The sequence below is a fragment of the Ramlibacter pinisoli genome (assembly GCF_009758015.1).
GTDB lineage: Bacteria > Pseudomonadota > Gammaproteobacteria > Burkholderiales > Burkholderiaceae_C > Ramlibacter > Ramlibacter pinisoli.
The window spans coordinates 1227501-1282608 of record NZ_WSEL01000009.1 but is presented as its reverse complement, the minus strand read 5'-3'; the positions used below and the strand labels follow the sequence as shown (position 1 = coordinate 1282608).

Genomic DNA, 55108 nt, shown 5'->3' with positions numbered 1-55108 from the left:
GGCACGCCGATCCCCACCAGCAGGAACACGGCAAGGAAGATCACGCCGAAGATCGTGCCCAGCCGCCAGTAGTCGCCGGCAGGCAGGTAGCCGCTGCCGAAGTAGATGGGGCTGGGGCCCGTGCCGTAGGGCGTGAGGATGCCCATGATGCCCAGCGTCAGCGCCAGGGCCAGCGCGAAGTTCTCCATGGGCATGCCCGGGATGGTCGAGCCCACGGTGAGCATGACCGGGAGCATCGCGGTCGCGTGGGCGGTGACGCTGGCGAACAGGTAGTGGGTGAAGAAGAAGACGATCACCAGCACGATCGCCGCCGTCGTCGGCGGGAAACCGCCCATGTGGGTCGCCATCATGCCGGCGAACCACTTGACGAAGCCGGTCTTGCCGAGGCCGTCGGCCAGCGCGATCAGGGTGGCGAACCAGGCGAGCGTGTTCCAGGCCTGCTTGTTCGCCAGCATGGCGTCCCAGGTCACGATGCCCGTGACCAGCATCAGGCAGATCACCAGGAGCGCCGCCGTCGTGGCGTTGACGTAGTCGTCGGCGAAGATCCACAGCGCCAGGGCGACGAGCACGAGCACCCCCAGCAGCATTTCCTGGCGCGTGAGCGGACCCATCTCCCGCAGCTGCTGCGCGGCCCAGGCCGGCACCTCGCTGCCTTCCTTCACTTCGGGCGGATAGAGAAAATAGGCGAGCAGCGGCACCGCCAGCAGCAGCACGATGCCCGTCGGCGCGAAGGCCAGGAACCACTGCATCCAGCCCAGGTCGACGCCGGCCGTCTTGCGGATGATCTCGGCCGCGAGCAGGTTGGGCGCGAGCGCGGTGAGGAACATGGAGCTGGTCACGCAGGTCGTGGCGATCGCAGTCCACATGAGGTAGGAACCGATGCGCCGCGCCGAGGGATCGTTGGGGAGGGAGTCGTACAGCGGCGGCAGGTTGCGGATCACCGGGAAGATCGTTCCACCGCTGCGGGCCGTGTTGGAGGGCGTGAAGGGCGCGAGCACCGTGTCGGCCACCATCACCGCGTAGCCCAGGGTGAGCGTCCTGCGACCCATGGCGCGCACCAGCAGCAGTGCGATGCGCCGGCCCAGGCCGGTCCTCTCGTAGCCCAGGGCGAACATGAACGCGCCGAAGATCAGCCACACGGTGCTGTTCGAGAAGCCGTCCAGGGCCCAGTTGATGGCTGCGTTCGCGGGACGGAAGCCCGGGGCTGCCAGCTGAGCCGGACTGAAGAAAACCCATTCGGACAGCAACGCCACGACCGTCACGCCGATGAGTCCGATGGCGGCCCCGGGCAAGGGCTCCAGCATCAGGCCGACGACGACGCCGGCAAAGATCGCGAAGTAGAGCCAGGCGTGCTGGCCCAGGCCGTCGGGCGCCGGGATCACGGCGATGACGATCGCCACGACGACGGGCGCGAGCGCCCTCCATGAGATGTTCATGCGACCCCCGAAGGTTTCCACCGGTCACGAGGCTTGACAGCCCGACTGCGGCTCGCCATTGTGGTGCCCCGCATGGGGGAAGGGAAGATGCTTCACCTGACCATCGAAGGACGCGAAGTCGAGGCGCGCGGCGGCTGCTCGATCCTGCAGGCGTACGTGCAGGCGGGCGAGACGCTGGTCGAAGGCGTTGGCTGCATGGGCCAGGGCGTCTGCGGTTCCTGTCGCGTCATGGTCCGGCTCAGCGGCGAGAAGGAGGTCCGCACCGCGCTTGCCTGCGAGACCCTGGTGCAGGAAGGCATGCAGGTCGCCTTCCTCGACTACTTCACCGAAGCCACCCGCCACACGTATGACCTCGAGGACATCGGCGACAGCTGGCAGGTGCTGCGCACCATCACCGATGTGTTTCCGGAAGCGCCCCATTGCCGCCACTGCAGCGGCTGCGACCGCGCCTGCCCGAAGGACCTGGAGGTGCAGCGCGGCGTGAACCTCGCCGTGGAGGGCAAGCTGGCCGAAGCCAGCCACGTCTTCGACGAGTGCGTCATGTGCAACCTCTGCACGCTGGCCTGCCCCGAGTCGATCCGCCCCAACCACCTCGGCCTGTTCGTGCGGCGGATCGTGGCGTCGCAGGCGCTGCGGCCGGCCAACCTGATGCTGCGCCTGCGGCAGGTCGAGAACGGCGAGATGACGATCGACTTCGACGCGCCCGGCGCCCGGCCGCCCGCCTGAAGGGGACGACGTCCATGCCTGCCGGCATCCCTTACGAGGAGGCACGCACCCGGTACCAGGTGGGCGGCCAGCCCCGGATGCGCGCCGATGACGCGTCGGTCGCCGAACTCCTGCGCGCCTGGCATCCCGACCATGGCGCCGGCGCGCGCGTGGCCCTGGCCGTGGGCGTCAACCGGGGCGAACCATGCCAGCCCGACCTCGCACGGCACCTGCAGGCCAACGCGCTGATCGACGACGTCGACATCGCCGGCGCGCAGCTCACGACGACCGACGTGCTGGTCATCGGCGGCGGCGGCGGTGGCTGCGCCGCGGCGCTCACGGCGGCGGGCGAGGGCGCGCGGGTGATCCTGGCCACCAAGCTGCGCCTGGGCGACAGCAACACGGTAATGGCCGAAGGCGGCATCCAGGCCGCCATCGGCGACGACGACAGCCCGCAGCGGCACTTCGAGGACACGCTGCGTGCCGGCCATTTCCGCGGCGAGCCGGAGCTCGTTGCCCGCATGGTCATGGAAGGCCCGGACGTCATCCGCTGGCTGATCCGGCTCGGAATGATGTTCGACCAGGAGGAGGGCCAGCTCATGGGCGGCAACCTCCTGCGCAAGAAGCCGGGCGGCGCCACGGCCGCGCGCATCCTGTCCTACCGCGACTACACGGGGCTGGAGATGATGCGCGTGCTGCGCGAGGCCGTGGACCTGGCACCCGGCATCGAGGTGTGGAACCGCTGCGCTGCCGTCGAGCTGCTGTCGGACGAGCGCGGGCGCTGCGCCGGGGCGGTCCTCTACAACATGGAGTGGCGCAGCTTCGTGCTGGTGCGCGCGCGCGCCGTGGTGCTCGCCACCGGCGGGGCCGGGCGGCTGCACCTGAATGCGTTCCCGACCTCGAACCACTACGGCGCCACCGCCGACGGCCTGGTGCTCGCCTACCGGCTCGGGGCCCGCATGCGCGACCTCGACTCCTTCCAGTACCACCCCACCGGCATCGCCCACCCGCCGCACCTGGCGGGGGCGCTGATCTCGGAAGCGGCGCGCTCGGCCGGCGCGAAGCTGCTCAACGGCGAGGGCGAACGCTTCATCGACGAGCTGCAGCCGCGCGACGTCGTGGCCTCGGCCATCCTGCGCGAATGCGCACAGGGACGCGGCATCGCGCGCGACGGCCAGCTCGGGGTGCTCCTCGACATCCCGACCCTCGAGCGGGAGAACCCCGGCATCCTGGCGAAACGCCTGGTGACCGTGCGCCACCTCGCGCACAAGTGCGGCATCGACGCGACGCAGGAGCCCTTCCTGGTGTACCCCACGCTCCACTACCAGAACGGCGGCGCAGAGGTCGACGTCCACGGCGCGACAGCCGTGCCCGGCCTGTTCTGCGCGGGCGAGGTCACCGGGGGCATCCACGGGCGCAACCGGCTGATGGGCAACGCACTGCTCGACATCCTGAGCATGGGCCGGCGCGCCGGGGCGAAGGCGGCGAGCCGCGACGGTGCCGTGCCGGCCATCCGCGCCGGCATCGGCCACGTGCATGCGTGGCAACGCGAGCTGACGGCTGCCGGCCTGCCCCTGGACGCCAGGGCTCCGCTGCTGTTCCCCGACTATGCGCACTTCGACCTGCAGGCCGACGCCGGCCTGGGATCGGGCGCGCATGCGCGCGTCGTCGGCGGCCTGCGGTGAGGCAACGATGGACAAGCTGAACCAGGTCCTGCTGCGCGACGAGATCCGCGTCGGCGCCGCCCTCGCTGCCTGGCTCGCCCACGGCGGCGGCGAGGGCCTGGCCAAGGCGCTGCAGGCGCCGGACGCCGTGATCGGCGCGATCGAGCAGGCGGACCTGCGCGGCATGGGCGGCGCCGGCTTCGCCACCCATCGCAAGTGGACGCCGGTCGCGGACGCGCCCCCCGGCGACAAGTACATCGTCTGCAACGGCAACGAAGACGAGCCCGGCACCTTCAAGGACCGCTTCCTCCTCGAACACACGCCGCACCAGGTGATCGAGGGCGCGCTCATCGCGGCGGTCGCGACGCGCGCCAACCACGTGGTGCTGTACGTCAACCCGCACCAGCCGGCGGCGCTTGCGGCGCTGGGCCAGGCCGTGCAGCAGTGGCAGGGCCATCCGCTGTTCGCCGCGATCGGGCAGCGGGTCGGCGGCGCGGTGTCGCTGCGCGTCGTGCCCAGTTCGGGGCTGTACATCGGCGGCGAGGAGACCGCCGTGATCGCGAGCGTGGAGGGCAGCTTCCCGTTCCCGCGCCGCAAGCCGCCGTTCCCGGCGCAGCAGGGCGTGCACGGCGCGCCGACCGTCGTGAACAACACCGAGACGCTGGCCCACGTGCCGGGCATCCTGCGCCACGGCGCAGCGTGGTATCGCGGCCTCGGCATCAGCGGCGCCGCCGGCACCAAGCTCTATTCGCTGTCCGGCGACGTCCTGCGGCCCGGCCTGTTCGAACTGCCGATGGGCACGAGCCTGCAGTCGCTCGTCTTCGAGCATGGCGGGGGGATGCTGCAGGGCAAGGAGTTCAAGGCGGTCTTCACCGGCGGGCCATCCAACACCCTGCTGACGAAGCGCGACCTCGACGTCGCGCTGGACTTCGATTCGGTGCGGCAGCGGGAATCACGGCTGGGCACCGGCGCGATGATCGTCGTGTCGGAGGGCACGAGCATCGTGCGCAAGGTCGCCGAGTACGTCAGCTTCTTCGCGCAGGGATCGTGCGGCCAGTGCCCGCCGTGCAAGGGCGGCACCTTCCAGCTGATGCGGCTGCTCAACCGCATCGACACCGGCCGCGGCGTGCGCGCGGATATGGAAGCCCTGGAGAACCTGTGCCGGATCGCGCGCGGAAGCGGGCGCTGCGGCCTGATCGACGGCGCGGTCACGGTGGTGGAGAGCTCGGTCCACCAGTTCCGGGCGGAGTACGAGGCGCTGCTGACGGCCTGAGAGCGGCTTCGCTCAGCGCACCACCTTGACCACGTCGCCCGGCTTCGGCTCGGTGCCGCCCCCGTAGGCGCCGTTCATGAGCTTCAACTGCGCCTCCGCGGCCTGCGCCGGTAGCGGCGAGGACTTCGCCAGCTCGCCGAAGCCGCCGCGCGGAAAGGGAACACTCTGCACGGACCACGGCGTCGCGGCGGTGCGGTCGGCGGCGGACATCGCGCGGAAGGATCCTTCGGTCTCCGCCAGCCCCGCCTGGGCCCGCTGGCGCGTGGCATCGCTCTTCGCGGCGGACTGCAGCCAGTAGGTGCGGTCGCCCGGCCCGGTGACGAGCGTGACCGTGATCGGCCGCGGCTGCCCCTGCTGGGTGCGGACCGTGCCGCTGAAGTGCGTCGCGGCCAGGCCATGCTGCGTCCGGCGTTCGGAGCGGCCGTCGACGGGCTTGAGCACGTTGCGGATCACGTCCTCGTGCGTGCTGCCGGCCTTGGGCGGCACCATCCGCACGACCAGTGCCGCGTCCCCGGTGCCATTGACCACCGCGATCGCCTCGGGCGTGTTCTGGATCTTCCATCCTGCCGGCGCCGTGAGCGCGATGCCCAGCTCCTCGTGATAGAAGTTGCGCCCGCGCACCAGCCCCTGGCCGGCGCTGTCGCCGAAGGTCATGCCCGCGATGGCCTGCAGGTAGCGCGCGCGCCCGTCGTCGGCATAGCCCTGCTGGCTCTTGTACCGGGCGGCGTACTCCCGGATGTCGGCCAGCCGCTTGTCGTTGGCCGGATGGGAAGCCAGCCAGTTCGCACCGGAATCGCCCGGCTTGCCTTCGGCCTTGGCCATGTCCGCCGCGAACTGCTCCTGGCGCTTGAGGACGTGGATCACGTCGATCATGTTCTGGGGGTCGTAGCGGTTGCGCGAGAGGTATTCGGCCCCCAGCTGGTCGGCCTGCGATTCCTGGTCGCGGCTGTAGGACGCGATGTAGCCTGCGGCAGCGGCCTGCGACGCCTGGCTTGCCAGGGAACTGGCGCCGCTCACACCGCCGACCTCCAGCACGGCGCCGAGCACGTTGGCGGCCAGCACGCCGATGCCGGTCGCCTGCTGGCGCGTCGCGCGCTGCGCGCCGTGCCGCGCGGTCACGTGGCCGATCTCGTGGCCCATCACGCCGGCCAGCTCCGCTTCGCTGTCGAGGTAGGCCATGATCCCGCGGGTCACGTAGACGTAGCCGCCGGGGAGGGCGAAGGCATTGATCTCCGGGCTGTCGAGCACCGTGAAGGTCCATTTCAGGTTCGCACGGTGCGACTGGCCGGCGAGCTTCTGGCCCAGGTCGTTCACGTAGGCCTGCAGGCGCGGGTTGGCATAGACGCCGTACTCCTTCAGCACCTCCTCGTGCCCCTTGGTGCCCTCCTGGACCTCGGCGGCCTCGTCCATCACCGAGAGCTCGGTGCGGCCGGTCACGGGATTGACGACCCGGCTGGCGCAAGCTGACAGGAGCAGCGCTGCCACCACAAGCAGCAGCGGACGAACGGGGCGCAGGGTCATCGCGGTCCTCCCATCGGGTGGCAGCCCAGGCCGGGCGGGGGGACAGGATAGTGATTTCCTGGTGGAGGGGAAACCCGTGCTGCGGCAGGTGGCAGGGCGGATGTCGGCGGGACCGCGCAGGCAGTCCTGGTCCGGGGCCCCGCCGTCGTCCGGCCCGGCGTCCGCGCGATCGTCAGCGCGGGGCCGCACGCGCGCGGCGCACCGCCTCGGCGATCTGGTCGATCAGGGCGCCGTTGCTCAGGCCCTCGAGCCGGACCAGCCCGATCGGCGGCAGGTTCCACTGCAGCCGCTGGGGCAGGACCCGGGCGCCGGCGGCATCCGCGAGCTCTGCCGCGATGTCGTCGGGCAGGATGGTGATGGCGTCCGGCAGCTGGCGCAGCAGCGATTTCAGCGTCTTCTCGGCGAAGGATTCGAGCACCGACGGGGGCTCGGGCTGCCCCGCCGACGCGAAGATCGTCCGGATCATGTCGCGGATCGGCGTCTCCAGCGGCGGCAGGATCCAGCGCATGGAGGCATAGGCCTCCCAGTCCAGCCCGCGCCGGGCCAGGCGCTTGGCCGCGGGGCCCGACATCACGATGCGGGGCTCCTGCTGGTACAGGTGCCGCAGCACGAGGCCGTCGCCCGACTTCACCGCCGTGAAGCGGCAGATGGCGCAATCGAGCTGCCGGTCCCTGAGCGCCTGCAGCAGGCGGTCGCTGGTGGATTCCTGCACCTCGAAGCGCAGCGCCGGCCGAAGGTCCAGCAGGTGGCGCCAGATCGCATCGTGCGTGGTGGTGGACAGGAAGGGGATGACGCCGATGCGCAAGGTGCCGCGGAACCCCGCCTCGACGGCCGCGAGATCGCGCTCGAGCGCCGCGGCATCGGCGAGCGAATGGTGGGCGCGGGCCAGGACCACTTCCCCGGCCGGCGTCGGTTCCAGTCCGCGCCGGCTGCGCACGAACAGGGGCGTCATGAAGATGCCTTCGATCTCGGCCAGCGCGCGGGTGACCGTCGGCTGCGCCAGGCCGAGGTGCTGGGCGGCGCGGCTCACGGACCCCTGCCGCTCGAGCTCGGTCAGCAGCGCGAAATGGCGCAGCTTCAGCCGCGTGGACAGCCGTTGCAGGTTGGGGCTCGGCATGCCGCGATGATACGTTTGGGTATAGCAAGCCATGCATGCATCCATCGAAAAACATGGCAGTTGAACTATGCGCCGTCGATACACTTGGCCGGATGTTCACCACCCGGCCCGAGATCACCGGCACCTTCGGCGTGGCCTCGTCCACGCACTGGCTCGCTTCGCAGACGGCGATGGGCGTGCTGGAACGCGGCGGCAACGCCTTCGACGCGGCGGTGGCCGCGGGCTTCGTGCTGCAGGTCGTGGAGCCGCACCTGAACGGCCCCGGCGGCGAAGTGCCGATCCTGTTCTGGAGCGAACGCGAGCGGCGCATGCAGGCCCTGCGCGGCCAGGGCAGCGCGCCGCAGCTCGCGACGCCCGAGGCGTTCCGTTCCCTGGGCTTCGAGCAGGTTCCGGGCATCGGCCTGCTGCCCGCCACCGTCCCGGCCGCGTTCCCGACGTGGCTCACCCTGCTGCGCGAGCAGGGCACCTGGGAGCTGGCGGACGTCCTGGCCCCGGCCATCGGCTACGCGCGCGACGGCTTCCCCATGCTGCCGCGGGCGGTGCAGGCCATCCTGGCGGTGCAGGAGCTGTTCAAGACGCATTGGCCGTCCTCGGCGGCGGTGTGGCTGCCCGACGGCAGGGTGCCGGCGCCCGGTGCCCTGCACCGGCTGCCCGAGCTGGCCGCCACCTACGAGCGCATCGTGGCCACCGCACAGCGCGAGGGCAGCGGCCGCACCGGCGTGATCGATGCCGCCATCCGTTGCTGGCAGCAGGGCTTCGTCGCGCGCGAGATCGACAGCTACTACCGCCAGCACGCCGTCCGGGACACGAGCGGCGACAACCATGCCGGCTTGCTGCGCTACGAGGACATGGCGCAATGGCAGGTGGAGGCGGAGGCGCCGCTCACCGGTTCCTTCGGGCGCTACACCGTCGCCAAGTGCGGCTTCTGGAGCCAGGGGCCCCTGTTCCTGCAGCAGCTGGGCATGCTGCGCCACGCCGACCTGGCCGCCCATGCGCCCCCGACCGCCGGCTTCGTGCACCGCATCGCGGAAGCGGCCAAGCTGGCGCTGGCGGACCGGCTGGCCTGGTATGGCGTCGCACCGGGCGCCGACCGCGCGGCGCAACAGGCGCTGCTCTCCGACGAGTACCTGCGGCAACGCTGGTCGCAGGTGGACCTGCAGCGCGCCTCGAACGAGCTGCGTCCGGGCTCGCCGGGCGGGCGCGCTGCGCAGCTGGCCGACCTGGCCGTCGCCGCCCGCACGCTGAAGGAAGCGGACACGCGCTTCGGGGTCGGCGAGCCGACCTTCGCCAACCTGCCGCCCGTGGCCGAGTGGGCCGATTGCGAGATCTTCGTCGGCGACACCTGCCACGTGGACGTGATCGACCGGCACGGCAACATGGTCGCGGCCACGCCGTCCGGCGGCTGGCTGTCGTCCAGCCCGGTCGTGCCGGGCCTGGGTTTCGCGATCAACACGCGCCTGCAGATGACCTGGCTCGACGCGGGCCTGCCCAATACCGTCACGCCGCGCGTGGCGCCCTGCACCACCCTGTCGCCGACGCTCGCGCTGCGGGACGGCGAGCCCTACATGGCCTTCGGTACGCCCGGTGGCGACCAGCAGGACCAGTGGTCGGTGGCCTTCTTCCTGCGCCATGCCGTGCATGGCATGGACCTGCAGGAGGCCATCGACGCACCGGCCTGGCACGTGAAGCATGCCCCCAGCTCGTTCTGGCCGCGCCAGACGGTGCTGAACACCCTGCAGCTCGAGTCCCGCTTCGCCCCGCAGGAGATCGACCAGCTGCGTGCCCTCGGCCACGTGGTGCAAGTGGGCGAGCCCTGGTCCGAGGGCCGCCTGTGCGCCGCCAGCCGCAGCACCGACGCGCAGGGTCGCCGCATCCTGCGCGCGGGCGCCAACCCGCGCGGCATGCAGGGCTACGCCGTCGGCCGCTGACCCGACCTACTGAACCTTCGAAGGAAACCATTCATGAGCCACCTCCTCCGCCGTACGTTCCTGGCCCTGGCACTGGCCGGCGCGACCCATGCCGCATGGGCCGCCTACCCCGACAAGCCCATCACCGTCATCGTGCCCTGGGCGCCGGGCGGATCGACCGACATCCTGGCGCGTGCCATCGGCGAACAGCTGACCAAGTCCATGGGCCAGGCGGTGGTCGTGGACAACCGCGCCGGCGCCTCGGGCAACATCGGTTCGCTGGCCGTCGCCAAGGCCAAGCCCGACGGCTACACGCTGCTGGTGGGCTCCATGAGCACCCACGCCATGAATCCCTTCCTCATGGCCAACATGCCGTTCAAGGGCGCGGACGACTTCACGCCCATCGCCCTGGTCGCCAACGTGATCAACACGATGGTGATCCACCCCTCGGTCCCCGCCACCAACCTGCGCGAGTTCATCGCCTACGCCAAGGCCAACCCCGGCAAGCTCGCCTACGCCTCCGCCGGCGGCGGTTCCACCAACCATCTCAGCGCCGAGATGTTCAAGAAGGCGGCCGGCATCGAGATGCTGCACGTGCCCTACAAGGGCGGCGCGCCCGCGGTGCTGGCCACGGTGAGCAACGAGACGCAGGTGCTGTTCTCCGCCGGCACGCAGACGCTGCCGCACGTGTCCGCCGGCAAGCTGAAGCTGATCGCCGTGACCGAGCCCAAGCGCTCCAAGCTGCTGACCGACACGCCCACCGTCGCCGAGGCACTGCCCGGCTTCGACATGAGCGTCTGGTATGCCGTCTTCGGGCCGGCCGGCATGCCCCGCGACCTCGTCACCAGGCTCAACACGGAAATCAACAAGGCGCTCGCCCAGCCCGACCTGCGCAAGCGCATGGATGCCATCGGCGTGGAAGTCGTCAACAGCACGCCCGAGCAGCTGTCCGAGCAACTGAAGCAGGACACGCTGCGCTACGGCAAGCTGATCAAGGACCTGGCGATCAAGCTGGACTGACCCGATGCAGGTCCCTTCCGCTGCCGGCGCGGACAGCGGCGTGCTGCCGCTCGCCCTGTGCGAGACCCTCTGCGAGGCGCTGGGCCGCAACCCGGATCCGGCGCAGGCGCTGGCCGCCATCGAGGGCGCCCGGCAGGCGCTGCTCGGCCCCGGCCTGCTGACCGTGAACCTGGTCGCCACCGAGCCCGGTGATGCCCCGGGCGAGATCCATCTGCAGCGCGGCTGGTCGTCCGATCCGGCCGCCTACCCGGTGGGCGGGCGCAAGCGCAAGCTGCTCACGCCCTGGACCGAGCAGCTGCTGGTGCGCGGCGAGGTGTTCATCGGGGAAGGGGAGGGCGCCCTGGCGAGCGTCTTCGACGACCACGCGCGCATCGCCGCGCTGGGCCTCCAGGCGGTGATCAACGTGCCGCTGATCGAGGGCGGACGTTGCCGCGCGACCTTCAACGCGCTGGGCATGCGCCCGTGGTGGACACGCGAGGACATTGCGGTCGTGCGCCTGCTCGCCCTGCTGGCCGCACCGTTCGCGCTGCGCCTGCGGCCGGCTCCCTAGGCGACCGCCCTACGCCATGGGAATGTGCAGCTTGGAGGAGTTCTTGACCTCCTCCATCACGGCGTAGGTCCGGGTCTCCCGCACGCCGGGCAACTGCCACAGGACGGTGCCGGCGAAGGTGCGGTAGGCCTCCATGTCGGCCACGCGCGTCTTCACCAGGTAGTCGAACCCGCCGGCCACCATGTGGCACTCCAGGATCTCCGGGTGCACGTGCACGGCGGCGCGGAACTGCTCGAACACGTTGGGTGTCGTGCGATCCAGCAGGACCTCGACGAACACCAGCATCCCCGCACCCAGCAGCTTGGGGTCCAGGCGCGCCTCGTAGCCCTGGATGTACCCGTCGCGCACCAGGCGCTGCACGCGCGCGAGCACCGCCGTCGGGGACAGCGCCACCGCCTCGGCGAGCTTGAGGTTGGACATCCGCCCGTCGTCCTGCAGTTGCTGCAGGATGCGGCGGTCGGTCCGGTCGAGTTCGTCCAGGGAGGGCATGGATAGTGATTCGTTCGGCAGAGTCGTCGAAAGTCCGAGCAATATCCTAGCCAAAACCCGGACCATTGCCGATGTCCCCTGAACCAGCACACATCGCCATGCCGTCCGTCGCCGCGCCGCCTACCAGCACCTTCGAGCACTTCGTCGAACCCTCCAGCCTCGCTGCGTCCCCGCTGCGCCGGGCCATCACTGCCGCCTGCCGGGTGCCGGAGCCGCAGGCTGTCGCCAGCATCCTGGCGGATGCGCGCCTGCCGGACGGCATCCGGCAGGACAGCCACGCACTGGCCCTGCGGATCGCCCGCACGCTGCGCGAGCGCAAGGCCGGCACGGGACGCGCCGGCCTGGTCCAGAACCTTCTGCAGGAGTACGCGCTGTCGTCGCAGGAGGGCGTTGCCCTCATGTGCCTGGCGGAAGCCCTGCTGCGCATCCCCGACGCCGCCACGCGCGATGCGCTGATCCGCGACAAGATCGCCCAGGGCCAGTGGGTGTCGCACCTGTGGAAGAGCCCCTCGCTGTTCGTCAACGCGGCCACCTGGGGCCTGCTGATCACGGGCAAGCTGGTGTCGACCCACAGCGAGGCCGGCCTGTCCGCCGCCATCGGCCGGCTGGTGAGCCTCGGGGGGGAGCCCCTGATCCGCAAGGGCGTCGACATGGCCATGCGGATGATGGGCGAGCAGTTCGTCACCGGAGAGAACATCGACGAGGCGCTGCAGCACGCCAGGCCGCGCGAGGCGCAGGGCTTCCGCTACTCGTTCGACATGCTGGGCGAGGCGGCGATGACCGCCGGTGACGCGGCGCGCTACCTGCGCGACTACGAGACGGCCATCCATGCGATCGGCAAGGCCGCCGGCTCGCGCGGGATCTTCGAGGGACCGGGCATCTCGATCAAGCTGTCCGCCCTGCACGCGCGCTACAGCCGCGCGCAGTACGACCGCGTCATGGGCGAGCTCTACCCGGTGCTGGTGCGCCTGTGTTCCCTGGCCAAGCGCTACGACATCGGCCTGAACATCGATGCCGAGGAGGCCGAGCGCCTGGAGATCTCCCTCGACCTGCTGGAACGCCTTGCCTTCGAGCCGCAACTGGCGGGCTGGCAGGGCCTGGGCTTCGTGATCCAGGCCTACCAGAAGCGCTGCCCGTTCGTGATCGACTACCTGGTGGACCTGGCGCGCCGCAGCAAGCGCCGGCTGATGATCCGCCTGGTGAAGGGCGCCTACTGGGATTCCGAGATCAAGCGCGCGCAGATCGATGGCCAGGAGGGCTATCCGGTCTTCACGCGCAAGCCCTACACCGATGCCTCCTACCTGGCGTGCGCGCGCAAGCTGCTGGCGGCACCGGACGCGGTCTATCCGCAGTTCGCCACGCACAACGCGCACACGCTCGCGGCGATCCACGAGCTGGCCGGCCCGAGCCGCTACACCGCGCAGCAGTACGAGTTCCAGTGCCTGCACGGCATGGGCGAGCCGCTCTACGAACAGGTGGTGGGGGAGCCGGCCCAGGGCAAGCTCGGTCGCCCGTGCCGGATCTACGCCCCGGTCGGCACGCACGAAACGCTGCTGGCGTACCTGGTGCGCCGGCTGCTCGAGAACGGCGCCAACACGTCGTTCGTCAACCGCATCGCCGACCAGACGCTGTCCCTCGAGGAGCTGGTGCGCGACCCGGCTTCCGTCATCGACGAGTTCGCGGCCGCCGAGGGCGGGGTCGGCCTGCCGCATCCCGCCATCCCCCTGCCGCGGGACCTGTACGGCGCCACGCGCCGGAACTCCCAGGGCATCGACCTGACCAGCGAGATCCAGTTGCAGGAATTGGCCGAAGCATTCCGGGCCCAAGCGCGCTCGCCTGCCCAGGTCCGGCCCATGCTGGAGCAGGACACCGAACCGGGGGACCGGCTGCCGGTGACCAACCCGGCCAACCGCACGGACAGGGTCGGCTCCCTTCGCGAGGCGACTGCCGGCGAGGTGGAGCTCGCACTGCGCAGCGCTGCCGAAGGTGCGGCGACCTGGGCCGCCACGCCGGCGGCCGAGCGCGCACGGATGCTCGAGTCGGCCGCGGAGCGCCTCGAGGCCGACATGCCCCGTCTGATGGCCATCCTGATCCGCGAGGCCGGCAAGACGGCTTCCAATGCGGTCGCCGAGGTGCGCGAGGCGGTGGATTTCCTGCGCTACTACGCGCGCCAGGTGCGCGAGCACTTCGAGGAGATAACGCACCGGCCGCTCGGGCCCGTGGTCTGCATCAGCCCGTGGAACTTCCCGCTCGCCATCTTCATGGGGCAGGTGGCGGCTGCACTGGCCGCCGGCAACACCGTGCTGGCCAAGCCGGCGGAGCAGACGCCCCTGATTGCCGCCGAGGGCGTGCGTGCGTTGTGGGCCGCGGGCGTCCCCCGTTTCGCGGTGCAGCTCGTGCCCGGCCAGGGCGCCGTCGTGGGCGCCAAGCTGGTGGCGGATGCGCGGGTGCGGGGTGTCCTCTTCACCGGCTCGACCGAGGTGGCGCGCATCCTGCAACGGACGGTTGCGGGGCGCGTGGATGTCAGCGGCCGCGCCATCCCCCTCATCGCCGAAACCGGCGGGCAGAACGCGATGATCGTCGACTCGTCGGCGCTGGCCGAGCAGGTGATCGGTGACGTCCTCGTCTCCGCATTCGACAGCGCCGGACAGCGCTGCTCCGCCTTGCGCGTGCTGTGCGTGCAGGAGGAGGCCGCCGATCGCGTGCTGGACATGCTGCTGGGCGCGATGGCGGAGCTTCGCGTCGGCAGCCCGGACCGCCTCGCGACGGACGTCGGTCCCGTCATCGATGCCGAAGCCCGGGACAACATCGACCGCCACATCGACGCGATGCGAGCCAGGGGCCGGCGCGTTCACCAGCTGGCCGGGCGCAGCGAGCATCCGCTGCAGGCGGGCACCTTCGTGCTGCCGACGCTCATCGAGCTCGACAGCGTTTCCGAGTTGCAGAAGGAGGTGTTCGGCCCGGTGCTGCACTTCGTGCGATTCAAGCGGGCCGACCTCGACGGCCTGCTCGCCCAGATCAACGGAACCGGCTACGGCCTGACCATGGGCCTGCACACGCGCATCGACGAGACGATCGCCCGGGTGGTGCAAGCGGCGCACGCGGGCAACGTCTACGTGAACCGCAACATGGTCGGCGCCGTGGTGGGCGTGCAGCCCTTCGGCGGGGAAGGCCTCTCGGGCACGGGCCCCAAGGCGGGCGGCCCGCTCTACCTGTATCGCCTGCTGTCCCGCCGCCCGGAGGACGTGCTGGCCCGTGCCGTCGACCGCGATGGCGCGGGGGGATCGGATGCGCAGCGATACGAACCCGCTGCCTTGCGGGCCCTGGTCGCCTGGGCTGCGTCGACGAAGGACCCCGTCTCCGCGGCGTGCGCGCGCCTGGGCGCCCTGGCGCGGCCGGGGGGCTCGCTCGAGCTGCCGGGCCCCACTGGCGAGCGGAACATCTATACGCTGGCTCCGCGCTCCAGCATCCTGTGCCTGGCGAGCCGCGATGCCGACCGTCTCGTGCAGCTCGCCGCCGTCCTGGCCGTGGGAAGCCGCGCGGTCTGGCCCGTCGAAGCGGCCGATCTCCTGCAGCACCTTCCCGCCGAAGTGCAGTCGCAGGTGGTGCTGGCACGTGACTGGTCGGCTCGCGAAGTCTCCTTCGACTCGGTGCTGCTGCACGGGTCCACCGAGGAGCTCGGTCGGGTGCAGCAACTGCTCTCCCGTCGCGATGGCCCGGTCGTCAGCGTCGAGCGCCTGCAGCCGGGCGAGACGTCCGTTCCGCTGGAGCGGCTGGTGATCGAACGGGCCCTGAGCATCAACACCGCGGCGGCGGGCGGCAATGCATCGCTGATGTCCATCGGCTGAAGCACCATCACTCCGGCCGAAAGCCCGCGCTCCTGAGCAGCTCGGTGGCCTGGCTGACTTCCGCGGCGATGAAGCGCCGGAACTGCTCGGGCGTCTCCGTCACGGGCTCGATGCCCAGGGACGCGAAGGCGCCGGACTTGCCCAGCTCCTTCACGGCCGCATTGATGGCTTCGTTGAGGACCGTGACCCGCTCCGGAGGCAAGCCGCGCGGCGCCCACACGCCATACCAGGAGGCGTAGGCGAAGTTCGCGACGCCGCTCTCCTGCACCGTCGGCACGCCCGGCGCGAGCGCGCTGCGCTTGGCGGACGTGATCGCGATCGGCCGCACCTTGCCGGCCGTGGCCAGCGGCAGCAGCGACACCATGGAGTCGAGCAGCAGGTCGACGTGGCCGCCGCCAACGTCCACCAGCGCCGGCTGCGTGCCCTTGTAGGCCACGTAGGTGAAGCGCACGCCCGCTTCCTTGGCCAGCAGCAGCGTGGCCAGGTGGCCCGGTGCGCCGGCGGCGGGAATGGCCGCCGTCCACTTCTCGGGTTCCTGCCGGGCCGCGGCGAGGACGTCGCCGAGCTTGTGCTGCGGATGGCGGGGCGCCAGCACCAGCATCAGCGGCGCCTCGCCCACGCGCGCCACCGGCACGAAGTCCGTCTGCGGGTCATAGGGGGAGCTGTTCATGACCTGCCTGGCGAGCACGTGCGTCGCGGCGGAGAACAGCAAGGTGGTGCCGTCGGCCGGGGCCAGTTGCACCGCCTTGCCTCCGACGGTGCCGTTGGCGCCCGCCTTGTTCTCCACGATCACGGTCACGCCAAGCTGCTTGCGCATCTGCTCCGCCAGCCGTCGCGCCGCGCTGTCGACGCCGCCGCCGGCGGCGAACGGCACGACCAGCTTGAGCGTCTGCCCCGATTCCGGGAACTTCGCGGCGTGGACGGTCGGGAGCAGGCCGCAGAGGGCGGCCGCGGCAATGATCTGTATCGGTCTCATGGTGTCTCCTCGGGTCCGCGGCCGCATGTCCGCGCTCAGTCCACCAGGCCCGCCGACCGCAAGGCCTCGGCGATCTCGGCGTCGGCACCGGCCGCCAGCGGCAGCAGCGGGCTGCGCACGGTGGCGTGTTCCAGGATGCCGCGCGCCACCAGCCCGTGCTTGAGGGCGACCGTGCCTTCCATGTGTGAGCCGCGGTGGTACACGGTCTTCGTGACGGGCAGCAGGCGATCGTGGATGGCGCGCGCCTTCTTGTAGTCCCTGGCCTTGCCGGCGGCGATCAGCTCGATCAGCGGCTCGGGCGTGAGGCCGCCGTAGCCGACCAGCGCGCCGTCGACGTCGAACATCGTGTGCAGCAGGTACTCGTCATGGCAGGTCAGGATCTGCAGCTCGGGACGCTCGCGCCGGATCACCGGGATCTCGGTGTCCCAACGGCGCATGTTGCGCACGCCGTTCTTCATCGCGAACACGCCCGGCTGCGCCGCGATCTCGAGCTGCGTCGCCAGGTCGTACGTGGCCTTGGTGGCATCCGGGTACTGGAACAGGATCAGGGGCAGGCCGCTCTCCTCGTAGATCGCGCGATAGCGGTCCTGCGGCGCACCCTTCTGGTAGCCGAAGCGCAGCCAGCCGTGCGACGGATACACCAGGCCCGCCTTGGCGCCCGCCTTGACGGCGCGCTTGGCTTCCTCGACGGCGACCTTGGTGCCTTCCAGGGTGATGCCGGCGATGATGGGCAGCTTGCCGTCGACCGACTCGGAGAAGCTGCGGATCACGCCGGCCTGCTCGTCGGCCGTCATGAAGGTGCCTTCGCCGGCATGGCCGAGGACCGTGAGGCCCTTGACGCCATCGAACTTGCCGAGCCAGGAGCCCAGGCGCCGGATGGCTGCGTGGTCGACTTCGCCCGCGCGGGTGAACGGGGTGACGGGGGCGGGCACGAGGCCGCGGAGATCGAGGGCTTGCATGGTGGGGTCCTTTCGGTGGGGTGGTCGCTTGGCAGGAATCGCTTCGGCGTGGAAAGGACTGTAGAAACCGGGCCGATTCGCGCCTAGAGTCGCATCCGAGCTTTCAGACTTGCCTCATTCGGCATGGCTGCGACCGGAGGACCCATGGACGTTGCGAGCGTGAAGCTCTTCCTGGAGGTGGCTGAGGCAGGCAGCCTCAGCAAGGTGGCCGCCCGGCGGCAGACGGTGCAATCGCACATCAGCCGGCAGGTGAGCGACTTCGAGTCGCGCTGCGGCGGCAAGTTGTTCCGGCGCACCGGGCGCGGCGTCACGCTGACCGACTTCGGCGAACTCGCCGTCGCCCGGCTGCGGCCGTGGCTGCAGGAGACGGAGCAGATCGCCGAGGCGCTGCGTTCCGAGTCAGGCCTGCTGCTCGGACAGGTGCGGCTGGGGATCATTCCCTCGGCCGCGCATCCGCTGATGACCCGGCTGTTCGAGCGCCTGCAGGCGCAGCACCCGGGCATCCGCCTCGACATCGCCGAAGCACAGGGCGCGGAGCTCGATGCGATGCTCGATGCCGGCGTGGTGGACCTGGCGATCCTGTTCCGCTTCCAGCGTCCGAGCGGGCGGGAGGAGCGGTTGCTGAGCGTGGCGCACACCTACCTGGTGTCCGCTCCCGGCGATGCGCTCACGGCGCAGGCCACCTTGCCCTTCACGACACTGCAGGGACTGCGTCTGGTCCTGCCGCGCCGTCCCAGCCATTGGCGCAATGCGCTCGACGAGAGCGCGCGCAGCCTCGGCTTCAAGCTGGAGCCGATCGTCGAAGCGGACTCGCTGACGGTGCAGAAGCAACTGGTGGCGCACGCGCGCGGGGTCTACTCGATCCTGGGCCCGTTCTCGATCGCCGCCGAACTGCGCGCCGGCACGCTGCAAGCCACGCGACTGGTGCGACCAGACCTGACACGGCACGTGACGCTGGCCTTCCCCAGGCAGGGCAAGCTGTCACCGGCCTGCCGCGCCGTGGCGGAGATCGTTCAACAGCTGGTGGCGGGATGGGGGGACCAGTTGACGGACCCGGTCCTGGCCGCCAAGGCGCGGAAGACATGAGGCGCGTGGGGGTCGGCCTCGGATCGCTCGCGAGGTCGAACATCAGCGACCTGCGTCCGAGGCGTGACGGCGAAGACGATCAGGCCCGGCGGTAGTCCAGCAGCCGGGTCTTCCAGTACCGCTCCTGGATCCTGTTCAGGCGAACGGTTCCCCCGGTGCTTGGGGCGTGGACGAAGCGCGACTCGCCGGCGTGGATGGCCGCGTGCGACGGAGAACCGTCGCTGCCGAAGATCACGAGGTCTCCTGCGCGCAGGTCACTTTCATTCACGGACTGCCCCCAGCGAGCGATCTGCGCGACCGTCCGCGGCGGTGCAATCCCGGCCGATCGCCAGTACACGTAGCCGATCAGGCCGCTGCAATCGAATCCGGCCTCTGGCGTGTTGCCGCCATACCGGTAGGGCGTCCCCACCAGGCCCAGAGCCAGGAACGCGGCTTCCCCGGCCTGCAGGTCCGACATGGGGGAGGGCCCTGGAAAGGCGGAGCCCTGGCGGCCATCCCTGGGTGGCGCACTGCAGCCGGCCAACGTGGCCACGGCCAGCCAACCCGCGCCGGCGACCAGTCCTCTCCTGCTGACATCCATGGGGCCGATCGTAGTGCAGCACCGGCATCGTTGTCACTTCCGAGGCCCTGCTGCCTCACGTTCGACATGTGCGGTGGATTCCAGCGTGCGAAGCGCGCTGGAATCCACCGCTCGATGGAAGGGGCAGGGTCAGGTTGCTGCGTCGTCGCGGAGGGAACTGCCGCAGCAGCCGCCAGACACCTGAACGGGTGGGCAAGCCACGGTGCCATACGAACAGAACACGCAGCAGTGGCCGGGCTTGGGGCGAAGGACGGCTTGGCAGTGCGTGCACTGATGGAAATACACGCACGCGTTCTCGGGCATGACTTCAGTCGACACATGGCCGCAGTTCGGACACGTGAGCGCAGATTCGAGGATGATCTGCACGTCCGAGCGGGTCTGCAACGTAGTCATGGCGCACCCTGGAAGGAGGGGTGCATTCTGCGCCCGCCGCCGCAATGGCAGTCGTCGTGACGCCTGACGTGGATGTGACCGGCGCACCATCGACATGCGACAGGTTCGTCTCAGGCCTGCCGCATCTCAGTCGGCACAGCCTGACCGGGGCGCAGACATCGACAGGCCCGGCATGAGTGGCCTGGAGGGCCATCCGCGAGGCATATCCAGTCCAGCACCAGGCCGTCGTTCGTGGCGCCGGCGCGACGCGCCATCACCGTTTCGACGGGTCGCACCGCCGCTGCCCAGAAAATGAGCAACCCGTGGGAAGCCAATGCAGGCGCGGCCTGGCGCCGAATTCCACACGCTTGTCCACACACTTCCCCACGCCGGCCGTGGACAGTGCGGTCACGGGGATGTGGTAGGCGCCCCAGGCCGTCCACAGCCCCGACCCGCGCCGTCGGCCCTGGCCCCCGGCCTTGCGCACCACCGGCCCTAGCGGAGAACGGTCTCCATCTTCTTGCCCTTGGCGAGCTCGTCGACCAGCTTGTCCAGCTGGCGGATCTTCCGCATCAGTGGATCCTGGATCGTCTCCACCCGCACGCCGCAGACCACGCCCTGGATCAGGGAACTGTTCGGATGCATGGCGGGAGCCTGCGCAAAGAAGGTGGCGAAGTCGCTTCCCTTGTCGATCTGCTGCTGCAGTCCCGCCGCGTCGTAGCCGGTCAGCCAGAAAATGACCTGATCGACTTCTTCCTTCGTGCGGTTCTTGCGTTCCGCCTTCTGGACATACAGCGGGTAGACCTTCGCGAAGGCTGTCGTGAAAATCCGGTGGTTGGACATCATCCACTCCCTTCCGTGCACCGGGTGCAGCCTGCATGCAAGCCGGCCGAGCCGTTGACGTGAGATGAGGGCGGGATCATAGGCCTGTGAACGACGCCAGGCCACGCCTAAGCCTTGCGGACTTCCCGCAGCCACCGTTTCGTGGCCTCCACGTCCAGCAACGACTTCGTCTGGCGACGCAGGAGCAGCACCTCGGCCCGCAACCGCTGAACCTCGGACGAGACGATCCGATCGGCCTTGCGCGGCTGCAGGCCCACCCCGGGCGCGATGCCCGCAGCCGCCCGGAACGTGGCCTCGAGATGGCGCGTTTCCGACTGCAGGTCCGCCAGTTGCTCCTGCAGCACGCTGATGTAGTGCTGCAGGCGCCGCTGGTCCGCGGCAGCCGCGTGCGCCGCATCGACCTGCTCTGCCTCGAGCTGCAGCCCCAGCAACGCCAGAAGGTTTCCGTCGGCGTACGCCTGGTTGGCCTGCTGCATGAGCACCGTCTTGCGCTGGCGCTGTTGCGAATCCGGCTCGCGGTCCGGGTGCAGTGCGCTGGCGACCCGTCGGTAGACGTCGCGCAGCGACTGCGACACCTCCTGCGCCGCCTGACGACGGCGCTTCGAGTCCTGTTCTGCACGACGCTTCGCCGACCGTTCTTCGCGTCGGGCGGCGGCGCTGGCGGCCTGCCGCTCCCAGTCCGGCTCCAACTCCTCCAGGACGGCTTCGTCGGCGGCGGCGTGGCCGGCATCTTCCCGGGTCGACGGCACGGAAGTCGAGCCGTGCCCATGCCGGCTCAGGACGGCCGCCATCTCGCCGTCGTCCTCCACCGCCAGGAGCGCCGTGGCGGCTTCGTGGAACATCTCGCCCAACTGCTCACGTTCAGCGCGCGCCAGCCCGGGCTGCAGGCTCGCGTGGTCGAGCGCGAACACCCATTGCCGCCACGCGGCATGCAGCTCGCGACGCACGGGCTCGCGCAATTGCTGGTACCGCGCCAACCTCTCCTTCCACTCGGCGAGGGCGGCGCTCCACTGCCCGACCTCTTGCACGAGGGTGTTGAAGCGGCGCTGCTGTTGCGCCAGCACGGGGTCGGCGGCGTCCGGCTGGATCTGCAGCGGGAGGAGGGTGGCGTCGTGCAACTTCACCTGCGGAAAAGTTGATGCAGAACTGGGGCACCAGGGGCGCGAAACGATGGTGCGAAACGGGGATGGCAGGCCGACCGAGAGCGTGCCGGTCGGAGTCAATGCGCGCGACTGGATCTCGGTGCACACTGCTCCATGTGCCCCAGCAGGCCTTCGATCTGGAGACGTCTGGTTTTGGGCTAGAGGCAGTCCTTCAGGACGGCGACCGCTACGTCTCGCCACCACCTCAATTTTGCACGGGGAAATGCCTGCGGCCGGATCCGAATCCTCAGAAAGGGTTCACATCCGGCCGCAGTGCGAGGGAAGGCCGGCCGGCGATCCAGCCTGCCACTCCTGATCAGGACTTCCGGTCGGCCGGCTTCGGCTCCGCTGTCGCTGCCGCGGGCGTCGATGTCGGCGCGAGCGTCGGCTGGCCGGGGATCGGGCAATTCTTTTGGTTCATGACGTTGGCGAGGTGCACCTTGCGCGAGTCGGCTGCCGAGATCGCCTCGTTTGCGTTGGACATGGTTCCCAGGATTGCGGGCCAGAAGAACAGCGCACGTACGACGTTCCCGCCGGTCATGCCCTTCTCTTTGTCAGCTTCGTCACGGAATTTCTGGACGTCCGCGTACTCGTTCTGCAACTGGGCGCAGGCCAAGCCTGTGTCCCCCGGCTTGACAGTCTGCACGACGGTGGGGGATGCGCAGCCGGCCAGCACAGTCGCCGCGAACAGGATTGAAAGATGTCGCAAATCGCCCTCTCGAACTAATGAGGGCTGGATCGTCGAGGTGGTGTAAGGAAATGTCAATGCGAGAGCAGAGTGAGTGGTACTCGAACAACGCCGCTCTCGTTCAGACGCCTCGCTCGAGGGCGCAAGGTTTGACCGGGACGCATGACTGCTCCTGGCCGCCAACAGCCGCCAGAGCTACAAGCCGACCAGCGCCTTGCCCAGCTTACCCAGACCCGCGACCAGGTCTCGCGTGTTCTCGAAAAGTTCTGCAACCTGGTAGGTGACGAGGAAGCTCACCGGATAGAAATACTGCGGCGCGGATTCCGACCAACCTCGAACCCGGGCGGTCAGGCGTCCGCCCACGAGCAGACGGTTCCCTGCGGCGCTGATCGCGCCACCCAGCAGGCCACCGACGACAAGGTCGCTCAGGAAGTGCAATCCCAGGTAGAGGCGCGGAAAGGCGATGGCCATCGTCACGTAGGCGAACACCAGCAGCCCCAGCTTCCGGCTCACGAAGGCCAGTCCCACCGCCAGCGCGAAGAACAAGGTCGCGTGGTCGCTGGGAAAGGAGCTGAGCCCGTCGAGCGCCGTGACCGCCACCCCGTAGGGCAGTGTCCAGTCGAGCGCCCTGGTGTGCAGCGGGCGCTCCCGGAAGGGCAGCAGCAGGATCATCAGGCGCACCACGGCCAGGGCCGCACCGCAGCTGGCCAGCGTGGCGATCACGTGATCGCGCGATGCATCGGCGAGAGCCCGCGGTCCTCTGCGGAACCAGGCCCACCAGAGCAGGCCCATCAGGAGGGCGCCCTTGAAAAGATGGTTGACCGACAGGAAGGCCAGTGACTGGTCGAACGCCCAGGAGCGCCGTGCGAACCCGTTCAGGTAGGTCGAAACGGGGAAGTCGAGCGCGTTCAGCGCGTCCAGCGCGGACATCCGATTCCTTTCGCCGGAGCGTCAGCGCCTCCGCGGTTCGTTATAGCAGCGGTGCTTCGGGTCAAGGCTCATACCAGTTGCGGAGGTGCGAACGGGTGCATCAGCCCAGGATGCAACCTCCGGTTCTGGCTGAAGCAGGAACCTTGCCAATCACCCGGTGCCGGTAGACTCGACGGCGTGAGTGCATCGGCCTTCTTCGCGCAAATCGAGATCTGGACCTGGCGGGTGGGTGTCTTTGTCGTCCTGAACGTCCTGGACGATCCGGCCTGGCTCGCGCTGATCTTCTGCTGATCGGCCAACCCCCGGGCCACCCGGGCCCATGCCTGTCGGCTAGGTGCCGGATGCCGTCGAGCCGGGCAGCGCAAGCCCTGGAACGTCCAGGTCGGCGTACAGCACATCCCCGTGCGTCGAGTCGGTGACGAACAGTCGACGCCGGTCCGCCCCGCCGAAGGCGATGTTGGTGGTCGATGCGCCTTCGGGGCCCCGCAGCAGCCACACGGGTTCCGCGCGGGCGTTGAGGATCCAGACGTAGCCGAGCCCCGGGTTGGCCACCACGAGCCGCCCCTGGGTGTCCATTGCCAGCCCGTCCGGGCCGCTCGGACCGTAGGAGGTGAAGAACTGGCTGACTTTCGCGACGCTGCCGTCGGCCAGGAGGGGAACGCGCCAGACGCAGTTCCCGCGCGTCACCGCCAGATAGAGAACCGATTCGTCGGGCGACAGGCACACGCCATTGGGGCTCGGCACGTTGGACAGCAGCAGGTCCAGCTGGCCGGAGGGCCGCAACCGGTACAGCCGCCCGGTCGGGTCGTGCAGACCGGTCTGGCCCTGGTCGGTGAAGTACAGGTTGCCGCTGCGGTCGAACACCAGGTCGTTCACCCCGCGGAAGTGCTCCGTGTTGCGCCGCTCCAGGAACCCGCGCACCTGCCCGGAGGCGATGTCCAGCCGCATCAGGCCGTTCTTGTAGTCGGTGATGAGCAACGTGGCACCGTCCAGGAACTTCATGCCGTTCGGCTCGCCGTCGTACTCGGTCACCAGCGCCCAGTTGCCCGCCGGGTCGATGCGGAAGATGCGGCCGAACGGGATGTCGGTCACGTACAGGTTGCCGCCGCCGTCGAAGACCGGCCCCTCGAGGAACGAATCCGTGGGACGGCCCGGGCGGTTGGCGCCGGCCCACACGCTGCTGGTGCGGGTGCGGAAGCGCTCCGGCAGCGTCGTGAAGCGCGCCAGTTCGCGCACCTGGGGAGGGTGGAGGAGGAACATCGTCAGATCCTTGCCGATCCAGCCCTGCTCAGTCCAGCTTGATGCTGCCCTTGCGCACGACCTCGCCCCACTTGGCGTCTTCCTTCTTCAGGAAGTCGGCGAACTGCGCCGGCGTCGAGCCGATCGGCTGGGCGCCCACGTCACTGAAGCGCTTCTTCACCTCTTCGTCCTGCAGCGACTCGGTCACCGCCTTCTGCAGCCTGGCCACGATGTCCGCCGGGGTGCCCGCCGGCACGAACACGCCATGCCATTCCGACGCCTCGTAACCCGGAAGGACCGCTTCCGCGACAGTCGGGACATTGGGCAGGCGCGGCGACCGTTTGGCCGAGGAGATCGCCAGGGCACGCAGCTTGCCCGAGTCGATGAGGGGCGAGGCTGCGGCGACGGTGCCGAACATGAAGTCGACCTGGCCGCCCATGACGTCCGTGATGGCCGGACCGCCACTCTTGTAGGGGACGTGCACCATGTCGAGGTTCAGCTCCTGCCGGAACAGTTCGGCGGCGAGGCGCTGCACGGTGCCGCTGCCGCCGGAGGCGAAGTTCACCTTGCCCGGCTGCGCCTTGGCCTTTGCGATCAGGTCCTTCACGTCCTTGTAGGGCGCGTCGGCCTTGACGATCAGGACGTTGGGCGCCAGCGACACCAGCGAGAGCGGCTGCAGCGCAGTGGCCGCATACGGCATCTTGGGGAACAGGTGCGGGTTGATCGAGTACGGGGTCGCGTCGTACAGCATCGTGTAGCCGTCGGCCTGGGCTCTGGCGACGGACGCCGCACCGATGGTTCCGCTGGCGCCGGCCCGGTTGTCCACGACGACGCTGGTGCCGAGCCTGGCACCCACGCGCGAAGCCAGCACGCGGGCCAGCGCATCGGCCGCACCGCCCGGCGCATAGGGCACGACGATGGTAATCGGCCGCTCCGGCCAGGCGGCGTGCGCCAGGGATGCGGCGGCGAGGGCGCAGGCGGCCACGACGAGGCGGCGCGCGCGGGCGAACGAAGACAGATGCATGACGACCTCCTTGCCGGCCTCAGGCGTGCGCGGCGACGGCGGACTGTGCCAGCACGGCGAGCACGTTGCGCGCGGCGCCCACGCCCATGTTCACGTAGGCATCACCCGTGACCCCCCCGATGTGGGGGCTGAGGATGATGTTGGGCTCGCCGTGGAAGCGATGGGGCGCCGTCATCGGCTCCACCGCGAAGCTGTCCAGTCCGGCGCAAGCCACCTGGCCCGAGCGCACCGCCTTCAGCAGGGCGGCTTCGTCCACCAGGCCACCGCGGGCGGTGTTCACCACGATCACGCCCCGCTTGCAGACCGCCAGCGCCGGCGCATTCAGCATCTCGCGGTTCTCCGCCGTCAGCGGGCAGTGCAGCGAAATGGCGTCGGACTCGCGCCAGATCGTCGCCAGGTCCACCGGCCGGATGAAGGCCGGCAAGCTGGCCGCGAAGGGGTCGAAGCCGATCACCTTCATGCCCATGGCGTCGCACATGCGGGCGAAGCGCTGGCCGATGGCTCCCAGGCCCACCAGGCCGATGGTGCGGCCGTGCAGTTCCACGCTCTTGTGCGTGGCCTTGTCCCAATGGCCGGCATGCATGCGCGCATTCAGGTGCGTGACCGACTTGGCGCAGGCGAGCAGCAGCGCCAGGGCCTGTTCGGCGACGGCCGCGGCGTTCGCGCCGACGGCGGCGCGCACCTCGATGCCGCGCGCCTTGGCCGCGTCCTTGTCGATCGTGTCCGTGCCGCTGCCGTGCTTGGAGATCACGCGCAGCGACGGCGCAGCGTCCATCACCGCAGCGCCGACCTTGCCGTAGCGCACGATGATCGCGACGGGATCGTGCTGGCGGCACAGCGCGACGAGGTCGTCTTCCTGCGGCGTCTTGCCGGCGTAGACGACATCAAGGTCCTTCAGCAGCTCGAGGGCCTGGGGTGCCAGGTCGGCACCCGTGACGATGAGGGTGCGGCGGCCGCTCACAGCGTCTCGCCTTGCTTCAGGACGCCGGCGGTGCGCAGCGCGGCGTCGAGCCAGGAGGCGGCGGTGTTGCCTTGCTTGATCGCAGCGATGCGTGCGGTCTCGTCTTCCACCTTCTTGCGTGCCAGCGGCAGCAGGCCTTCGACGCGCTCGCGCTCGATCGCGACCACGCCGTCGGCGTCGGCCACGATGAGGTCGCCGGAGCGCACCGTCACGCCGCCGATCGACACCGGATGGCCGATGCGGCCGGGAACGTTCTTGGTCGGGCCGTTCGGGTTGGTGCCGAACGAGAACACCGGGTAGTCCATCTCGTCGATCTCGAGGCTGTCGCGCACGGCGCCATCGATCACCACGCCGGCCAGGCCCAGCTGCTTGCAGGCGGTCATCATGATCGTGCCCATGAGCGCCGCGGTCTGGTCGGCCTTGCCGTCGATGACCAGCACGTCACCGGGCTTGGCCAGCGACATGGCGGCGTGGATCATCAGGTTGTCGCCGGGGCGCACCTCCACCGTCAGCGCGGGGCCGGCCAGCTTCATGCGCGGGCGCAGCGCCGCGATGCGGCCGTGCAGCGCGCCGCGGCGGCCGTTCACGTCGGCCAGGATGGCGGCCTGGTACTCGGAGGCCTGGCGCACCAGGGCGGGGGAGATGCGTGCGAAGTCGCGCAGGATGTCGGTGGTCATGTGGGTTCCCGTGGAGAAAGGAAGGGCCGGGCCCGGCCGTGGCGGGCCGGGCCAGAGGGTTCGGTCGCGGACCGAAGCAGGGGGCGTCAGTCGATCTTGGCGCCCGATTCCTTGACGATCTGCCCCCAGCGGGCCGCGTCGTCGTGGATCAATTTGGCGAACTGTTCGGGCGTGCTGCCGGCGATGTCGGCGCCCTGTGCACCGAGCTTCTTTTCCAGCTCGGGATCCTTCAGCGCCTTGTTGATGTCGGCGTTCAGCCTGGCGACCACGTCCTTGGGCAGGTTGGCCGGGCCCAGGATGCCGAACCAGGTGACGGCCTCGAAGCCCTTGTAGCCGGACTCCGCGATGGTGGGGACCTGGGGCACGTCGTCGGCGCGCTTGGCGGAGGTGACGGCGATCGGGCGCATCTTGCCGCTCTTGATGTGGCCCAGCAGGGTCGGAATGGACGACACATACAGCTGCACCTGGCCGCTGATGACGTCGGTGGCGCCCTGCGCCGCCCCCTTGTAGGGGATGTGGGTGAGCTTGATGCCCGCCACCTTCTGGAAGGATTCGGCGGCCAGGTGGGCGACGGTGCCGTTGCCCGAGGTGGCGAAGTTGATGCTGCCGGGCTTCTCTTTGGCCGCCTTCACCACGTCCGCCAGGGTCTTGTACGGCGAGTCGGCGGCGGTGACGATCACCAGCGGCGAACTGGCCACCAGGCTGATCGGCGTCAGGTCCTTCAGCGGGTTGTACGGCAGCTTGGCATAGAGCGTCGGGTTGATCGCCAGGTTGCTGGTCTGTCCCATCACCAGCGTGTAGCCGTCGGGCGCCGACTTGGCGGCGGCGTCCACGCCGATGTTGCCGCCGGTGCCCGGCTTGTTGTCGACGATGAAGGTGTAGCCGGGACCGGCGATCTTGTTCGCGACCTCGCGCGTGATGATGTCCGTGCCGCCGCCGGCCGGGAACGGAACGATCAGCCGGATGGGCTTGGCGGGCCAGGCCTGCGCCAGCGCGACGGTGGTGGTGAGGGAGGTGGCCGCGATGGCGAGCACCGCGCGGCGGGAAATCAGCATGGGGTTGTCTCCGGTACGGGGCGCCTTCCTGGCGCCTTGGTTGGAGCAACTTTAAGTGCGCGTTGCGCACCGTACAATGCCGTTTCGTAGAGTGAACCGCGGTGCAGCATGCGCAACACGACCAGCGACGAGGACAGCCCTGCCACCGACGGCGGCGTGACCGCCGTCACCCGGGCGCTGTCCTTGATGGAGGCCTTCGAGGTCGGGGAGTCGTCCCTGAGCCTCGCCGAACTGAGCCGGCGCTCCGGCATGCACAAGACCACCGCCCTGCGGCTGGCGCGCACCCTCGCGCTCTCGCAGTACATGGTGCAGACCGAGGATGGCCAGTGGCGGCTGGGGCCGGCGGCGGGCTGGCTGGGCGCCCGCTACCAGGCGGGCTTCGACGTCAACAACGTCGTCGAACCGGCCCTGCACCAGCTGGTGAAGGAAACCGGCGAGAGTGCTTCCTTCTATGTGCGCGAGGGGGGCATCCGGTCCTGCGTGGCACGGGTGGAGGGCCCGCAGTCCGTGCGGCACAACGTGCGCATCGGCGAGCGGCTGCCGCTCGATCGGGGGGCGCCGGGCCGCGTCATCCTGGCGTTCAGCGGGGCGGCAGGGGAGCCTTACGAAGCCATCCGCGAGCGCGGCTTCCACATCTCGCTGGGCGAACGCGAGGCCGAAGTCGCCAGCGTGGCGGCGCCGGTGTTCGGCCTCAACTGGCGGCTCCTGGGCTCGATGTGCATCTCGGGCCCCAGCTCACGGCTGACGAAGGCAAAGCTCGAAAAGCATGCGAAGGCCGTGATCCGCGCGGCCAACCAGCTGTCGTACGCGCTGGCCGGCAGCCGCTCGCCCGCCACGCCGGCCGCCGTGTCGCGATGGCATCCGTGAGGCGCCCGGGGCACGGCGTCGCATTGGCCGAGCTCTGCACTACGATGCCGGGACGATGCTTCACGTCACGGCCCTTTCCGATCGCTTCTACGACATCGACGTCTGGGGCCGCACGTCCGAGCCGGAGTGGCGGGTCGTCGCTGCCTACACCTATGCGGTCGTGCTGGAGGCCAGGGTCGGCGGCCCGCAAGCGCTCCTGAAGTGCTTCCAGGCCTGGGACCGCGAGGAGCGCGGCACCGCCACCGCCTCCGATGCAGTGGATGCGGAAGCCTTTCGCAGCGCCATCGCCTACGCGGATCCTGTCGGCAAGCGGCTCATGGAGCCCGAGCCGCCTGCCCATTTCACGTTCCGCGTGAAGTAGACGACACCCCCCGCCGACATCGCGTCACGAAGAGCGCCCACTGCCCGAGGACCTTGCATGAAACAGGCCGTCGCCCAAGGACCGCGCGGATGCGTGGTGCTCATGGACTCGATCACGCGGGTCGAGCCGCAGGACGCGGGCAGCGTCGTCGTCAGCGCCTCGCACGGCGGAACCAGCTCCGGCCGGTTCGCGCTGGAGGTGCCGCTGGCCCTGGTCTTCTTCAACGACGCGGGGGTCGGCAAGGACGGAGCGGGCATCGCCGCCCTGGCGATGCTGGAGCAGCGTCGCATCCCCGCGGCGTGCGTCGCCCACACCAGCGCCCGGATCGGCGATGTGCTGGACACCTGGGAGAACGGCGTCGTGTCGTTCGCGAACGCCTCGGCGGTGCAAGCCGGCATCTCGCCCGGCGATCGGCTCGCCGCCGCCGCCGTCCGCTACGTGGGTGTGCTGCCCTCCTGAGCGTCCCCTCCGGGCCCTTCGAGCTCCGTTCCCGCCCGGTGACCATCGAAACGAAATGGCGCCAGACCGACATCGGACCTCGTGTACATGATCCGCGCGTTCCCCGGATGCGGCGGAAAGTCGGTTCCCAGGTCGAGCTGCATGATGTTCTTGCCGGCCAACAACGGCCGTAGCTGTGCCAGCCGCTGCGGAAACCGGTAGGCCCCTTCGTTCTTCACCTGGCCGAAGACGAACAGGAAATCCTGGTGGGTGCGGATCGCGCAGCGCAGGATGCGGTCTGCCTGCGGGTGCTCCACGTCGCGGAATGCCTTGCGCTTGTCCACGCGCGCATACAGGTTGAGCATCAGCATTGCGCCGTACGCCGGGAGCTGACTGAAGACGTACCGCTCCAGGTAGTGGACCGTCTTGTCCGCGTGTTCCTCGTCCGCATCGCTGGGGTTCTGCCCGACGACGCAGAGCGTGCGACCCGCCGGCCGATCGAAAAAGGGCAGGCTCAGCAGGGCGCGATGCGTCCGGCCGCGGACGAAGATGGCACGCACGCGTGCCAGGTCGACTGCCTCGAAGTGCGCAACGGGTTTGGCCAGTCGCAGCTCCTGCGTTCGTTCGGGGCGCTCATCCTAATGGACGCGACTGCTCATCGCGCGCGGGCCACCCACTGCTGGTGGAGAATGGCCCTCCCATTTCTTCCTGCGAAGGAGCCGGCGATGCGTGAACTGGCGGTGGTCGAGCTCAAGGCGTTCGTGCCGGCAAAGGACTTCGGGCTCTCCAAGCGGTTCTACACCGAGCTCGGGTTCACCCAGCGATCCGAAGGTGGCGGCGTTGCCTACTTCGCCTGCGACCACTGTGCCTTCCTCCTGCAGGACTACTACGTCAAGGAATTCGCGGAGAACTGCGTCATGCACCTGCTGGTCGCCGATGTGCGGGCATGGCACCGGCATGTGTGCGATGGCGGCCTGGCGGAACGCTATGGCGTGCAGGTCACCGCCGTGACCGAGCAGCCTTGGGGAATCACCGAATTCGTCGTCATCGATCCCGCCGGCGTGTGCTGGCACATCGGACAGAACACGCCGGGGTTCCGCCGGCCGGGCAAGGCGGCCTAGGCTCCACAGCACCTGCCAGCCGCGCCCCGGACGTTGCGCTTCAACGATCGACCGACCGCTGCCCCGGGTAGGTCGGGAAGTCCGTGAAGCCCACTTCGCCCCGGCGGGTGTAGTAGGTCGATCGATCGGCCTCGGTCAGGGGCCAGCCGTGCCGGAGCCGGTCCGCCAGGTCCGGGTTGCCGACGAAGGGCCGGCCGAACGCGATCAGGTCCACCAGGCCGGTGTCCAGCGCGGCCTGGGCGCCCTCCCTGCTCTTGAAGCCGCCGCACCAGATGATGGCCCCGGGAAAGACCGCGCGAACCTTGGCCAGCAGGGCGTGGTCGATGTAGCGCGCCTTGAACTCCGCCGTCTCCATGTTCCCGGTGGGCATGAGCTCGTAGATCAGGTGCAGGTAGCCGACGCCGCGCCGGCCCAGTTGCTCGGCCACGTACAGCAAGGTTTCCTCGGGATTCGGATCGGCCGGCATCGAGTTGAACAGGCCGAAGGGCGACAGGCGGACGCCGACCCGCCCGGGCCCCAGTTGGCGCACGGCGGCGTCGACGACCTCCATCAGGAACCGGGTGCGGTCTTCCAGGTTGCGCCCGCCGTAACGGTCGTCGCGCGTGTTGAGCACCGGGTTCATGAACTGTTCGAAGAGATAGCCATTGGCGGCGTGGAGCTCCACGCCGTCGAAGCCCGCCCAGCGTGCGTGGGCGAAGGCCTGGGAGAAGGTCTCGACCAGGCCAGACACTTCTTCGGTCGCGAGCCGTCTCGGCGTGCCCGCACGGATGTAGCCCAACCTGCCATGTTCGTCGTGGGCGAACACGTCCGAGTGCTCGGCCCGCTGCTCCGTCACGCCCCAGGGGGCTTCGCCGTTGGGCATGATGGACGGATGCGCCATCCGGCCGACATGCCATAGCTGCACGAAGACCTTCCCGCCCTTGCGGTGGATCTCGTCGGTCACGTGGCGCCAGCCCTTTCGCTGGGCTTCCGAGTGGATGCCGGGCGTCCAGGCGTAGCCCTTGCTGGACGGTGCGACATCGGCTGCCTCGGTCACGATCAGCCCGGCACTGGCCCGCTGGCCGTAGTACGTAGCCATGAGGTCATTGGGGACGTCACCCTCGGACGTGCGCGTGCGCGTCATCGGTGCCATCACAATTCGGTTCTTCAGCGACACGGCGCCGCCAAGGGCCAGGGATTCGAACAGGTTTGCCACAGTACTTCCTTCGTCGATGGATCGAGCGCGAAGGTTAGGCATCACCGGGCATTGCATCTACACACCGATTGGTCAGTCGTTCCCCATGAAGATCACCAAACGACTTCCGGGCCTGCCCGTCGAGCGCGCGCTGGGCATCCTCTCCGGCCGCTGGAAGGCAGTCCTGCTGTTTGCCCTGCTGGATGGCCCGCAGCGCACGTGCGACCTGGAAAAGCGCATCGCCGGCCTGTCGCAGAAGGTGCTGATCGAGCAGCTGCGGGCGCTGGAGGAACATGGCGTGGTGCGTCGCCAGCCTGTCGCCTCGGACGCGCAGGGCATCGAATACCTGCTCACCCCACTGGGCGAGAGCCTCAAGCCCATCCTGCAGGCGCTGATGGCGTGGGGCGTCCATCACGCCAACGAAGTCGACGAAGCGCACAGGCTCCTGCCGTGCGAAGTCGTGGTGCGGGATCGTGTCGCATGACAGGCGCCCAGGCCGGCGCCTGACGGCATCCGCGTTGGAGTGAGGCGTGCGACCGGCGGCCTGGTGAAGGCCGCGGACGCGCGACGCAGGCGGACCCGCGCCCCGACATGGCGCGGGCGCGGGGATGGTCCGTTGATCAGTGCGGCGCCGTGCGCGCGCCGTGTCGTCGCCCCGGGTCGGGGCGCCCGGTCGCGGTCACTTCCCCGGAGCAGGGGGGCGGATCGGGGAGGTGAGCGGCACGTCGCCGGTGTCGACGACGAACACCGCCAGCAGCTTCGCGGGCTCGGTCCTGCTCGCATTGCGGCTCACGCGATGCGTCGCACCAGGGGGCTCGTGGAAGCTGTCCCCTGCACGCAGGAGTTGCGTGGGCCCGTCGTTCACCTGCGATTCGATGGCGCCGGAGACGACGTAGGCGTAGATGAAGGCCGACTTCGCATGCGCATGGGGTGGTGAGGCAGCCCCCGGCGCATAGTCGACGACGACGGCCACCAGCGACTTGCCGGGAATGTTCGGGATGGACTGCTGCAGCGCCGGGGTCACGCGTTCGGTCGCGTCGTGCGCCACCGCGGGAGCGGGTGCGAGGCCGCCCATCGCGGCCGCGACGGCGCAGGCTGCAAGCAGCGGGCGGTGCATCTGGGTTTTCCTGGTCCACGCCGCGTGGCGAGGGCCGTCCATGGTCCGCACAGTCATTCCGGGAAGCCCACCACCCGCGCGAAATCGCGCACCTGCTCGCGCGGCATGGCTGTCTGGTTGACCTTCGCGTCCGGGTCGCCGTATCCCATGGACATCCCGAAGGCGGTCACTTCCTCCGGCGCCATCTGCAGGTGCGACGCGATCACTTCGTGGAACGGCGCGAAGGACACCTGGGGGCAGGTGTCGATGCCACGCGCCTTCGCAGCGATCATCACGTTCTGCGCGAACAAGCCCAGGTCGATCCAGCTGTGCGGCTTGAGGCGGCGGTCGATGCTGAACAGAAGGCCGACCGGTGCGCCGAAGAACGAGAGGTTGCGTTCGGACTGGCGTGCGCGCGCAGCCGCGTCGTTCCGGTCGATGCCGAGCGACGCGTAGTAGCGCGCCCCGAAGTCCTGCAGCCTGCCGCGGAACACATCCGGCAGCGGATCCGGGAAGTGCGCGGGCGCAGGCACGGTGCCGGCGCGGGAGGCGGCGAGCAGCGCCGCGCCCAGTTCGTCCTTGACCGCGCCACTGACGACGTAGACGCGCCAGGGCTGGATGTTGGCGCCGCTCGGGGCGGTCGCGGCATCTTCCAGGATGTCTTCGACCAGCTGGCGACCCAGGGGAAGCGGCTTGAAGGCACGGACGGTGCGGCGCGAGCGCAGGACGTTCGACACGCATTGCGCGATGGCCTGCTGGCCGGATTCACGGACGGAGTTGTCCATTGCTTACTCCTGCGGTGCGGGGTGGTAGGAAATCCGGCCCGAGGGCAGGAAGAACAGCGCGATCACGGCGCCGCCCCTGGCTTCCGGGTAGTGCTGGCTGCCCGGCGCCGGCGCGGTCCAGCCACCGGTGCACCAGCCGTTCGGGCCGTTCAGGGCAGCGCCGGGGGTGAGGGGGACGACCATGTTGAACTCGCCGTAGGGATGGCCGTGGTACTGGCCGCGCAGCCGCTGGTCCGCGTGGCCCTGGCGGTTCCCGGTGCTGTCCATGTACACCGCGGTGATGCTGAAGTGGAGGGTGCGCTCGGACGGCTCGGCGATGCGGCTGCGGCGGTAGCTGGGGCCGTCGATCTCGACGCTGGCAGCCCAGCCGTCTTCCACGCCGCTCTTCACCAGCCGGGCGAGCGTTCGATAGAGCTCGCTGTCCGGGCCGTAGGTCTGGTTGAGCCAGCGTTCGACCGCGGTGCCGGCGGTCATGTCCTTCACTTCGTCGAGGAAGGGAACGGAGCGCTCGATCAGCGCTTCGCGGTCTCTGAGGGTGGTTTCGGTGGTCATGTCTGCGTTCCGGCGGTTACCTGGAGGCAATCATGGGCGAGGGCCGGACTGAAGGGAACTGATGCTTCTGCAAGCCCATAATGCATGCCCTTCACTTGCTGGAGAGCGCTCATGAGCATCGGCCGCATGGACCTCAACCTGCTCAAGGTCTTCGATGCCGTCTACGAGGAACGCAACCTGGTCCTCGCGGGCAAGCGGCTCAACCTGACACAGTCCGCGGTGAGCCACGCACTCGGCAGGCTGCGCGAGCTGGTGGGCGACGAGCTCTTCATGCGCACGGGCAAGGGGATGGTCCCCACCGGGCGCGCCGCGGCCATGGCACCCACCCTGCGCGATGCCCTGCGCCGGATCCAGGCCACGCTGGGCGTGGAGCCGTTCTCGCCGGAGGAGTCGAAGCGGCGGTTCGTGGTCGCCGCGAACGACCACCTCACCGCCGTGATCATTGCCCCGTTGTCCCGGGAACTGCAGCAGGTGGCGCCCGGCGTGGACCTCGTGATCCGGCCCTCCACCCGGATCGACCTGGCGGAGCAGATCGATCTCGGACGGATCGATCTGGCCATCGGGATCTTCGCGCAAGTGCCCAGCCGGCTGAACGCGCGCACCCTGATGTCCCAGGGCGAAGCCATCCTGATGCGCAAGGGGCACCCCGCGTCACGCCGCAAGCTCACGCTGCGGGACATCGCGAAGTACCCGCTGGTGACCCTCTCCGTGGGCGGCCAGGAGGAGGGCGCGGTCGGGGGTTTCATCCTGGAGCGCGGCCTCGCGCGGCAGTCCGAGATGTTCGACCGGCACGCGCTCGAGGAGGCGCTGCGCGAGGAGAACGAAGTGCCCCGGGCGCGCGTGACGGTGCCGCACTCCCTGGCGATCCCGGAACTGCTGCGCGAGACCGACATGCTGTCCATCGTGCCCGCGTCGCTGGCGATGGCGCTGGCCAAGACCAGCGACCTGCTGCGCCGGCAGCCTCCCTACCCGGCCGGGACGTCCACCATCCGGGCCGTCTGGCATCGCCGCGACGAGCACGACGAGGGGCACAACTGGCTGCGCGAGATGGTGGCCAGGACGGCGCGGCTGGCCGAGGAGGCGCTCGGCTAGCCCGGAGCGTCGCCATGCCGGGCTGGCCCAAGCGTCGCCATGCCGGGCTGGCGCAAGACATCGTCATGCCGGGCTTGACCCGGCATCCATCTCCGGAACGAGAGGCCGCACCGGAACCACGATGGGGAGATGGATTGCGGATCAAGTCCGCAATGACGCGGAAGGGGGATGCCGGTTAGCCCTGAGCGTCGTCAGCTCAGACCGAAGTGCACGCCGTGCACTTTGCCCTTGCAAAGACGTCAGTTCCCTTCGGCCCGAGCCGCCACCATCATTGCGCCGCTCCAGTCATCCAACTTTGCGAGGTGCGGAATGAACGCAATGAACCGTCGCGCGTTTGCGCGTCTAGCCATGGCAGTGCCGGCGGCGAGCTGGCTGCTGCCGTCGTTCGCCCAGACGGGTGCCGGTGTCGGCAAGCTCCTGGTGGGCTATCCGGCCGGCGGCACCCTCGACACGACCGCACGCCAGCTGGCGGCGGCCTGGCGCAAGCAGGGGCGCCAGTACATCATCGACAACCGGGCCGGTGCCGCCGGCCGCATCGCCAACAGCCAGCTCAAACGTGAGCGGGCGGATGGGGGCACGCTCCTGTGCACGCACACGTCCGCCCTGACCATCTACCCGCACGTGTATTCGCGGCTCATGTACGACCCGGCGGCAGACCTGCTGCCCGTGTCGCCGCTGGTCGCCGCCACCTGCGCGTTCGCCGTCAGCAACGCCGCCCCTGCCAGCGTGCGTGACGTGCCGACCTACGTCGACTGGGTCCGCCGGATGCCCGGCTCCGCCACCTATGCCTCCCCGGCTGCCGGATCCTTCGCGCATTTCCTGGGCTACCAGCTGTCCGACGCGGCGGGATTGAAGCTCCAGCACGTCGGCTACCGCGGGTCCGCGCCTGCGATGCAGGACCTGATCGGAGGGCAGATCCCGGCGTACTTCGGGTTCGTCGCGGACTTCCTGCCGTACCTGCAGCAGGGGAAGATCAGGATCCTGGGGGTGTCCGGCGAGAAGAGGACGCCGTTCCTGCCGGCGGTGGCGACCTTCGTCGAGCAGGGCTTCCCGAAAGTCCGTGGCGTCGAGACCTACGGGATCTTTGCGCCTCCGGGGACGCCGGCAGGCACGATCCAGGACCTCCACGCGTCCATGGTGGCCGCCAGCCAGGACCCGGCGCTGCGCACGGCCTTCGAGCAGGTCGGCCTCGAGCCGCTGACGCTCACGCCGGGCGAGTACGCGAAGCAGTTGCAGCGCGAGCGGGAGTTCTGGGCTCCCATCGTGCGCGCCTCCGGGTTCCGCTCCGAGGAGTAGCCAGGACGCCGGGCGCCAGGCTACCCGCGCAGCCTGGCGCTAGCCGGCGAACTGCCTGCGGTACTCGCGCGGGCTGACGCCGAGCCGGCGGTTGAACGCACGGCTGAACGCGTCGACGGTCGCGTAGCCGATGTTCGTCGCCAGCCGCTTCAGCGGGACATCGGAGTCCTCCAGCAGGCGCCGCGCCTCGTCGATCCGCGCGTTCTCGACGAACTGCGCCGGCGTCATCCCCGTCTCGTCGCGGAACACGCGCGTGAAGTTGCGCTCGCTCATGCGCGCGCGCGCGGCCAGCCGGGGCACGGAAAGGTCGGCCTTGAGATGCGACAGGACGTGCTCCTGCACGGTGCGGATGTGCGATTTCTCCGCGGCCTGCGCCGCGAGGTGGGCGCTGAACTGGCTCTGCCCTCCGGGGCGCTTGAGGAACATGACCAGTTCCCGCGCGACCTTCAGCGCCAGCTCCCGCCCGTGGTCTTCCTCCACCAGCGCGAGCGCCAGGTCGAGCCCGGCCGTCACGCCGGCGGACGTGTACAGCTTGCCGTCCTTCACGTAGATCGCATCGGGCTCGAGCACCACCCGCGGGTTCTCGGCGGCCAGCTGCGCGACTTCATTCCAGTGCGTCGTCACCCGTCGCCCGTCCAGCAGACCGGCGGCCGCCAGGACGAAGGCCCCCGTGCAGACGGACCCCAGGCGGCGCACCGACCGCGACTGCGCCTGCAGCCACGCCTGCAACTCCTGTCCCGAGCGCAGCGCCTCCACCTCCGGACTGCCCGCCACGAGCAGGGTGTCCAGCTTGCCGCGAAAGCTGGAGACCGTGACGTCGACCGCGAGCCGCAGACCGCAGCTGCTGCGCAGCACGCCCGGCTCGGTGCCGATCACCTGCACCGCATAGGCACGCGGGTCGCCAAGCTGGCGTGCCGCTTCGGCAAACACGTCGGCCGGACCGACCACGTCGAGCAGCTGGACGGCGGGGAAGGCAAGGATTCCGATGCGCATGGCGGAACTCGCTGGGGAATTGGCGGGAAACGCCGCTATCGGCCACAACGGCCAGGACCATTGTGGCCGAGACTTCCTGCAGCGGCGATGGGGCCGAGACACAGGAGCAGGATGAACGCATCGAACAATGGGGTCGCAGGGCGCGTGGCAAGCCCTGCGCACGATCAGGACCGCAGCGGAGGGGAACCATGGTGGCCGGCCTCGATCCTGCGCTGATCCTCGAACTGTTGTCGCTGGGGGTGGTGGCGGGTTTCCTGGCCGGGCTCCTGGGCATCGGAGGAGGCCTGGTCCTCGTTCCCTGCCTCACGCTGCTGCTCGCGGGAATGCACATCGGCGTCGACGTCGCGGTGAAGGTCGCGATCGCGACCTCCATGGCCGTCGTCCTGTTCACGTCCGCGAGCAGTGCGCTGGCCCATCACCGGCGCGGGTCCGTCCGCTGGACCACCGTCGCGCGCCTGGCGCCCGGCATCGTCATCGGCAGCATCGCCAGCAGCCTCGGCGCATTCACCTATGCCAGGGGCGCCGTGCTCGCGCTCCTGTTTGCCGCCCTCGTGCTGGTCTCGAGCGTGCACATGGTCGTCGAGCGGCCAGCGGCAGCGCAGCGCCAGTTGCCCGGCGCCGCCGGGCAGGCCGGTGCGGGCGCCGCCATCGGCTTCGTCTCGGGGCTGGCCGGCGCAGGCGGCGGCTTCGTGAGCGTTCCCTGGATGACGTGGTACGGCGTTCCGATGCGCAATGCGGTGGCGACCTCGGCGGCACTCGGCGTTCCGATCGCGGCGGTCAACGTGGTCGGTTACGTCGCATCGGGCGCCCACGCTGCAGGCCTGCCACCCGGCTCGGCCGGCTACGTCTGGGTGCCGGCCTGGCTCGCGGTCGCCGCCGCGAGCATCGCCATGGCGCCCCTGGGAGCCCGCGCGGCGCATGCGGTGCCGGCGCCCGGACTGAGGAAGTTGTTCTCCGCCTTGCTGATGGTGCTCTCGGTGTCCATGGCCTACAAGGCACTCGCCGACTGAGGCCGTCCGTCGCAGAACCCGCGGCCCTGATCATCGAGCGCATGGTGACGGAGGCGGCGGAGCGTCTCGCGCGCACTCCATCCCAGGTCTCGTCGTAGCGGGCGGGCCCGCCATCCATCTCGGATCCCGTCATTGCGGGCTCGACCCGCAATCCATCCCAGATCTCGTCATTGCGGGCTTGACCCGCAATCCATCTCCCGCACGAGGAGCGGGCTCGTCCGTGGTCCGGAGATGGATGCCGGGTCGAGCCCGGCATGACGTCTCTCTTTCAAGCACGGCGTGACGTTTCTCTGTCCAGCACGGCCTGAGGTACTTCCTTTCGCCCCCGGCATGGCGCTCCCTCGTCAAGCGCGGCATGCGGTTCTTCCCTCAACCCCGGCCTGACGTTCTTCCATCGAGCCCCGCACGAAATCCACGGGCTCAACAACAAGTCAGCACCAAAGAGCCTATTGCAAAACATGGGTAGATGGCACATTTGCGGCACTCCCGGGCCCGAAAGGAATGGAGCTCCCCTCGATGCCGAACGCTGCAGAAATCGTGTTGGACGTGAAGACGCCACGGGTCGCTTCGAGCGGCACGAGAAGGGAGCGCTTCCTCGACGAATGGGCCGCCGCCTACGTGCGCGCGCAGCGCGACCCCACGCTGCTCGAAGTCGACGAGCACCCGCTGCGCTGGGCCGTTCGCGACCTGGTGCTCCCCCTGGGGATGGCCAGCGCCGAAGACTGCTGGGAAGTCGTGCTGCGCATCCTGCGCCTGACGAGCGACTCCGAGGTGCTGAACGTGCTGGTGGCTGGCCCGCTGGCCTATCTCATCGCCGACTCGGGCCGCCTCTTCATCGACCGCATCGAGGCCGAGGCCTGGCGAAGCCCGAAGTTCCGCAAGCTCCTGCACTGCGTCTGGCGCTGCGGGCCGGCGGACGTCTGGGCCCGGATCGATGCCGTCCGCGAACTCCCGACGACGTGGAGGACGGGCCTGCCGCACAGGGACCCTTGCCGGCCCGCGGCAGCGACCCCCGGCGACGACTGTCCGTCGCCCTCCCTGCGCGTGGCCTGAGGCCCCCGCAGCCGCCGAACGCGTGCAGCGTCGGCGGCTCTCGCGCCCTCTTTTCTCCTTCTTCGAACCCCCGGTCTCGTCGCGACCGGCGCCACGCGTGCCGTGGCCGGCACACCTTGGTGGAAGGCACGCGGCACCTTGGTGCCGATTTGCACGCGACAAATTGAATTCGCCCGCGGATGGCTGCAAGATGTCCTTGCACACTGATACAACTTCAGCGTCCAACGGGGAATTTTCTCGATGTGTCTCGTCCGAGTTTGCTGGGCTGCGCAGGATCCCATCCCGATGGACAGGCACGACCGCGGCATGTTGCGGGGAGGACCGGCGCCGTGACGACTCCCGCCCGGTCCTTCAACCTGCTGCGGTGGTTCTCCATCGTCAGTCTCGCCGCGCTGGTCCCGGTGGGGGCCCTGTCGGCCGGCATCGTGTCGCACTTCGTCAGCGAAAAGACCCTGCAGCGCGACGCTGCGCTCACTGCGCAGTTCATCCAGAACTGCCTGGCGGTCGAGGGGCGCCGCAGCGGCATCCGCGATCTGGCGCGTCGCCTGGATCCCCGTGCGGACGCCGATCGCGGCGGCCTCGCGAGCGCGGCTGTCCTGGAGGCCCGCGGCGCCTGGTTCGACCACATCGCGAGCCTTCCGGACGTGCTCCTGGTCAACCTGTTCGCCCGCGATGGCCGCATCGTCTGGTCGACGAACGAAAGCCTGGTCGGCATGCCCGCGACCGCCAATCCGGAGCTGGAGGAAGCATTCGCCACCGGTGACGACGTCGCGCGGCGCCATGCCGGCCAGCTCGCCAGGCGCGAGGAGCAGCGGTTCTCCGTGCAGCCCAGCGAGTTCTTCGTCGAGACCTACGTCCCGCTCGCATCCGGCGAGGGCGACGTCCCGTTCGTGCTCGAGGTCTACAAGGAGCCGCGCGACCTGCTGCAGGTGATCCGGACAGGTCAGCTGCTCGTCTGGCTGACCACGGCCGCGGGCGTGGTGGCCATCTACCTGGGCCTGTTCAGCATGATCCGCCGCGCCTCGACCCTGCTCGCGCAGCAGCAGGGCCAGCTGGTCGAGGCCGAATCGCAGGTGTTCGCCGGCGAGATGGCGACCGCGCTCGCCCACAGCCTGCGCAATCCCCTGGCGAGCGTCCGGTCCAGCGCGGAGCTGGCCCTGATGACGGACGACCTGCCCGTGCGCAAGAACGCACAGGACATCATCACGCAGGTCGACTTCCTCACCCAGTGGATCCGCGAGCTGCTGCTGTACTCCCGGCCGCTGGGCCGCGACACGGAAGCGGTCGACCTGTGCGCCGTGCTCGGGAACGTGCTGGATTCGTTCGCCACCGCCTTCGAGCGTGCCGGTGTCCGGGTGAAGTGGGACCAGCCGGCGGGTTGCCGCCCGCTGGTCGAGGGCAACGTCTCGCTGGTGACGCAGGCCCTGCACAGCGTCGTGTCCAACGCCGTCGAATCCATGCCGCGCGGCGGCGAGATGCGCATCGACGTGCACCAGGTCCAGGAGCCGCCGGGGGTCGAGATCACCGTCAGCGACACCGGGGTCGGCATGTCCACCCAGCAGCTCGCCAGCGCCTTCCGGCCGTTCAACACGACCAAGGCGCACGGGCTCGGCGTCGGGCTCCCCATGCTCAAGCGGGCGATGGAGCGGTTCGGCGGGTCGGTGTCCCTCAGCAGCGCGGAGAAGGTCGGCACGCAGGTGCGGCTGCTGTTCAGAACGGAGGCGAGGTACGTATGAGCAAGACCATTCTGGTGGTGGACGACGATCCGGTCCAGGCCGGCAACATCAGCGCCTTCCTGGCACGCAACGGCTGGGAGGTCGAGGCCTGCGGCTGCGCCGAGGAGGCGCTGGGGCTGTGCGGGACGCTGCATCCCGATGCGGTGGTGACCGACCAGCGCCTGCCCCGGCTCTCCGGCATCGAGATGATGAAGAAGTTGCGCGAGACCGATCCCCTGGTCAAGTGCATCGTCATGACCGGCGACGACAGCGCCCAGACCGCCGTCCAGGCCATGAAGGCCGGGGCGTACGACTACGTGGTCAAGCCCGTGCCCATGGCGGAGCTGAACATGCTGCTGGAGCGCGCGGTCGGCGCCGCGCGGGTGGAGCAGGCACTGCAGTTCCACCAGCAGCGCCAGGCGCACGGGGCCGGGCTCCGGTCGCTGCTCGGCACCTCTCCCGCCGTCCAGGATCTGAAGAACAGGATCGGCCAGGTGCTGGAGGCGGAGCGTCGCGTCTCGGGCGAGGAACTCCCCGCCGTGCTGGTCATGGGCGAGACCGGGACGGGCAAGGAACTGGTGGCCCGCGCGTTGCACTTCGATGGCACGCGGTCGAGCGGTCCGTTCGTCGAGATCAACTGCGCCTCCATCCCCTCGCACCTGCTGGAATCCGAGCTGTTCGGGCACGAGAAGGGCGCCTTCACCGATGCGAAGGAGCGGCGCACGGGTCTGGTCGAGGCGGCCGACGGCGGCACCCTGTTCCTCGACGAGATCGGCGAGATCGACATGGCCCTCCAGGCCAAGCTGCTCAAGCTGCTGGAGGAAAAGACGGTGCGCCGGGTCGGGTCGGTGAGGGAGCGCAAGGTCAACCTGCGCATCATCAGCGCCACGAACCGGGATCTCGAGGCCATGGTCAGGAGCGGCCATTTCCGCAGCGACCTCTACTTCCGGCTGCGCATCATCTCCATCCAGGTCCCCACGCTGCGCAGCCGCGGCGCCGACATCCTGCTGCTGGCGAACCACTTCCTCGAGAGCCATGCGCGGCGCTATGGCAAGCCGGGCCTGCGCTTCAGCCCGGACGCCGAGGCGGCACTGCTCGGCTACTACTGGCCGGGCAACGTGCGCGAGTTGCGCAACATGCTGGAGCAGACCGTGCTGCTCACGCAGGACCGGGTCATCACGCCGGCCCAGCTGGCCCTGTCCTCCAGCCTGGCGCCGGACGCCGGGAACTGCCACCACACCGGGGCCTGCGGGCAGGGCTGCATGGCGCCGCCGAAGAACGGCGCCGACCTGGCCCACATCGAGCGCAACCTGGTCATCAAGACGCTGGAGAAGACGGGCTGGAACGTCACCCGCTCGGCCAAGATGCTGGGGTTGTCGCGCGACATGATGCGCTACCGCATCGACAAGATGGGCCTCAGCCGCCCGGCCGACGAACCGGGCTCCGGGTTCGGCCCCGACTAGCGGATGCTCCCGGCCAGCTCGAAGATCGGGATGTACATCAGGATCACCACGATGCCGATCGCTGCGCCGACGAACACCATCAGCAGGGGTTCGAACAGGCGCACGAACCAGTCGATCCAGCGGCCCATCTCCTCGTCGTGGAAGTCGGCGGTCCGCTCCAGCATCGCGCCCAGGTTGCCCGACTGCTCTCCCGCCCGCAGCATGCGCAGCGCCACCGGTGTCGAGAGCTGGTGCGCCTCGAAGGCCCGGGACAGCGGCAGGCCTTCGCGCACGCGCTGCGCCGCCTGGTCCAGCGAAGCGGCCATGCGGGCGCCGAGCAGCCCGCGCGCCATCCCGAGCGCCGTGAGGGCCGGAATGCCGCTCTGCATCAGGATGCCCAGCGACCGGTAGAGCCGGGTCACCTGGTAGAGGAAGACCCGGTCGCGGACACCGGGCAGCGCCACCACCACGGCCCCGATCATCCGGCGCACCACTGCCAGCTGGCACAGGCCGATGGCGCCGCCCACCGCCGCCGCCAGGGCCAGGCACACCGCGGCCATGTGGCCATGCATCCACGAGCCGATGTCCATGAGGCAGCGTGACAGCCAGGGCAGCCGCGGGCCGAGGTCGCCCAGCACGGCACTGAAGCGTGGCACGACATACCCGACCAGGAACAGCAGCACGCCGGTGCCGACGACGAACAGCAGGGCGGGATAGACCGAGGCGCTGATGATCTTCTGCGTCAGCAGGTCGATCCGGGCCTGGTAGGCGACGTAGCGCAGCAACCCGCTGCTGACGGCGCCGGTCTTCTCGCTCGACTGGATCAGGGCGACGTAGAGCTCGGGGAAGATCGCCGGAAAGTGCGCGAGCGCGGCGGAGAACGACTTGCCCTCGTACAGCAGGCGGATGACGGCGTCCAGGTGCTTGCGGTTCGACGGGTCCTGCTCCTTCTCCGCCAGGCTCTCGAGCGCCGCGATCAGCGGCAGGCCGGCCTGGATCAGCGTCGCGAGCTCCTGGCTGAACAGCACCAGCGGGAACTCGCCGCGCCCGGTGAGGGTGGGGGCCAGGCGCAGGCGGCGAAGCGGTGCCACCGCCAGCACGCGCAGCCCCTGGCGCTGCGCCAGCTCGCTCGCGGCCTGCGCCGATTCGGCCTGCAGCGCCAGCTGCACCACGGCGCGCGCGCCGTCGACGGCCTTGACGCGGTATTGCATGGCGTGCGGCGCCGCGTCAGTACGCGACGTCGGCGCTGTCGTCGGTGCCGCCCGGGCTGCCGTCCTTGCCGTACGAGAGGAGGTCGAACTCGCCCGTGTCGCCCGGCGACTTGTAGATGTAGGGGCGGCCCCAGGGGTCCGGCGGGACGGCCTTCTGCAGGTAGGGGCCGCGCCACTTCGCCTCGCTGGACGGCGCCGTGCTCAGGGCGACGAGCCCCTGTTCCGTGGTCGGGTAGCGGCCCACGTCGATCCGGTAGAGGTCGAGCGCCTTGGCGATGCTGGCGATCTGCGTCTGCGCCGCCTTGGACTCCGACTTCCCGAGCTGGTTGAAGTAGCGGGGCCCGACGATGCTGATGAGGAGGCCCAGCACGACCAGGACCACCAGCAGTTCGAGCAGGGTGAAGCCGCTGCGGCGTGCCCGCGCAGGCCGGCTCCGATGGGAAAAGGACTTGTGGGGCAGCATGTCCGGTCCGGTGTGATGTCGATAGAAGCTGCAACGCAACTTTGGTGCCCGCGCGCCGCGGGTAGCGGGCGCAGGTTTTGCCTGTGCAGCTGCCATGCCTCGTGTTCTGGTGGGTCGTGGATGCGCCGTGCTGCTCGCCGTCCTGGCGGTCGCCGCCGCACTCCCTGCGCGGGCGGACATCACGGTGCGCGACGACGGCGAGCAGGGCCTGGTGTTCGGCAACGTGGAGGCCCTGCCGGCGCCCGAGGCAGGGCGACCGGATGCGCTCGCCGCGCGGTCGCGCCGGCTGCGCGCGGAGCGCCAGAAGTTCGCCGCCATCGTGCGCTCCGCCGCGCAGGCCCACGGCCTGCCCGAAGCGTTGCTGCAGGCGCTCATCGAGGTGGAATCCGGGTTCGATGCGGCGGCGGTGTCGCCCAGGGGCGCGGTCGGCCTGATGCAGCTGATGCCCGGCACGGCGCGTGACCTGGGTGTCCACGATGCACGCGATCCGGCCGCGAACGTGGAGGCGGGGACGAGGTACCTGAAGCGCCTGCTGGCGCTCTACGGCAATGACCTCGCGCTGGCCCTGGCCGCCTACAACGCGGGCCCGGCGGCCGTGAACCGGAGCGGCGGACTGCCTCGCAACCCCGAGACGCAGGCCTACGTGCCGCGCGTGATCGCCCGCTACCACCGCTTGCAGAGCGCCGCCGACTGACCGGGGGACCGGGTGGGTGACCCACCCGAAGTTGGGGAATTTTGCGTGGCCCCGAACGCATCGGCGCGCTGCCATGAGACCCGCCCGCCACGCCGTCCATGGTGCTTGGAGATGTGTGTTGCCCACTGCCTGCGGCCCCGGCGATGCATCCACTCGTCGGCCCTGCCGCCGGCATGGTGCGCTCTTTGCAATGAGTCCCTCCGATCGATTCAACCGTAACCGCAACAGCAGGAGATCGTCATGAAGGTCGCGCGACTCACATTGATCTCGGGAGCCATCGCACTCATGCTCAGCGCCGGGCCGGCCCGGGCCGTGCTGGAGCGGGTGGGGCCTGTCAGCAGGGCCCCGACGATCGGCGGCTACCCGGCCTGGTTCCAGGACAAGACGGGCGTCGCGATCGAGTTCTGCGATCCGAAGTCGCAGTCCGAGCTCGACGGAGGCTGGTGCGTCCTCGTCCCACCCGGCCCCGTGTTCCCGGAGGCCTTTCCGGACAACTTCTTCGACGAGCACTTCTACTACGCGGCCGACAACACGCTGGTCGACGCGGGCGCCGGATTCAAGGCCCGGCTGGTGGTGGCGCTGGAAGCGGCGTTCTCGAACGGCCCGGTCGTCGACACCACGCAGATGACGTTCGGCCGCATCCGGCTGTTCATGCCCAGGCTGCCGTTCGACGGCGACTACCGCGTCATCACGCCGTATTCCGACATCACCTACTACGACCAGAAGGCCGGCGAGCGGATCTTCGAGACGAATGACGTCGGGGTCGCCTGCATCAACACCTTCGAATGCACGCTCGACACCGCCATCGGACCCTTCCTGCTGCCGTCCCCGGTGGCGGGTGGGCCGGAAGTGCCGCCCATGCCGGACCTCCAGGCGGCCCCGCCCGGAACGGACCCGTTCTACGACCTCCTCGTCGCCACCGGTGCGCCGACACCCAGTCCCGGAACGGGCAAGCAGTACCTCGCCGACCCGGCCCGCGTGGGGCCGATCACCGGCAGCCTGCTGCCGAACTTCACCGACAGCGACGGCGTCGTGCGCAACCACAACACCTTCCGCATCGAGGTCCGGGCACCGGCGCCGAACCACGACGGCCCGGTCATCTTCGTCTCCGACGGGGAGACCAACTTCACCGTGGCGGGCCGCCTGATGACGGGGACGCTGCCGGGGAAGGTGGCCCGGGCCCGCGCGACGTACAAGGCCGACAGCTACGGCAACGTGACCGACCTGGATGTCTTCGCGAGCGCCTCGCCGACGCTGCAGACGCGCATTCCCGCGCGGCCGCAGCAACCGCCCGTGACGCCCCTCGTGTCGTTCTATGACCAGGCCTGCGCCGGCGCGGTGTCGATCGATCCCAACACCGGGGCGACCGTGATCGGCCCCGGTCCCTATTCCGCCCCTGCCGGGGTGCCGCACATGATGGCGGCCGTCGGCAGCGACGTGTGGGGCCAGAGCCAGCCCGGCGGCCAGCCGCCCAGCCACGTCTGCATCGAGGACGGTTCGGCCCGCAATGCCGCCGGACAGGTCGTCCCGGCGTACTCGCTGGAACGGGTGACGGACACCGTCACCATCAGCAGCGCCAGCTATGCGGGCGCTTCCGGTGCGACGCTGACGGTCAATGCCGTCTCCAGCGATCCCACCGCCGTGCTCGCCCTGGCCGGCTACGGTCCGGCGCCCGCCACCACGCCGGGCGTGTCGGCCGGCAAGGGCGCGGGAACCGGGCTCGAACTGGCGGCCAACTCGGCCCAGGTCACCGGCCTGCTCGCGCCCCCGTCCCAGGTCCAGGTCAGCTCCACCAAGGGCGGCTCGGCCCTGCGCACCACCGACACGGCGCACGGCGCCGCCATGATCGTGGGCGTGCCCGGCGCCGTGAACGACAGCGTGACGATCGACGAGGACTGCTCGCCGACGGCGGCCACCCTCTGTGCCGCCGGCCAGTCGGTGACCATCGACCTGCTGGCCAACGACACGGTGGTGCTCAACGGCTACACCAAGACGCTGCGCGAGGTGGTGTCCAACAACCTCGGCACGGTGACGGTGAGCGCGCAGGCACCCCGTCTCGGCGTGGCCTCGGTGTCGCCCGACGGCATCCTGACCTACACCCCGAACGCCAACCTGTCCGGCACCGACAGCGTGCAGTACTCGGTGACGGTCAACGGCCAGGCCTCCAACCTGGCGCAGGCCCAGATCACGATCACGCCGGTGAACGACTATCCGGTCGCCGGCAACGTGGCGGCCGGCGCGGTCGTCGCCAAGCCCAACCAGCTGAACCTGATCGCGACATCGACCGATCCGGACGGCAATGCCGACGTCCGGGATGCGGTGATCACGGCCTGGCCCGCGGGACTGGGAGTGCAGCCGGTCCCGACGGCGGGCACGATCAGCTTCCAGCCGACTTCCGCCGGCAACTTCGTCGTCAACTACCGGGTCAAGGACGCGGCGGGCCTGCTCTCGGCCAACACCGCCAGCGGCACCGTGACGGTGACCGGCGCCGAGACCATCGCCTACACCAAGAACCAGTTCAAGATCGGCAACTCGGGCGGCTCGACCAGCACCCGCTGGACCGTCACCGGCACGGACACCGTGCGCTCCGGCCAGCAGCTGACCATCGTCTACCTGGATGGCACCTTGCGCACCGGCGCGTCCTGCAACGGCACGGCCACCAACCCGAGCTGCGTGATCGGGACCGCCGTCGTCGATGCGGCCGGCAACTTCAGCTACGACGTGGGGGGGGTGCCCGGCGGCCCCAGCGATCCGACCGACACCAAGACCTGGTCGACGCTGCCGCGGAACATCCGGACCTACTCCAGCAACCCCGTGCTCGGTGGGGCGCAGAACATCGGCATCCAGCTCAAGTGACCGTCAGGGGCGCTGGGCGGCCTGGGTCACCTGGGGACCCTGGGCAGGCTGGGGACCCTGGGCGGCCTGGCCCGGCGTGGCCAGCGCCGGCCGGGCGCTCTCGGCGATGAACAGCCAGTCGGAGTAGCGCGTCATGCCCTTGAAGGCCTGCCACGGCGGCGAGAAGCCGTCCTGCTTCAGCGGCGTCGCGTCGGAGGGGCTGTGCACGCCGGCGATGCGGCCCTCGGGACTCAGCACGGGCGCGAACGGCTCGCCACTGACCGGGTCGCGATAGAGCTCGCGCAGGTGGTGACGCTGCACCGGGAAGCGGTCGTCCGCCACCAGGTCGTCGAGCCGGCTCGGGTATTGCCGGATCCCGGGCGACTGCTGCCAGTAGGCCTGGATGGCACGCGCGTACTGCTTGCCGGTCCAGAGCAACTGGCGCTCGTGCGCCCGCCTGGCTGCGATGGTCCAGGTCGCGCCGGTGCCGGCCAGCCCGAGGCCGATCACGCCCACGATGAAGAGCACGCCGAGGTAGGTGAACCCCCGCTCGCGACCGCGCCGCCTACCAGCTCGCATACGGCGTTCCGTCGCGGCCGTTGCCGGGCGCGGCGCTGTGCACATCGCGCAGGCCGCGCTGGCCCTCGTCCCCGGACAGCTCGAACACCCACTGGTCGCTGGCGCCGGTCACCGGGTCGGGCGGGATGCTGCGCAGGTAGCGCGCGGTCACCAGCTCCTGCAGGGTGTCGGGGTACTTGTTGCGGTCGCTGTGGTACTGGTCGATGGCTTCGCGCATGACCGACAGGCTCTTGCGCAGTGACGTCTCGCGCGCGTTGTCGAGGCTGCCGAAGTAGCTGGGCACGGCGATGGTGAGCAGGGTGGCGACGATCGCCAGCACGATCATCAGCTCGATGAGGGTGAACCCTCCCGGACGGCGGTTCCTGCGCGGGTCCATCACCAGCTCCGGTACGGCGTGCCGTCCAGGGCCTGCCCCTCGGACAGCGAGCGCACGTCGAAGACATCCTTGCCCGGCTGCGGCGCGTCGGGCGGGCTGTCCGAACTGCGCAGGCCCCAGGTCTGCACGGCCGGCAGGGCCGGGTCGGCGAACGGGTCGCGCGGCACGCGCCGCAGGAAGTAGAGCTTGCCGCCGGCGCCCGCCGACCGGTCGGCCACGCCGTCGACCAGCACCTGCAGGGAGGCGGGGTAGCCCGCATCGCCGGCCGAGCGCGCGACACGCCCGGCTTCCACCGCATCCCTGTAGGCATCGATGGCGTCGCGCAGGGTCGTGAGCGCGGCCTTCAGTTCCTGCTCCTTGCTCCTGCGCACCATGGTCTCCGCCAGCGGCATGGCGATCGAGGCGAGCAGGCCGAGGATGGCCACCGTGATGACCAGCTCGACCAGCGTGAACCCCCGCGCTGCGCGGCGCATGTCAGGGCTCCGTCACCGCCAGGTCGAGGGCCGCCGGCAGGGCGGCGGGCTGCAGCCTGTTGCCGGGGCCGATGCCGGAGAAGACCAGCACCTTCAGCGGGCTGGACGAGGAGGGTGCGAGCGCCTGCACCTTCAGCTGCACCAGCGGCCCCTCGGCGGTCATCCCAGGCCCCCCCGTGGGCCGGGACACGCCGACGAAGACGCGACCGGTGGTCTCGTCGGTGTTGGAGGAGTAGGTCGTGACCACGCCGTCGCTGCGCAGCAGCTCGCCTTCCACAACCTCGGTGACCTTGAGCACCTTGGGGTCGAAGCCGATCTGCAGCGCGGTGCTGATGACCGGCTGGGTCGCCTTCAGCAGCACGGTGACGAGGGTCTCGTCGCCCACCTTCAGGCGGCTGTCGCCCTCCAGCGCCAGCGTCAGCGGCGCTGGGATGCCGGTCACCGGCCGGTCCAGCGGGGCCGGGCTGACGGGCGTGTCGGGCGGCGTGATGACCGCCGGCGGCGGGGGCGGCAGGTTGGCGGGGGCGGTGGTCCCCGCGGACCGGGGCGGCATGGGCAGCGTCGCGCCGCGCGCGCTGCCCACGACCGGCGGCGGCGGGACCGGGGCCGACTCGCCGGGCGGGGCGGTCAGCGTCACGGCGTCCTCGCCCGGCCGGCCGGGGTCCTGCAGCGACAGCGGGCGGGACCGCACGCCCGATTCGGTGCCGGAGCCGTACTCCAGCATGTGCGGTGGCAGGTACGGCGTGTTGCGGACGATGCGCGGGGTGATGGAGAGCACGAGCTCGCGCTTCTTCCAGCTGTCGTCGTGCTGGCCGAACAGCCTGCCGAGGCCGGGGATGTCGCCCAGGCCGGGCACCTGGTCGGCGTTGGCGGCATGGTCGTTGCGGATCAGGCCCGCCAGGATCTGGGTTTCGCCGTTCTTCAGGCGCAGGGACGTGCTGGCATTGCTGGTCTTGACGCGGACCAGCGTGGTGCCGGAGTTCGTGCGGCCGGCGTCCTGCGAGTCGCTCACCTCGAGCGACAGCTTGATCGCCACTTCGTCGCTCTGGTAGATGGTCGGCTCCACCTCGAGCTTGATGCCGGTGTCGAGGTACTGCACCGTCTCCGTGATCACCGGGCCCTGCGTCGACGGGACCGAGGTGGCGTTGACCACGGGGATGCGGTCGCCGATGTGGATCTTCGCCTTGTCCTTGTTGCGCACGCGGATGCGCGGGCTGGCGAGCGTGTTGACGTCGTTGTTCAGCGATTTCGCGCGCGCCTGCAGGGAGCGGTCGATCCCGATCCGGTTGTCGGTGATGGGGCCGTGCAGGTCGCTGAGCAGCGCCGCCGCCCCCCCGTTCGGCGCCAGGACCGTGAAGGTCGACGGCCACTGGATCCCGAGATCGAGGAAGCGGTCGCGCGAGACGTCCAGCAGCTCCACCTCCAGCACCACCTCCGCCTCGGCCTGGTCCTGCGCCTGGAGCAGCTTCTCGGCCAGGCGCACGGCATCCGGCGAGTCGCGCATGGTGAGCGCGTTCAGCTTCTCGTCGACGAACAGGTCCTTGGTCTTGAGCATTGTCCGGATCAGGGTCTGGGCCTGCTTGACGTCCATGTTGGTGATGAAGAACGTGCGGATCACCCAGTCCTGGTACTCGCGCAGCTTGGCCGGCGTGGCGGGGTAGACGATGACGGTGTTGTCGTTCAGGACCTTCTTCTCCAGCTGGCTCTGGGACAGCAGCAGGTCCAGGGCGTCTTCCACGGCCACCTGCCTGACGAAGATGGTGGCCTTCAGGTCGGGCCTGACGTCCTTGTCGACGATGAAGTTGATGCCCGTCGTGCGCGACAGCACGTCCAGCACCATCTTCAGGTTGGCGTCGCGGAACTCCAGCGTGACCGGGCGCGTGAAGCGGGTGCGCAGGCGCGGGTAGGGGCTGGCCGTGCGGGCGTGCTGCAGGTCGATCTCGCGCCGCAGCACCTGCGCATCGGACAGGTTGGGGTCCAGTGCCAGCACGCCGGCCAGCTGCTTTTCCGCCAGTTCCAGGTCGCCGCGCCGGAAGGCGGCGCGGGCCTGCTTCTGCATCTCCTCGACGTTGCGCCGCTGGTCCAGCGCACCCAGTGCGTCGGTCGCGCGCGCATTGCGGGGGCTCAGGCGCAGCACCCGCCGGTAGGTCTCGGCGGCGGCCTCGGACTCGCCGGCCGTTCGCTGCCGCTCGGCCTGCGCGAGCAGGCTGGCGACCGCCCGCTCCTGCTGGAGGGCCAGGGCGGCGCGGTAGCGGGGCTCGCCCGGGGCCTGCGCGGCGGCATCGTGGAGGCGGGCGAGGCCCTCCTCGTAGCGGCCCTGGTCGAGCAGCGCCTGTCCGTCGCGCAGGGCGTTCTCGGACGCGCAGCCGGCCAGCGCGAGCGCGAGGACGGTCGTGGCGAAGAGGGTGGGGCGGCCAAGGCGAACGGGGTCCATCAACTGCTTCCGATCCCCAGGGTCTGGGCAATGTTCAAGGGCAGGTACGTCAGCCGCAGCTGGGCGGCATCGATGCTGTCGACCCGGTACTGGCCGTCGATCACGTCGCCGGCGGCCACCGCGTACACGCGCTCGCCCCGCTGCAGGAACACCTTGCGGCTGGCGTCCTGCTCGAGCCGGCCCAGGAAGCGGAAGGGCAGCGGCGGGGCGGCGGGCGCGGCGGGCGGGGGCGGAGCCGCCGGCGCGGTGGCAACGGTGACGGGCGGTGGCGGCGGCGGGGGCGGCTGCCAGGACTTGACCGCGAAGAGCTCGACGCCGGCCGGGCGGGAGGCCGCCGCGCCAGCTGGTTCGGCGGCCGGCGTGTCCGGTGGCGGCGCCGGCGGCAAGCCGCGCAGCCGGTCCAGCGGCCCCGCTGCAACCGCCGCGGGGCCGCGCGGACCGGCGGCAGGCGCCGGCGCGGCGGCAGTCTGCCCGACCAGGGCGGGCCAGGCGGCCACGACGCCGGCGCCGGCCAGGAAGGTGGTCCAGAACAGCCAGCGCCGGCTCATCACCGCACCGCCACGTAGATGGACATCTGCACGCGCGCATCGACCTTGGCGTCGGCGATGCTCTGGCGCTGCAGGCTCAGGTCGTCCAGTGACAGCCCGGGAACCCCGGTGGCACAGGCCGCGGCGAAGCGGCGCACCTGCGGGTACGTGCCCTTGAGGGGCAGCACGATCTTGTAGCGCACCAGTCCGGCCGCCGGGATCTCGGCCCCCATGTACTCGCCGCGCACCAGCGACAGCTGCTCGGTGGCCGCGGCGGCATAGATGCGGTCGATGTTCTGCGTCAGCTCCGTCATGGCCGGCAGGGCGCCGTAGAACAGCTTGCGCCGGGTGGCCGCCGATTGCGGCGCGCTCGCGAGCCCGCTGCGCACGGCCGCGGCACGGCGTTCCGCCCTGGCCAGTTGCTCCTGCCCGGCCGCGAGCCGGGCCTGGGCCGGCAGCAGCACGGCGCCGGTCCAGGCCAGGCTGGCCGCGGCCAGCAGTGCCCCGGCCGCGCCGGGCCAGCGCAGCGCGCGCAGGAATTCGGCGGCCGCCAGCCTAGGGACTCGCATGGGCGACTCCCCAGCTGGCGCTGATGTGGAAGCGGACCGGCGTGCCGACCGCGTCGGTGGCGATGGCGTGGTCGACCAGGACCACCTGGGCCAGGCCCGGCTGCTGCTGCAGTTGCCGGTGGAACTGGAGCATCGAGCCCAGGGTGCGCGCCTCGGCGTGGATCTTCACCTGGCGCCGCAGGACGTCGGGCACCACGGCCAGCAGCGCGACATCGGCCTGGTCGGTGGCCTCGAGCGCCGCGAAGAGGGAATCCCACGGCAGCTGTGAGCGCTCCAGCACCTTGCGGGCGGCGATCAGGTCGGCGCCGTCCCTCGCGTCCGCCGCCGCGAGTTGCGCGCCGGGGCCGCCCGCGGCCTGCAGCCGCGCCCAGCGCGCCCCCTGGTCCTCCTGCTGGTGTCCGTGGTCCAGCTGCACCTCGAGCACGCCCGCCACGCAGGCGATGCCCACCAGCAGCAGGGCCCAGCCCCAGGGGCTCGGCGACGGTTCGCGCTGGAAGTCGAAGTCCAGCTTGCGCATGTCAGGCCACCGCGCCGGCCATCGCCAGCAGGGGATCGGGTCCGCCCCCGGCACCGGGGCAGGAGATGGTCCTGGGCACCACGCCCTGGCAGGCAGGGACCTGGAGCCCGTCCTGCCCGGGGGCGTGCACGAAGATCGGCGGCATCTCGTGCTCGCCCAGCCCGGCGAGCACGGCCTCCCGCTCGATCAGGTTGGCGAGTTCGCGCGGCTTGGCGGGAACGGCCGTGTTGCGCACGCTGCGCCAGGCGCCCTTGTTGGCGAGCATCAGGCAGCTGCGGTCCGGCTCCGCCACCAGGAACGCGAAATCGCTGGGTGGCAGGGTCCGGCGCAGCCGGTTGAACACGGCCGACAGGTAGGGCTGGATCGACACCACGCGCAGCGGCGACCGCGCTGCCGTCTCGCGCAGGCCGGCCAGCAGCCCGCCGCCCAGCGCCGCGGCGATGCGCACGCCCGGCTGCTGTTCGCGGCCGGTCAGGATCACCCGGCCGGGGTCGGCGCCGAAGGTCTCGTCGAAGCAGACCGCGGCGAAGGCGGACAGCTCCGCCCGGTTCCCGACCTGCGCCGGGCTGGACACCAGCAGGTACTGCACGAACTCGTTCGACAGCACGATGGTCAGCTCGCCCGCCGCCGTGCCGGCGCGGGACAGCACGTCGGCCAGGGCGGCGGCCGCGGCCTGCGGCGTGGCGGCGGCGCACGGCGCCTCGGCCTGCAACTGCAGCTGCGGCGCCGACCCCTGGCGGCGCACGAGCGCGGCCCGGTCGGGGCGGATGACGGCGGTGAAGCGGCTAGTCCACGAAGGTGACACGGTTGATCTCCTGCAACGTGGTACGTCCTGCCGCCACCAGCGCCAGCGCGGATTCGCGCAGCAAACGCAGGCCGCGCCGGCGCGCGGCTTCCTTGACGCGGGCGATGGGCTGCCGGTCGATGATCAGCTGCCGCAGCTCGTCGTCGAGCAGCAGGATCTCGGCGATGGCCGTGCGGCCGCGGTAGCCGGTGCCGCGGCAGCGCCCGCAGCCCTGTCCGACCACGAACTGGAAGCTGCGGCCCACCTCCGGGTCGATGCCGGATTCGGCCAGCTCCGCCGCGGTCGGCTGCACCGGGGTCGCGCAGCTCGTGCAGACCTGGCGCAGCAGGCGTTGCGCCAGGATGCCGTTGAGCGCCGACATGAAGCTGTACGCGTCGACGGCCATCTGCGTGAAGCGGTTGATCACGTCGAAGACGTTGTTGGCATGGATGGTGGTGAACACCAGGTGGCCGGTGAGGGCGGACTGCACCGCGATCTGCGCCGTCTCGGGATCGCGGATCTCGCCCACCATGATCTTGTCGGGGTCGTGCCGCAGGATGGACCGCAGGCCGCGCGCGAAGGTCAGGCC

Annotated in this window: 55 protein-coding genes (2 of these 55 only partly in view); 21 read left to right on the top strand and 34 right to left on the bottom strand. The window is 70.1% G+C overall.

Translation table 11 applies throughout. The features are described from left to right. Positions 1 to 1436, bottom strand: partial view of an anion permease gene (locus tag GON04_RS20500; protein WP_157399848.1) — the 5' portion only. 19 nt of this gene lie to the left of the window's left edge; 1436 of the gene's 1455 nt are visible here — the first part of the coding sequence; its start codon is at positions 1434 to 1436; its stop codon lies beyond the left edge, outside the window. Between the two features lie 87 nt (positions 1437 to 1523). Here GON04_RS20500 and GON04_RS20495 point away from each other — a divergent pair, with 87 nt between their 5' ends. The 3 genes from GON04_RS20495 to GON04_RS20485 are packed head-to-tail and all read left to right on the top strand — an operon-like array spanning position 1524 to position 5078. Next, on the top strand, positions 1524 to 2162 hold the full coding sequence (locus tag GON04_RS20495) for a 2Fe-2S iron-sulfur cluster-binding protein (RefSeq protein WP_157399847.1): 639 nt from the start codon (positions 1524 to 1526) through the stop codon (positions 2160 to 2162). 14 nt (positions 2163 to 2176) lie between these two features. Continuing rightward, positions 2177 to 3826, top strand: a complete 1650-nt coding sequence (locus GON04_RS20490; RefSeq protein WP_157399846.1) for an FAD-binding protein — start codon at positions 2177 to 2179, stop codon at positions 3824 to 3826. Between the two features lie 7 nt (positions 3827 to 3833). Beyond that, entirely contained in the window at positions 3834 to 5078 is a 1245-nt protein-coding gene (locus tag GON04_RS20485) for a complex I 51 kDa subunit family protein (RefSeq protein ID WP_157399845.1), read from the top strand. A 12-nt stretch (positions 5079 to 5090) separates the two neighbouring features. Here GON04_RS20485 and GON04_RS20480 read toward each other — a convergent pair whose 3' ends face one another. Then, positions 5091 to 6599 (bottom strand): M48 family metalloprotease, encoded by a 1509-nt coding sequence (locus GON04_RS20480; RefSeq protein ID WP_157399844.1) that lies wholly within the window; start codon positions 6597 to 6599, stop codon positions 5091 to 5093. 172 nt (positions 6600 to 6771) lie between these two features. Further along, the gene (locus GON04_RS20475; RefSeq protein ID WP_181653687.1) at positions 6772 to 7716 is read right to left on the bottom strand and encodes a LysR family transcriptional regulator; all 945 of its coding nucleotides are present in this window, start codon (positions 7714 to 7716) and stop codon (positions 6772 to 6774) included. 92 nt (positions 7717 to 7808) lie between these two features. On the opposite strand from GON04_RS20475, the gene GON04_RS20470 reads away from it, so the two are divergent. Genes GON04_RS20470 through GON04_RS20460 form a run of 3 tightly spaced genes read left to right on the top strand, consistent with a single transcriptional unit; the run spans position 7809 to position 11193 of the window. Beyond that, positions 7809 to 9644 carry a gamma-glutamyltransferase family protein gene (locus tag GON04_RS20470; RefSeq protein WP_157399842.1) on the top strand — a complete coding sequence of 612 codons (1836 nt, stop codon included), beginning with the start codon at positions 7809 to 7811 and terminating at the stop codon, positions 9642 to 9644. A gap of 33 nt (positions 9645 to 9677) precedes the next feature. Further along, entirely contained in the window at positions 9678 to 10643 is a 966-nt protein-coding gene (locus GON04_RS20465) for a Bug family tripartite tricarboxylate transporter substrate binding protein (RefSeq protein ID WP_157399841.1), read from the top strand. A 4-nt stretch (positions 10644 to 10647) separates the two neighbouring features. Beyond that, positions 10648 to 11193: a GAF domain-containing protein gene (locus GON04_RS20460; RefSeq protein WP_232533159.1), complete on the top strand. Its 546-nt coding sequence runs from the start codon at positions 10648 to 10650 to the stop codon at positions 11191 to 11193. Between the two features lie 9 nt (positions 11194 to 11202). Here the strand turns inward: GON04_RS20460 and GON04_RS20455 are convergent, their stop codons facing one another. Next, entirely contained in the window at positions 11203 to 11682 is a 480-nt protein-coding gene (locus tag GON04_RS20455; protein ID WP_157399840.1) for an Lrp/AsnC ligand binding domain-containing protein, read from the bottom strand. 98 nt (positions 11683 to 11780) lie between these two features. Between GON04_RS20455 and putA the strand changes: the two genes are divergently transcribed. Continuing rightward, positions 11781 to 15530: a trifunctional transcriptional regulator/proline dehydrogenase/L-glutamate gamma-semialdehyde dehydrogenase gene (putA, locus tag GON04_RS20450; protein ID WP_181653686.1), complete on the top strand. Its 3750-nt coding sequence runs from the start codon at positions 11781 to 11783 to the stop codon at positions 15528 to 15530. Between the two features lie 7 nt (positions 15531 to 15537). Here putA and GON04_RS20445 read toward each other — a convergent pair whose 3' ends face one another. Then, positions 15538 to 16506, bottom strand: a complete 969-nt coding sequence (locus GON04_RS20445; protein WP_157399838.1) for a Bug family tripartite tricarboxylate transporter substrate binding protein — start codon at positions 16504 to 16506, stop codon at positions 15538 to 15540. Positions 16507 to 16541: 35 nt separating this feature from the next. Further along, positions 16542 to 17465: a dihydrodipicolinate synthase family protein gene (locus GON04_RS20440; protein ID WP_157399837.1), complete on the bottom strand. Its 924-nt coding sequence runs from the start codon at positions 17463 to 17465 to the stop codon at positions 16542 to 16544. Between the two features lie 144 nt (positions 17466 to 17609). Here GON04_RS20440 and GON04_RS20435 point away from each other — a divergent pair, with 144 nt between their 5' ends. Next, a complete protein-coding gene (locus tag GON04_RS20435; RefSeq protein ID WP_157399836.1) occupies positions 17610 to 18551 on the top strand; it encodes a LysR family transcriptional regulator in 942 nt (313 codons plus the stop codon). Positions 18552 to 18630: 79 nt separating this feature from the next. Here GON04_RS20435 and GON04_RS20430 read toward each other — a convergent pair whose 3' ends face one another. The 11 genes from GON04_RS20430 to GON04_RS20375 all read right to left on the bottom strand — a co-directional run bounded on the left by GON04_RS20430 (position 18631) and on the right by GON04_RS20375 (position 28062). After that, on the bottom strand, positions 18631 to 19008 hold the full coding sequence (locus GON04_RS20430; RefSeq protein WP_370530019.1) for a C40 family peptidase: 378 nt from the start codon (positions 19006 to 19008) through the stop codon (positions 18631 to 18633). Positions 19009 to 19260: 252 nt separating this feature from the next. Then, positions 19261 to 19524, bottom strand: a complete 264-nt coding sequence (locus tag GON04_RS26890) for a GDCCVxC domain-containing (seleno)protein (RefSeq protein ID WP_157399834.1) — start codon at positions 19522 to 19524, stop codon at positions 19261 to 19263. A gap of 474 nt (positions 19525 to 19998) precedes the next feature. Beyond that, positions 19999 to 20346, bottom strand: coding sequence for a DUF2200 domain-containing protein (locus GON04_RS20420; RefSeq protein WP_157399833.1), 348 nt, complete (start codon positions 20344 to 20346; stop codon positions 19999 to 20001). Positions 20347 to 20453: 107 nt separating this feature from the next. Next, the gene (locus GON04_RS20415) at positions 20454 to 21596 is read right to left on the bottom strand and encodes a hypothetical protein (RefSeq protein WP_181653685.1); all 1143 of its coding nucleotides are present in this window, start codon (positions 21594 to 21596) and stop codon (positions 20454 to 20456) included. 208 nt (positions 21597 to 21804) lie between these two features. Beyond that, entirely contained in the window at positions 21805 to 22254 is a 450-nt protein-coding gene (locus tag GON04_RS20410) for a YgdI/YgdR family lipoprotein (protein ID WP_157399831.1), read from the bottom strand. A gap of 117 nt (positions 22255 to 22371) precedes the next feature. Continuing rightward, the gene (locus GON04_RS20400; RefSeq protein ID WP_157399829.1) at positions 22372 to 23106 is read right to left on the bottom strand and encodes a phosphatase PAP2 family protein; all 735 of its coding nucleotides are present in this window, start codon (positions 23104 to 23106) and stop codon (positions 22372 to 22374) included. A gap of 330 nt (positions 23107 to 23436) precedes the next feature. Further along, a complete protein-coding gene (locus GON04_RS20395) occupies positions 23437 to 24366 on the bottom strand; it encodes an SMP-30/gluconolactonase/LRE family protein (protein ID WP_157399828.1) in 930 nt (309 codons plus the stop codon). 28 nt (positions 24367 to 24394) lie between these two features. Next, positions 24395 to 25369 carry a tripartite tricarboxylate transporter substrate binding protein gene (locus tag GON04_RS20390; RefSeq protein WP_157399827.1) on the bottom strand — a complete coding sequence of 325 codons (975 nt, stop codon included), beginning with the start codon at positions 25367 to 25369 and terminating at the stop codon, positions 24395 to 24397. Positions 25370 to 25388: 19 nt separating this feature from the next. Then, positions 25389 to 26330: an NAD(P)-dependent oxidoreductase gene (locus GON04_RS20385; protein ID WP_181653684.1), complete on the bottom strand. Its 942-nt coding sequence runs from the start codon at positions 26328 to 26330 to the stop codon at positions 25389 to 25391. Then, entirely contained in the window at positions 26327 to 27007 is a 681-nt protein-coding gene (locus GON04_RS20380) for an RraA family protein (RefSeq protein WP_157399826.1), read from the bottom strand. The genes GON04_RS20385 and GON04_RS20380 overlap by 4 nt, the downstream gene beginning before the upstream one ends. An 86-nt stretch (positions 27008 to 27093) precedes the next feature. Next, positions 27094 to 28062, bottom strand: a complete 969-nt coding sequence (locus GON04_RS20375) for a Bug family tripartite tricarboxylate transporter substrate binding protein (RefSeq protein WP_157399825.1) — start codon at positions 28060 to 28062, stop codon at positions 27094 to 27096. A gap of 108 nt (positions 28063 to 28170) precedes the next feature. Between GON04_RS20375 and GON04_RS20370 the strand changes: the two genes are divergently transcribed. Genes GON04_RS20370 through GON04_RS20360 form a run of 3 tightly spaced genes read left to right on the top strand, consistent with a single transcriptional unit; the run spans position 28171 to position 29749 of the window. Continuing rightward, a complete protein-coding gene (locus GON04_RS20370) occupies positions 28171 to 28929 on the top strand; it encodes an IclR family transcriptional regulator (protein ID WP_157399824.1) in 759 nt (252 codons plus the stop codon). Between the two features lie 55 nt (positions 28930 to 28984). Next, on the top strand, positions 28985 to 29290 hold the full coding sequence (locus GON04_RS20365; RefSeq protein WP_157399823.1) for a hypothetical protein: 306 nt from the start codon (positions 28985 to 28987) through the stop codon (positions 29288 to 29290). A 57-nt stretch (positions 29291 to 29347) separates the two neighbouring features. After that, on the top strand, positions 29348 to 29749 hold the full coding sequence (locus tag GON04_RS20360; protein ID WP_157399822.1) for a hypothetical protein: 402 nt from the start codon (positions 29348 to 29350) through the stop codon (positions 29747 to 29749). On the opposite strand, the gene GON04_RS20355 is transcribed toward GON04_RS20360, so the two are convergent. After that, the gene (locus GON04_RS20355; protein ID WP_157399821.1) at positions 29725 to 30288 is read right to left on the bottom strand and encodes a DUF1643 domain-containing protein; all 564 of its coding nucleotides are present in this window, start codon (positions 30286 to 30288) and stop codon (positions 29725 to 29727) included. The genes GON04_RS20360 and GON04_RS20355 overlap by 25 nt on opposite strands. Before the next feature lie 165 nt (positions 30289 to 30453). On the opposite strand from GON04_RS20355, the gene GON04_RS20350 reads away from it, so the two are divergent. Continuing rightward, positions 30454 to 30849, top strand: a complete 396-nt coding sequence (locus GON04_RS20350; RefSeq protein WP_157399820.1) for a VOC family protein — start codon at positions 30454 to 30456, stop codon at positions 30847 to 30849. 40 nt (positions 30850 to 30889) lie between these two features. Here the strand turns inward: GON04_RS20350 and GON04_RS20345 are convergent, their stop codons facing one another. Continuing rightward, on the bottom strand, positions 30890 to 32101 hold the full coding sequence (locus GON04_RS20345; RefSeq protein ID WP_232533158.1) for an alkene reductase: 1212 nt from the start codon (positions 32099 to 32101) through the stop codon (positions 30890 to 30892). Between the two features lie 28 nt (positions 32102 to 32129). Between GON04_RS20345 and GON04_RS20340 the strand changes: the two genes are divergently transcribed. Continuing rightward, positions 32130 to 32507, top strand: coding sequence for a winged helix-turn-helix transcriptional regulator (locus tag GON04_RS20340; protein WP_157399819.1), 378 nt, complete (start codon positions 32130 to 32132; stop codon positions 32505 to 32507). A 195-nt stretch (positions 32508 to 32702) separates the two neighbouring features. Here the strand turns inward: GON04_RS20340 and GON04_RS20335 are convergent, their stop codons facing one another. The 3 genes from GON04_RS20335 to GON04_RS20325 are packed head-to-tail and all read right to left on the bottom strand — an operon-like array spanning position 32703 to position 34456. Further along, positions 32703 to 33140 carry a cupin domain-containing protein gene (locus GON04_RS20335; RefSeq protein ID WP_157399818.1) on the bottom strand — a complete coding sequence of 146 codons (438 nt, stop codon included), beginning with the start codon at positions 33138 to 33140 and terminating at the stop codon, positions 32703 to 32705. Between the two features lie 53 nt (positions 33141 to 33193). Next, on the bottom strand, positions 33194 to 33904 hold the full coding sequence (locus GON04_RS20330; RefSeq protein ID WP_157399817.1) for a nitroreductase: 711 nt from the start codon (positions 33902 to 33904) through the stop codon (positions 33194 to 33196). Between the two features lie 3 nt (positions 33905 to 33907). Continuing rightward, positions 33908 to 34456, bottom strand: coding sequence for a 4-hydroxylaminobenzoate lyase (locus GON04_RS20325; RefSeq protein ID WP_157399816.1), 549 nt, complete (start codon positions 34454 to 34456; stop codon positions 33908 to 33910). Positions 34457 to 34567: 111 nt separating this feature from the next. Between GON04_RS20325 and GON04_RS20320 the strand changes: the two genes are divergently transcribed. Beyond that, the gene (locus tag GON04_RS20320; protein ID WP_157399815.1) at positions 34568 to 35548 is read left to right on the top strand and encodes a LysR family transcriptional regulator; all 981 of its coding nucleotides are present in this window, start codon (positions 34568 to 34570) and stop codon (positions 35546 to 35548) included. A 348-nt stretch (positions 35549 to 35896) separates the two neighbouring features. Beyond that, positions 35897 to 36844, top strand: coding sequence for a tripartite tricarboxylate transporter substrate-binding protein (locus tag GON04_RS20315; RefSeq protein ID WP_232533157.1), 948 nt, complete (start codon positions 35897 to 35899; stop codon positions 36842 to 36844). Positions 36845 to 36883: 39 nt separating this feature from the next. Here the strand turns inward: GON04_RS20315 and GON04_RS20310 are convergent, their stop codons facing one another. After that, positions 36884 to 37837, bottom strand: coding sequence for a GlxA family transcriptional regulator (locus GON04_RS20310; RefSeq protein WP_157399813.1), 954 nt, complete (start codon positions 37835 to 37837; stop codon positions 36884 to 36886). Positions 37838 to 38025: 188 nt separating this feature from the next. Between GON04_RS20310 and GON04_RS20305 the strand changes: the two genes are divergently transcribed. From GON04_RS20305 to GON04_RS20290, 4 genes are all read left to right on the top strand, one after another. Then, positions 38026 to 38847, top strand: coding sequence for a sulfite exporter TauE/SafE family protein (locus tag GON04_RS20305; RefSeq protein ID WP_157399812.1), 822 nt, complete (start codon positions 38026 to 38028; stop codon positions 38845 to 38847). A gap of 516 nt (positions 38848 to 39363) precedes the next feature. Beyond that, positions 39364 to 39900, top strand: coding sequence for a DUF6869 domain-containing protein (locus GON04_RS20300; RefSeq protein WP_157399811.1), 537 nt, complete (start codon positions 39364 to 39366; stop codon positions 39898 to 39900). Between the two features lie 329 nt (positions 39901 to 40229). Further along, positions 40230 to 41636, top strand: coding sequence for an ATP-binding protein (locus GON04_RS27215; RefSeq protein ID WP_181653683.1), 1407 nt, complete (start codon positions 40230 to 40232; stop codon positions 41634 to 41636). Then, complete coding sequence (locus GON04_RS20290; protein ID WP_157399809.1) at positions 41633 to 43078, top strand: sigma-54-dependent transcriptional regulator; 1446 nt, start codon at positions 41633 to 41635, stop codon at positions 43076 to 43078. Before GON04_RS27215 ends, GON04_RS20290 begins: the two co-directional genes overlap by 4 nt. On the opposite strand, the gene GON04_RS20285 is transcribed toward GON04_RS20290, so the two are convergent. Both GON04_RS20285 and gspG read right to left on the bottom strand, forming a co-directional pair. Continuing rightward, positions 43075 to 44268: a type II secretion system F family protein gene (locus GON04_RS20285; RefSeq protein ID WP_157399808.1), complete on the bottom strand. Its 1194-nt coding sequence runs from the start codon at positions 44266 to 44268 to the stop codon at positions 43075 to 43077. The two genes, GON04_RS20290 and GON04_RS20285, sit on opposite strands and share 4 nt — an antisense overlap. 16 nt (positions 44269 to 44284) lie before the next feature. Next, complete coding sequence (gene gspG, locus GON04_RS20280; protein ID WP_157399807.1) at positions 44285 to 44731, bottom strand: type II secretion system major pseudopilin GspG; 447 nt, start codon at positions 44729 to 44731, stop codon at positions 44285 to 44287. A gap of 127 nt (positions 44732 to 44858) precedes the next feature. Between gspG and GON04_RS20275 the strand changes: the two genes are divergently transcribed. Both GON04_RS20275 and GON04_RS20270 read left to right on the top strand, forming a co-directional pair. Next, positions 44859 to 45425 (top strand): transglycosylase SLT domain-containing protein, encoded by a 567-nt coding sequence (locus GON04_RS20275; protein WP_198349365.1) that lies wholly within the window; start codon positions 44859 to 44861, stop codon positions 45423 to 45425. 240 nt (positions 45426 to 45665) lie between these two features. Further along, the gene (locus GON04_RS20270; RefSeq protein ID WP_157399805.1) at positions 45666 to 48281 is read left to right on the top strand and encodes a cadherin-like domain-containing protein; all 2616 of its coding nucleotides are present in this window, start codon (positions 45666 to 45668) and stop codon (positions 48279 to 48281) included. A gap of 3 nt (positions 48282 to 48284) precedes the next feature. Here the strand turns inward: GON04_RS20270 and GON04_RS20265 are convergent, their stop codons facing one another. The 9 genes in view from GON04_RS20265 to GON04_RS20225 are tightly spaced (at most 1 nt apart) and all read right to left on the bottom strand, a layout consistent with a single transcriptional unit that may run on beyond the window. Continuing rightward, positions 48285 to 48839 carry a type II secretion system protein gene (locus tag GON04_RS20265; protein ID WP_198349364.1) on the bottom strand — a complete coding sequence of 185 codons (555 nt, stop codon included), beginning with the start codon at positions 48837 to 48839 and terminating at the stop codon, positions 48285 to 48287. Further along, positions 48826 to 49215, bottom strand: a complete 390-nt coding sequence (locus tag GON04_RS20260; RefSeq protein ID WP_157399804.1) for a type II secretion system protein — start codon at positions 49213 to 49215, stop codon at positions 48826 to 48828. Before GON04_RS20260 ends, GON04_RS20265 begins: the two co-directional genes overlap by 14 nt. After that, entirely contained in the window at positions 49215 to 49688 is a 474-nt protein-coding gene (locus GON04_RS20255) for a type IV pilin protein (protein WP_157399803.1), read from the bottom strand. Before GON04_RS20255 ends, GON04_RS20260 begins: the two co-directional genes overlap by 1 nt. A gap of 1 nt (position 49689) precedes the next feature. Continuing rightward, the gene (locus GON04_RS20250) at positions 49690 to 52122 is read right to left on the bottom strand and encodes a secretin and TonB N-terminal domain-containing protein (RefSeq protein ID WP_157399802.1); all 2433 of its coding nucleotides are present in this window, start codon (positions 52120 to 52122) and stop codon (positions 49690 to 49692) included. Further along, a complete protein-coding gene (locus GON04_RS20245) occupies positions 52122 to 52670 on the bottom strand; it encodes a secretion system X translation initiation factor (RefSeq protein WP_157399801.1) in 549 nt (182 codons plus the stop codon). The genes GON04_RS20250 and GON04_RS20245 overlap by 1 nt, the downstream gene beginning before the upstream one ends. After that, positions 52670 to 53218, bottom strand: coding sequence for a pilus assembly protein PilO (locus GON04_RS20240; protein WP_157399800.1), 549 nt, complete (start codon positions 53216 to 53218; stop codon positions 52670 to 52672). Before GON04_RS20240 ends, GON04_RS20245 begins: the two co-directional genes overlap by 1 nt. Further along, a complete protein-coding gene (locus tag GON04_RS20235) occupies positions 53205 to 53735 on the bottom strand; it encodes a pilus assembly protein (RefSeq protein WP_157399799.1) in 531 nt (176 codons plus the stop codon). The genes GON04_RS20240 and GON04_RS20235 overlap by 14 nt, the downstream gene beginning before the upstream one ends. Before the next feature lies 1 nt (position 53736). Continuing rightward, positions 53737 to 54540 (bottom strand): hypothetical protein, encoded by an 804-nt coding sequence (locus GON04_RS20230; RefSeq protein WP_157399798.1) that lies wholly within the window; start codon positions 54538 to 54540, stop codon positions 53737 to 53739. After that, positions 54521 to 55108, bottom strand: the end of a protein-coding gene (locus GON04_RS20225) for a GspE/PulE family protein (protein ID WP_157400800.1). Its footprint extends 987 nt past the window's final position; the window shows 588 of its 1575 coding nt (coding positions 988–1575); the start codon falls outside the window, past its right edge — the gene reads right to left on this strand; it ends in the stop codon at positions 54521 to 54523. Before GON04_RS20225 ends, GON04_RS20230 begins: the two co-directional genes overlap by 20 nt.

Bases quoted from the DNA above. Each gene is read 5' to 3' on its own strand.
- GON04_RS20495 (WP_157399847.1), top strand. From the start codon at position 1,524: ATGCTTCACCTGACCATCGAAGGACGCGAAGTCGAGGCGCGCGGCGGC.
- GON04_RS20490 (WP_157399846.1), top strand. From the start codon at position 2,177: ATGCCTGCCGGCATCCCTTACGAGGAGGCACGCACCCGGTACCAGGTG.
- GON04_RS20485 (WP_157399845.1), top strand. From the start codon at position 3,834: ATGGACAAGCTGAACCAGGTCCTGCTGCGCGACGAGATCCGCGTCGGC.
- GON04_RS20480 (WP_157399844.1), bottom strand. From the start codon at position 6,599: ATGACCCTGCGCCCCGTTCGTCCGCTGCTGCTTGTGGTGGCAGCGCTG.
- GON04_RS20475 (WP_181653687.1), bottom strand. From the start codon at position 7,716: ATGCCGAGCCCCAACCTGCAACGGCTGTCCACGCGGCTGAAGCTGCGC.
- GON04_RS20470 (WP_157399842.1), top strand. From the start codon at position 7,809: ATGTTCACCACCCGGCCCGAGATCACCGGCACCTTCGGCGTGGCCTCG.
- GON04_RS20465 (WP_157399841.1), top strand. From the start codon at position 9,678: ATGAGCCACCTCCTCCGCCGTACGTTCCTGGCCCTGGCACTGGCCGGC.
- GON04_RS20460 (WP_232533159.1), top strand. From the start codon at position 10,648: ATGCAGGTCCCTTCCGCTGCCGGCGCGGACAGCGGCGTGCTGCCGCTC.
- GON04_RS20455 (WP_157399840.1), bottom strand. From the start codon at position 11,682: ATGCCCTCCCTGGACGAACTCGACCGGACCGACCGCCGCATCCTGCAG.
- putA (WP_181653686.1), top strand. From the start codon at position 11,781: ATGCCGTCCGTCGCCGCGCCGCCTACCAGCACCTTCGAGCACTTCGTC.
- GON04_RS20445 (WP_157399838.1), bottom strand. From the start codon at position 16,506: ATGAGACCGATACAGATCATTGCCGCGGCCGCCCTCTGCGGCCTGCTC.
- GON04_RS20440 (WP_157399837.1), bottom strand. From the start codon at position 17,465: ATGCAAGCCCTCGATCTCCGCGGCCTCGTGCCCGCCCCCGTCACCCCG.
- GON04_RS20435 (WP_157399836.1), top strand. From the start codon at position 17,610: ATGGACGTTGCGAGCGTGAAGCTCTTCCTGGAGGTGGCTGAGGCAGGC.
- GON04_RS20430 (WP_370530019.1), bottom strand. From the start codon at position 19,008: ATGTCGGACCTGCAGGCCGGGGAAGCCGCGTTCCTGGCTCTGGGCCTG.
- GON04_RS26890 (WP_157399834.1), bottom strand. From the start codon at position 19,524: ATGACTACGTTGCAGACCCGCTCGGACGTGCAGATCATCCTCGAATCT.
- GON04_RS20420 (WP_157399833.1), bottom strand. From the start codon at position 20,346: ATGTCCAACCACCGGATTTTCACGACAGCCTTCGCGAAGGTCTACCCG.
- GON04_RS20400 (WP_157399829.1), bottom strand. From the start codon at position 23,106: ATGTCCGCGCTGGACGCGCTGAACGCGCTCGACTTCCCCGTTTCGACC.
- GON04_RS20395 (WP_157399828.1), bottom strand. From the start codon at position 24,366: ATGTTCCTCCTCCACCCTCCCCAGGTGCGCGAACTGGCGCGCTTCACG.
- GON04_RS20390 (WP_157399827.1), bottom strand. From the start codon at position 25,369: ATGCATCTGTCTTCGTTCGCCCGCGCGCGCCGCCTCGTCGTGGCCGCC.
- GON04_RS20380 (WP_157399826.1), bottom strand. From the start codon at position 27,007: ATGACCACCGACATCCTGCGCGACTTCGCACGCATCTCCCCCGCCCTG.
- GON04_RS20375 (WP_157399825.1), bottom strand. From the start codon at position 28,062: ATGCTGATTTCCCGCCGCGCGGTGCTCGCCATCGCGGCCACCTCCCTC.
- GON04_RS20370 (WP_157399824.1), top strand. From the start codon at position 28,171: ATGCGCAACACGACCAGCGACGAGGACAGCCCTGCCACCGACGGCGGC.
- GON04_RS20365 (WP_157399823.1), top strand. From the start codon at position 28,985: ATGCTTCACGTCACGGCCCTTTCCGATCGCTTCTACGACATCGACGTC.
- GON04_RS20360 (WP_157399822.1), top strand. From the start codon at position 29,348: ATGAAACAGGCCGTCGCCCAAGGACCGCGCGGATGCGTGGTGCTCATG.
- GON04_RS20350 (WP_157399820.1), top strand. From the start codon at position 30,454: ATGCGTGAACTGGCGGTGGTCGAGCTCAAGGCGTTCGTGCCGGCAAAG.
- GON04_RS20345 (WP_232533158.1), bottom strand. From the start codon at position 32,101: ATGCAATGCCCGGTGATGCCTAACCTTCGCGCTCGATCCATCGACGAA.
- GON04_RS20340 (WP_157399819.1), top strand. From the start codon at position 32,130: ATGAAGATCACCAAACGACTTCCGGGCCTGCCCGTCGAGCGCGCGCTG.
- GON04_RS20335 (WP_157399818.1), bottom strand. From the start codon at position 33,140: ATGCACCGCCCGCTGCTTGCAGCCTGCGCCGTCGCGGCCGCGATGGGC.
- GON04_RS20330 (WP_157399817.1), bottom strand. From the start codon at position 33,904: ATGGACAACTCCGTCCGTGAATCCGGCCAGCAGGCCATCGCGCAATGC.
- GON04_RS20325 (WP_157399816.1), bottom strand. From the start codon at position 34,456: ATGACCACCGAAACCACCCTCAGAGACCGCGAAGCGCTGATCGAGCGC.
- GON04_RS20320 (WP_157399815.1), top strand. From the start codon at position 34,568: ATGAGCATCGGCCGCATGGACCTCAACCTGCTCAAGGTCTTCGATGCC.
- GON04_RS20315 (WP_232533157.1), top strand. From the start codon at position 35,897: ATGGCAGTGCCGGCGGCGAGCTGGCTGCTGCCGTCGTTCGCCCAGACG.
- GON04_RS20310 (WP_157399813.1), bottom strand. From the start codon at position 37,837: ATGCGCATCGGAATCCTTGCCTTCCCCGCCGTCCAGCTGCTCGACGTG.
- GON04_RS20305 (WP_157399812.1), top strand. From the start codon at position 38,026: ATGGTGGCCGGCCTCGATCCTGCGCTGATCCTCGAACTGTTGTCGCTG.
- GON04_RS20300 (WP_157399811.1), top strand. From the start codon at position 39,364: ATGCCGAACGCTGCAGAAATCGTGTTGGACGTGAAGACGCCACGGGTC.
- GON04_RS20290 (WP_157399809.1), top strand. From the start codon at position 41,633: ATGAGCAAGACCATTCTGGTGGTGGACGACGATCCGGTCCAGGCCGGC.
- GON04_RS20285 (WP_157399808.1), bottom strand. From the start codon at position 44,268: ATGCAATACCGCGTCAAGGCCGTCGACGGCGCGCGCGCCGTGGTGCAG.
- gspG (WP_157399807.1), bottom strand. From the start codon at position 44,731: ATGCTGCCCCACAAGTCCTTTTCCCATCGGAGCCGGCCTGCGCGGGCA.
- GON04_RS20270 (WP_157399805.1), top strand. From the start codon at position 45,666: ATGAAGGTCGCGCGACTCACATTGATCTCGGGAGCCATCGCACTCATG.
- GON04_RS20265 (WP_198349364.1), bottom strand. From the start codon at position 48,839: ATGCGAGCTGGTAGGCGGCGCGGTCGCGAGCGGGGGTTCACCTACCTC.
- GON04_RS20260 (WP_157399804.1), bottom strand. From the start codon at position 49,215: ATGGACCCGCGCAGGAACCGCCGTCCGGGAGGGTTCACCCTCATCGAG.
- GON04_RS20255 (WP_157399803.1), bottom strand. From the start codon at position 49,688: ATGCGCCGCGCAGCGCGGGGGTTCACGCTGGTCGAGCTGGTCATCACG.
- GON04_RS20250 (WP_157399802.1), bottom strand. From the start codon at position 52,122: ATGGACCCCGTTCGCCTTGGCCGCCCCACCCTCTTCGCCACGACCGTC.
- GON04_RS20245 (WP_157399801.1), bottom strand. From the start codon at position 52,670: ATGAGCCGGCGCTGGCTGTTCTGGACCACCTTCCTGGCCGGCGCCGGC.
- GON04_RS20240 (WP_157399800.1), bottom strand. From the start codon at position 53,218: ATGCGAGTCCCTAGGCTGGCGGCCGCCGAATTCCTGCGCGCGCTGCGC.
- GON04_RS20235 (WP_157399799.1), bottom strand. From the start codon at position 53,735: ATGCGCAAGCTGGACTTCGACTTCCAGCGCGAACCGTCGCCGAGCCCC.